This window comes from Pseudomonas sp. SCT (assembly GCF_003864275.1).
Taxonomy (GTDB): domain Bacteria; phylum Pseudomonadota; class Gammaproteobacteria; order Pseudomonadales; family Pseudomonadaceae; genus Stutzerimonas; species Stutzerimonas stutzeri_AE.
Genome location: NZ_BDJA01000003.1, coordinates 221,479 through 279,149, shown reverse-complemented (window position 1 = coordinate 279,149; position 57,671 = coordinate 221,479). Strand labels below are relative to the sequence as shown.

The 57,671-nt window shown below is 64.8% G+C and carries 47 protein-coding genes (2 of these 47 only partly in view); 19 read left to right on the top strand and 28 right to left on the bottom strand.

Translation table 11 applies throughout. The annotated features are described in order from the left end of the window. The 4 genes from BHD08_RS09825 to BHD08_RS09810 form a co-directional block, all read left to right on the top strand. Positions 1–758 carry the end of a PAS domain-containing protein gene (locus BHD08_RS09825; protein ID WP_125022239.1) on the top strand. 1,708 nt of this gene lie to the left of the window's left edge, so the window shows 758 of its 2,466 coding nt (coding positions 1,709–2,466); the start codon falls outside the window, past its left edge; the stop codon is at positions 756–758. Between the two features lie 118 nt (positions 759–876). After that, on the top strand, positions 877–2,205 hold the full coding sequence (locus BHD08_RS09820) for a TrkH family potassium uptake protein (RefSeq protein WP_125021904.1): 1,329 nt from the start codon (positions 877–879) through the stop codon (positions 2,203–2,205). Continuing rightward, positions 2,195–2,899, top strand: a complete 705-nt coding sequence (locus tag BHD08_RS09815) for a TrkA family potassium uptake protein (RefSeq protein ID WP_015277208.1) — start codon at positions 2,195–2,197, stop codon at positions 2,897–2,899. The genes BHD08_RS09820 and BHD08_RS09815 overlap by 11 nt, the downstream gene beginning before the upstream one ends. Before the next feature lie 119 nt (positions 2,900–3,018). Then, positions 3,019–3,408 (top strand): GFA family protein, encoded by a 390-nt coding sequence (locus tag BHD08_RS09810; RefSeq protein ID WP_125021902.1) that lies wholly within the window; start codon positions 3,019–3,021, stop codon positions 3,406–3,408. A 3-nt stretch (positions 3,409–3,411) separates the two neighbouring features. Here BHD08_RS09810 and BHD08_RS09805 read toward each other — a convergent pair whose 3' ends face one another. The 5 genes from BHD08_RS09805 to BHD08_RS09785 all read right to left on the bottom strand — a co-directional run bounded on the left by BHD08_RS09805 (position 3,412) and on the right by BHD08_RS09785 (position 9,563). Then, complete coding sequence (locus tag BHD08_RS09805; protein WP_125021900.1) at positions 3,412–5,760, bottom strand: FdhF/YdeP family oxidoreductase; 2,349 nt, start codon at positions 5,758–5,760, stop codon at positions 3,412–3,414. Continuing rightward, entirely contained in the window at positions 5,757–6,563 is an 807-nt protein-coding gene (gene fdhD, locus BHD08_RS09800; protein ID WP_125021898.1) for a formate dehydrogenase accessory sulfurtransferase FdhD, read from the bottom strand. The genes BHD08_RS09805 and fdhD overlap by 4 nt, the downstream gene beginning before the upstream one ends. 107 nt (positions 6,564–6,670) lie before the next feature. Further along, complete coding sequence (locus BHD08_RS09795) at positions 6,671–7,558, bottom strand: LysR family transcriptional regulator (RefSeq protein WP_125021896.1); 888 nt, start codon at positions 7,556–7,558, stop codon at positions 6,671–6,673. 45 nt (positions 7,559–7,603) lie between these two features. Further along, positions 7,604–8,641 (bottom strand): AraC family transcriptional regulator, encoded by a 1,038-nt coding sequence (locus BHD08_RS09790; RefSeq protein ID WP_125021894.1) that lies wholly within the window; start codon positions 8,639–8,641, stop codon positions 7,604–7,606. 7 nt (positions 8,642–8,648) lie between these two features. After that, the gene (locus tag BHD08_RS09785; protein WP_125021892.1) at positions 8,649–9,563 is read right to left on the bottom strand and encodes a GGDEF domain-containing protein; all 915 of its coding nucleotides are present in this window, start codon (positions 9,561–9,563) and stop codon (positions 8,649–8,651) included. Between the two features lie 1,180 nt (positions 9,564–10,743). On the opposite strand from BHD08_RS09785, the gene BHD08_RS09780 reads away from it, so the two are divergent. From BHD08_RS09780 to BHD08_RS09755, 6 genes are all read left to right on the top strand, one after another. After that, on the top strand, positions 10,744–13,227 hold the full coding sequence (locus BHD08_RS09780; RefSeq protein WP_125021890.1) for a TonB-dependent receptor: 2,484 nt from the start codon (positions 10,744–10,746) through the stop codon (positions 13,225–13,227). Positions 13,228–13,302: 75 nt separating this feature from the next. Next, positions 13,303–15,219, top strand: a complete 1,917-nt coding sequence (locus BHD08_RS09775; protein ID WP_125021888.1) for a phytase — start codon at positions 13,303–13,305, stop codon at positions 15,217–15,219. Between the two features lie 67 nt (positions 15,220–15,286). Then, a complete protein-coding gene (gene tolQ / locus BHD08_RS09770; RefSeq protein ID WP_125021886.1) occupies positions 15,287–16,000 on the top strand; it encodes a protein TolQ in 714 nt (237 codons plus the stop codon). Positions 16,001–16,011: 11 nt separating this feature from the next. After that, complete coding sequence (tolR, locus tag BHD08_RS09765) at positions 16,012–16,476, top strand: protein TolR (RefSeq protein WP_125021884.1); 465 nt, start codon at positions 16,012–16,014, stop codon at positions 16,474–16,476. After that, on the top strand, positions 16,476–17,252 hold the full coding sequence (locus BHD08_RS09760) for an energy transducer TonB (RefSeq protein WP_125021882.1): 777 nt from the start codon (positions 16,476–16,478) through the stop codon (positions 17,250–17,252). Before tolR ends, BHD08_RS09760 begins: the two co-directional genes overlap by 1 nt. Before the next feature lie 29 nt (positions 17,253–17,281). Further along, on the top strand, positions 17,282–19,243 hold the full coding sequence (locus tag BHD08_RS09755; RefSeq protein ID WP_125021880.1) for a PhoX family phosphatase: 1,962 nt from the start codon (positions 17,282–17,284) through the stop codon (positions 19,241–19,243). Positions 19,244–19,286: 43 nt separating this feature from the next. Here the strand turns inward: BHD08_RS09755 and BHD08_RS09750 are convergent, their stop codons facing one another. Beyond that, positions 19,287–22,280: a PAS domain-containing protein gene (locus BHD08_RS09750; protein WP_125021878.1), complete on the bottom strand. Its 2,994-nt coding sequence runs from the start codon at positions 22,278–22,280 to the stop codon at positions 19,287–19,289. A 205-nt stretch (positions 22,281–22,485) separates the two neighbouring features. On the opposite strand from BHD08_RS09750, the gene BHD08_RS09745 reads away from it, so the two are divergent. Further along, positions 22,486–24,462, top strand: coding sequence for a DEAD/DEAH box helicase (locus BHD08_RS09745; protein WP_125021876.1), 1,977 nt, complete (start codon positions 22,486–22,488; stop codon positions 24,460–24,462). A gap of 3 nt (positions 24,463–24,465) precedes the next feature. On the opposite strand, the gene BHD08_RS09740 is transcribed toward BHD08_RS09745, so the two are convergent. The 5 genes from BHD08_RS09740 to BHD08_RS09720 all read right to left on the bottom strand — a co-directional run bounded on the left by BHD08_RS09740 (position 24,466) and on the right by BHD08_RS09720 (position 31,374). After that, the gene (locus BHD08_RS09740) at positions 24,466–26,187 is read right to left on the bottom strand and encodes a bifunctional protein-serine/threonine kinase/phosphatase (RefSeq protein ID WP_125021874.1); all 1,722 of its coding nucleotides are present in this window, start codon (positions 26,185–26,187) and stop codon (positions 24,466–24,468) included. Positions 26,188–26,246: 59 nt separating this feature from the next. Continuing rightward, complete coding sequence (locus tag BHD08_RS09735) at positions 26,247–27,059, bottom strand: formate/nitrite transporter family protein (RefSeq protein WP_125021872.1); 813 nt, start codon at positions 27,057–27,059, stop codon at positions 26,247–26,249. Between the two features lie 167 nt (positions 27,060–27,226). Beyond that, on the bottom strand, positions 27,227–27,610 hold the full coding sequence (nirD, locus tag BHD08_RS09730) for a nitrite reductase small subunit NirD (protein WP_125021870.1): 384 nt from the start codon (positions 27,608–27,610) through the stop codon (positions 27,227–27,229). Continuing rightward, positions 27,610–30,168, bottom strand: a complete 2,559-nt coding sequence (gene nirB, locus BHD08_RS09725) for a nitrite reductase large subunit NirB (RefSeq protein WP_125021868.1) — start codon at positions 30,166–30,168, stop codon at positions 27,610–27,612. Before nirB ends, nirD begins: the two co-directional genes overlap by 1 nt. Before the next feature lie 447 nt (positions 30,169–30,615). Further along, positions 30,616–31,374: an NAD-dependent deacylase gene (locus BHD08_RS09720; protein WP_125021867.1), complete on the bottom strand. Its 759-nt coding sequence runs from the start codon at positions 31,372–31,374 to the stop codon at positions 30,616–30,618. A 219-nt stretch (positions 31,375–31,593) separates the two neighbouring features. Here BHD08_RS09720 and BHD08_RS09715 point away from each other — a divergent pair, with 219 nt between their 5' ends. Next, a complete protein-coding gene (locus tag BHD08_RS09715; RefSeq protein ID WP_125021864.1) occupies positions 31,594–32,931 on the top strand; it encodes a coproporphyrinogen III oxidase in 1,338 nt (445 codons plus the stop codon). Between the two features lie 19 nt (positions 32,932–32,950). Here BHD08_RS09715 and BHD08_RS09710 read toward each other — a convergent pair whose 3' ends face one another. The 9 genes from BHD08_RS09710 to BHD08_RS09670 are packed head-to-tail and all read right to left on the bottom strand — an operon-like array spanning position 32,951 to position 42,327. Next, a complete protein-coding gene (locus BHD08_RS09710; RefSeq protein WP_125021862.1) occupies positions 32,951–34,444 on the bottom strand; it encodes a methyl-accepting chemotaxis protein in 1,494 nt (497 codons plus the stop codon). A gap of 31 nt (positions 34,445–34,475) precedes the next feature. Next, a complete protein-coding gene (locus tag BHD08_RS09705) occupies positions 34,476–35,765 on the bottom strand; it encodes a cyclopropane-fatty-acyl-phospholipid synthase family protein (RefSeq protein WP_125021860.1) in 1,290 nt (429 codons plus the stop codon). After that, positions 35,752–36,567 carry a DUF1365 domain-containing protein gene (locus BHD08_RS09700; protein ID WP_125021858.1) on the bottom strand — a complete coding sequence of 272 codons (816 nt, stop codon included), beginning with the start codon at positions 36,565–36,567 and terminating at the stop codon, positions 35,752–35,754. The genes BHD08_RS09705 and BHD08_RS09700 overlap by 14 nt, the downstream gene beginning before the upstream one ends. Then, on the bottom strand, positions 36,564–37,811 hold the full coding sequence (locus BHD08_RS09695; RefSeq protein ID WP_015277184.1) for an NAD(P)/FAD-dependent oxidoreductase: 1,248 nt from the start codon (positions 37,809–37,811) through the stop codon (positions 36,564–36,566). Before BHD08_RS09695 ends, BHD08_RS09700 begins: the two co-directional genes overlap by 4 nt. A 2-nt stretch (positions 37,812–37,813) precedes the next feature. Continuing rightward, entirely contained in the window at positions 37,814–38,581 is a 768-nt protein-coding gene (locus BHD08_RS09690; RefSeq protein ID WP_125021856.1) for an SDR family oxidoreductase, read from the bottom strand. Next, complete coding sequence (locus BHD08_RS09685) at positions 38,578–39,006, bottom strand: nuclear transport factor 2 family protein (RefSeq protein WP_125021854.1); 429 nt, start codon at positions 39,004–39,006, stop codon at positions 38,578–38,580. Before BHD08_RS09685 ends, BHD08_RS09690 begins: the two co-directional genes overlap by 4 nt. Next, the gene (phrB, locus tag BHD08_RS09680) at positions 39,003–40,433 is read right to left on the bottom strand and encodes a deoxyribodipyrimidine photo-lyase (protein WP_125021852.1); all 1,431 of its coding nucleotides are present in this window, start codon (positions 40,431–40,433) and stop codon (positions 39,003–39,005) included. The genes BHD08_RS09685 and phrB overlap by 4 nt, the downstream gene beginning before the upstream one ends. After that, a complete protein-coding gene (locus BHD08_RS09675; protein ID WP_125021850.1) occupies positions 40,430–41,365 on the bottom strand; it encodes a MerR family transcriptional regulator in 936 nt (311 codons plus the stop codon). The genes phrB and BHD08_RS09675 overlap by 4 nt, the downstream gene beginning before the upstream one ends. Before the next feature lie 2 nt (positions 41,366–41,367). Next, on the bottom strand, positions 41,368–42,327 hold the full coding sequence (locus tag BHD08_RS09670; RefSeq protein WP_125021847.1) for a 2-thiouracil desulfurase family protein: 960 nt from the start codon (positions 42,325–42,327) through the stop codon (positions 41,368–41,370). Positions 42,328–42,652: 325 nt separating this feature from the next. Here BHD08_RS09670 and BHD08_RS09665 point away from each other — a divergent pair, with 325 nt between their 5' ends. Both BHD08_RS09665 and hemH read left to right on the top strand, forming a co-directional pair. Beyond that, positions 42,653–43,555: a TIGR01777 family oxidoreductase gene (locus tag BHD08_RS09665; RefSeq protein ID WP_125021845.1), complete on the top strand. Its 903-nt coding sequence runs from the start codon at positions 42,653–42,655 to the stop codon at positions 43,553–43,555. A gap of 79 nt (positions 43,556–43,634) precedes the next feature. Next, positions 43,635–44,660, top strand: a complete 1,026-nt coding sequence (gene hemH, locus BHD08_RS09660; protein ID WP_125021843.1) for a ferrochelatase — start codon at positions 43,635–43,637, stop codon at positions 44,658–44,660. Positions 44,661–44,696: 36 nt separating this feature from the next. Here hemH and BHD08_RS09655 read toward each other — a convergent pair whose 3' ends face one another. The 7 genes from BHD08_RS09655 to folE form a co-directional block, all read right to left on the bottom strand. After that, on the bottom strand, positions 44,697–47,357 hold the full coding sequence (locus tag BHD08_RS09655; RefSeq protein ID WP_125021841.1) for an EAL domain-containing protein: 2,661 nt from the start codon (positions 47,355–47,357) through the stop codon (positions 44,697–44,699). Positions 47,358–47,530: 173 nt separating this feature from the next. Then, on the bottom strand, positions 47,531–47,977 hold the full coding sequence (locus tag BHD08_RS09650; RefSeq protein ID WP_015277175.1) for a PAS domain-containing protein: 447 nt from the start codon (positions 47,975–47,977) through the stop codon (positions 47,531–47,533). A gap of 85 nt (positions 47,978–48,062) precedes the next feature. Then, positions 48,063–48,590 (bottom strand): DUF3833 domain-containing protein, encoded by a 528-nt coding sequence (locus BHD08_RS09645; protein WP_125021839.1) that lies wholly within the window; start codon positions 48,588–48,590, stop codon positions 48,063–48,065. After that, positions 48,587–49,825 (bottom strand): MFS transporter, encoded by a 1,239-nt coding sequence (locus tag BHD08_RS09640; RefSeq protein ID WP_125021837.1) that lies wholly within the window; start codon positions 49,823–49,825, stop codon positions 48,587–48,589. Before BHD08_RS09640 ends, BHD08_RS09645 begins: the two co-directional genes overlap by 4 nt. Further along, a complete protein-coding gene (locus BHD08_RS09635; RefSeq protein WP_125021835.1) occupies positions 49,822–50,343 on the bottom strand; it encodes a chalcone isomerase family protein in 522 nt (173 codons plus the stop codon). Before BHD08_RS09635 ends, BHD08_RS09640 begins: the two co-directional genes overlap by 4 nt. 8 nt (positions 50,344–50,351) lie before the next feature. Then, positions 50,352–50,723, bottom strand: coding sequence for a dihydroneopterin triphosphate 2'-epimerase (gene folX / locus BHD08_RS09630; protein ID WP_125021834.1), 372 nt, complete (start codon positions 50,721–50,723; stop codon positions 50,352–50,354). After that, on the bottom strand, positions 50,723–51,280 hold the full coding sequence (gene folE, locus BHD08_RS09625) for a GTP cyclohydrolase I FolE (RefSeq protein ID WP_125021832.1): 558 nt from the start codon (positions 51,278–51,280) through the stop codon (positions 50,723–50,725). Before folE ends, folX begins: the two co-directional genes overlap by 1 nt. Before the next feature lie 211 nt (positions 51,281–51,491). Here folE and BHD08_RS09620 point away from each other — a divergent pair, with 211 nt between their 5' ends. Beyond that, a complete protein-coding gene (locus tag BHD08_RS09620; RefSeq protein WP_177412663.1) occupies positions 51,492–51,806 on the top strand; it encodes a DUF6482 family protein in 315 nt (104 codons plus the stop codon). Here BHD08_RS09620 and BHD08_RS09615 read toward each other — a convergent pair. Continuing rightward, a complete protein-coding gene (locus BHD08_RS09615; RefSeq protein WP_125021829.1) occupies positions 51,803–52,252 on the bottom strand; it encodes a thiol-disulfide oxidoreductase DCC family protein in 450 nt (149 codons plus the stop codon). The two genes, BHD08_RS09620 and BHD08_RS09615, sit on opposite strands and share 4 nt — an antisense overlap. A gap of 93 nt (positions 52,253–52,345) precedes the next feature. On the opposite strand from BHD08_RS09615, the gene BHD08_RS09610 reads away from it, so the two are divergent. From BHD08_RS09610 to nosP, 4 genes are all read left to right on the top strand, one after another. Continuing rightward, entirely contained in the window at positions 52,346–53,293 is a 948-nt protein-coding gene (locus BHD08_RS09610; protein ID WP_015277167.1) for a MerR family transcriptional regulator, read from the top strand. Positions 53,294–53,327: 34 nt separating this feature from the next. Next, entirely contained in the window at positions 53,328–55,868 is a 2,541-nt protein-coding gene (gene pqqF / locus BHD08_RS09605; RefSeq protein WP_125021827.1) for a pyrroloquinoline quinone biosynthesis protein PqqF, read from the top strand. Between the two features lie 269 nt (positions 55,869–56,137). Next, a complete protein-coding gene (locus tag BHD08_RS09600; RefSeq protein ID WP_125021825.1) occupies positions 56,138–57,343 on the top strand; it encodes a porin in 1,206 nt (401 codons plus the stop codon). A 326-nt stretch (positions 57,344–57,669) separates the two neighbouring features. Continuing rightward, positions 57,670–57,671, top strand: partial view of a nitric oxide-sensing protein NosP gene (gene nosP / locus BHD08_RS09595; protein ID WP_015277164.1) — a 2-nt sliver only. Its footprint extends 1,162 nt past the window's final position; only 2 of the gene's 1,164 nt are visible here; its start codon straddles the right edge of the window (only 2 of its three bases are visible, at positions 57,670–57,671); the stop codon falls past the right edge of the window.

Sequence of the window (57,671 nt, the reverse complement as noted above, 5' to 3'; positions counted from 1 at the left end):
TCTGCATCAATTCCCGCGATGCGATGCCGGACGGTGGGCGCATCACCATCGAGACGGCCAATCAGTGGCTGGACTCCGATGCGGCGCAGGCCAACGATCTGCCGGCTGGCGAATATCTGTCGTTGACCGTGACCGACACTGGCACAGGGATGACGCCCGGTGTTATCGCCAAGGCGTTCGATCCGTTCTTCACCACCAAGCCGATCGGTGAAGGTACCGGCCTCGGCCTGTCGATGATCTACGGCTTTGCCAAGCAGTCCGGCGGCCAGGTGCGAATCGGCTCGGAGGTCGGCAGAGGCACATCGATGTGCATCTATCTGCCGCGCCATCTGGGTGAGACGGGGATCGGCGCTGTGGTTCCGGCGCAGACAGCGGCGGCACTGACGGGCTCCTGCGGGACGATCCTGATCGTCGATGACGAGCCCACGGTGCGTATGCTGCTGATGGATGTACTCGGGGACCTGGGCTATACGCTGATCGAGGCTTCCGACAGCGTTGCCGGGCTGAAACTGCTGCAGTCGGATGTGAGCATCGACCTGTTGATCACCGATGTCGGTCTGCCCGGTGGAATGAACGGAAGGCAGATGGCCGACGCGGGACGGGAGGTCCGCGCAGAGCTGAAGACGCTGTTCATCACCGGTTACGCGGAAAGCGCGGCGCTGGGTAACAGCTCGCTGGGAGTCGGGATGCAGGTGTTGACCAAGCCGTTCTCGATCGACGCGCTTGCTGCTCGGGTGCTTGAGCTGCTGCGAGGCTAGGCCTGTGAAGCAGGGCTTGCCAGTTGAACAAACGAATGAATAGGCATAGCCTCCCGCTCCTGTTCGCGGACCGCCGGCCGGTTCGCTGCCATTTTTCGGATCTGTTGGCGCGGGTCGAATGAAATCATTGCTGCATCCAGGCAGGGCCGTTGCTCTCGTTTTCCTGTTCGCCATCCTCTGCGGCACAGCGCTGCTCTCATTACCCATTGCCCATGCCAGCGGCGAGACCGGCCCGTTGCTCGCGGCCTTCTTCACCGCCGTCTCGGCGGTCTGCGTTACCGGTCTGGTGGTGGTCGACACGGGCACGTATTGGTCGACCTTCGGCCAGGTCGTGATCATGGCGCTGTTCCAGCTTGGTGGCTTCGGCATGATGACCCTGGCAACTCTGCTGGGCTTGCTGGTCAACCGATCGTTCCGCTTGCGTACCAAGCTGGTCGCGCAAGCCGAGTCCCATGTACTGGGGCTGGGTGATATCAGCAGCGTGGCGAAACTGGTGCTGGTCGTTACGCTGGTGATGGAGCTGGTGGTCATGCTGTTGCTGACCCTGCGCCTGCATCTGTCGTATGGCCTTGGCTGGGGCGAGGCCGCCTGGAGCGGCCTGTTCCATGCCGTATCGGCGTTCAACAACGCCGGTTTCTCCATCCACGGCGACGGCCTGGTGCGCTACGCCACCGATGGCTTCATCCTGCTGCCCGTCATGAGCGCCATCATCATCGGCGGCATCGGCTTTCCCGTTCTCAACGATCTGCGCCGGCGGTGGTCGGACCCGCGTCACTGGTCGCTGCACACCAAACTGACGCTGTCGGGGACGGCAGTGCTGCTGCTGGGTGGCTTCATGACGGTGCTGCTGTTCGAGTGGTCCAATCCGGGCACGCTCGGTCCCATGGCCTGGGTCGACAAGCTTCTTTCGGCAGCCTTCGTTTCGGTTTCGGCGCGTACGGCCGGTTTCAATGCGATCGATATCGGCGCGCTGACCCATGAGAGCTGGGCGTTGCACTATTTTCTGATGTTCATCGGCGGCGGCAGCGCCGGTACTGCCGGTGGGGTGAAGGTCGGAACCGTCGCCATCCTGGCGCTGCTAGTGATCGCCGAGATCCGCGGCAGGGCCGACAGCGAGGCGTTTGGCCGCCGGGTCGGCAGTTCGGCCCAGCGCCAGGCGATCACCGTGCTGGTGCTCGGGAGCGCCATGGTTGTGTTGGGCACACTGGTCATCCTGCGCGACACCGACATCCCTACCGATCAGGTGATTTTCGAAGTCATTTCCGCATTCGGCACCGTCGGTCTGTCCACCGGTATCACCGCCGATCTACCGGAGACCAGCCAGCTGATGCTCACTCTGCTGATGTACGTCGGCCGGGTCGGCACCATCACCTTGGCCGCATCCCTCGCACTGGGCGAGCACCGCATGCCTTACCGCTATCCGGAGGAACACCCAATTGTTGGCTAAATTGTTGTTTTCAGAGCAATTTTCGTTCTCTAAAGGCGACAGCGTGGTGGTCATCGGGCTGGGACGGTTCGGCAGTTCGGTGGCGCGCTCACTGACGCGTCTGGGCCATGACGTGATGGGCATCGATCAGGCCGCCGAGCCTGTGCATACCTGGGCCGATCTGCTGACCCACGCGGTACAGGCCGATTCCACCAATGTCATGGCGCTGCGCCAGCTCGGCGTCGCCGATTTTCCCCACGCCATCGTCGGCATTGGCTCCGACATGGCAGCGAGCCTGATGACGATCATGGCGCTGACCGAACTGGGCATCAAAGACATCTGGGTAAAGGCCCTGACTGCAGAGCACGGGCAGATAGCGCTGCGCATCGGGGCGCATCATGTGGTCTATCCCGAGGCGGACATGGGCGAGCGGGTTGCCCATCTGATCTCCGGACGGATGATGGACTTCATCGAGTTCGACGACGGCTTCGCGATCGCCAAGATCCATGCCCCTGAGCGGATTCACAACAGCACGCTCGCCGCTGCTGGGGTCCGCGAGACGTTCGGCGTGACTGTCGTCGGACTCAAGCGCGCCAACCAGGACTTTCAGCATGCGACGCCCAGTACCCAGGTGCTGCCAGGCGATCTGTTGATCGTTTCGGGGCCGACGCACGATATCCAGCGCTTCGCCGGGCAGGGGCGCAAGGGAAGCTGAAGCTTGTCTCCGTTAGTGCGGCAGCCGAGAGGCGACTACGCTTCACGGGCGGTCGAGCCACGGCCCTGAAGTCGGTGGCTTGGCCGCGGCGTTTTCAGCACTGACGGAGGAGACGCAAGGTGAATTCATTAGCCGGTGGCTGCCTGTGCGGCAGCGTGCGGATCGTGACGGCGGGGGAGCCCTATCGGGTCGGAGTCTGTCACTGCCTGGACTGTCGCAAACATCATGGCGCGCTGTTCTATGCGGCTGCGGTGTTCCCACAGGACGCGGTAACCGTCGAAGGCGAGACGGCCGAATATGCCGGGCGGTATTTTTGCCCGCACTGTGGCTCGTCGATTTTTTCCCGCCTCGCTGATGAAATCGAGGTGCATCTCGGCGCACTGGATGCACCTGACCAGCTGACGCCTACCTACGAATGCTGGACCGTGCGCCGCGAAGGCTGGCTGCCGCCGTTTCCCCTCAGCCGCCGCTACCCGCACGATCGCGACGACTCCAGCCGCTTCGAGTGAGCGTCATTGGCCGCTGGCGATCAGCGGCTGCTCTGTTTTCTGGGTATTTGGCAGCACGCGAATCGCGATGAATTTCGAAGTCGGCGTGTGGCTGCGCTCGCCGAAGCTCTCCAGCGGCACCAGCGGGTTGGTTTCCGGGTAATAGGCGGCGGCCTGGCCGAGTGGGGTGTCGTAGGCGAGCAGGGTGAAACCGCGCACGCGGCGCTCGATACCGTCGTCCCACAGCGAAATCAGATCGACTTGCTGACCGGCTTCCAGGCCCAGCCGCTGGATGTCGGCGGGATTGACGAACACCACCTCGCGCATGCCTTTCACCCCGCGATAGCGATCATCCAGGCCATAGAGTGTGGTGTTGTACTGATCGTGGGAGCGCAGCGTCTGCAGGATCAGGTCGGCCTCCACGCCGCCGTGGCGGGCCTGCTCAGGCAGCAGATCGGCCGGCAGCGGGTGCGCCTTGAACTCGGCTCGGCCGCTGGCCGTGTTCCATTCGCGCCGGGCAGCGGTGTTGCCGAGGTAGAAGCCACCAGGACGGTGCAGGCGGTGGTCGAAGCCGGCGAAACCCGGGATGGTCGCCGCGATCAGCTCGCGGATATGGGCGTAGTCTTCCACCAGCCAGAGCCAGTCCACCGGGCGATTGCCCAGTGTGGCGGCGGCGATGCCGGCGACGATGGCCGGCTCCGAACGCATCTGCGCCGACAGCGGCTCCAGCTGGCCCCGGGAGGCGTGGATCATGCTGAACGAGTCTTCCACGGTGACCGCCTGCGGGCCGCAGGCCTGGCGGTCGATGTCGGTGCGGCCGAGGCAGGGCAGGATCAGCGCGTCGCGGCCCATGGTCAGGTGGCTGCGGTTGAGCTTGGTGCTGATCTGCACGGTCAGCGCGCAGTTGCGCAACGCCTGCTGGGTGCGCGGGGTGTCCGGCGTGGCCTGGGCGAAGTTACCGCCCAGACCGATGAACACCTTGACCTGCCCGGCGAGCATGGCCTGGATGCATTCCACGGTGTTGTAGCCGGGCTGGCGCGGCATCGGCAGGTCGAAATGATGCTGCAGCGCATCCAGTAGCGCGGCGGGTGGCCGTTCGTTGATGCCCATGGTGCGGTCGCCCTGCACGTTGCTGTGGCCGCGCACTGGACAGGCACCAGCGCCGGGCTTGCCGAGGTTGCCGCGCAACAGCAGCAGGTTGGCGATTTCCTGAATCGTCGCCACCGAGTGACGGTGCTGGGTGATGCCCATCGCCCAGCAGACGATGGCCCTTTCGGCGTTGCGGTAGATTGCGGCGGCGTGGCGAATGGTTTCGCGATCAAGCCCCGATTGTTGTTCGATCAGCGGCCAGGGAGTGGTCTCGACCTGTGCGAGATAGGCGTCCAGCCCGTGGCTGTGCTCAGCCAGAAACGCGTGATCGAACACTGCCGGCGCGCCGCTGGCCTGGGCTTCCTGCTCCCACTGCAGCAGGTACTTGGCGATGCCACGCAGCACCGCGAGATCGCCCCCGAGATTGGGTCGCAGGTAGGCACTGTGAGTCGGCGCGTCCTGATTGGCGAGCATCTCGATGGGCTTCTGCGGGTGCTGGAAGCGCTCCAGCCCGCGCTCGCGCAATGGATTGAAGCAGACCACCTGAGCGCCGCGTTCCACCGCCTGACGCAATGGTTCGAGCATGCGCGGATGGTTGGTGCCGGGGTTCTGGCCGAGAACGAAGATCACATCGGCGTGATCGAAATCCTCCAGCGTCACCGTGCCCTTGCCGACGCCGATGGATTCGGTCAGGGCGACGCCGCTGGCCTCGTGGCACATGTTCGAGCAGTCGGGAAAATTGTTGGTGCCGAAGCTGCGACCGAACAGCTGGTAGAGATAAGCGGCCTCGTTGCTGGCCCGACCGGACGTGTAGAAGGCCGCCTGGTGCGGACTGTCCAGGCCGTTCAGGTGTCGGGCTATCAGCGCAAAGGTGTCGTCCCAGCTTATCGGCAGGTAGCGGTCGCTGGCGGTATCGTAACGGACCGGTTCGGTCAGTCGGCCCTGGTATTCGAGCCAGTAATCGCTCTGCTCACGTAACTGGCTGACGCTGTGGCGGGCGAAGAACGCGGCGTCCACGCGACGCCGAGTCGCTTCCCAGTTCACTGCCTTGGCGCCGTTCTCGCAGAACTTCACCGCGCCGGGCTCGGGCGAATCACCCCAGGCGCAGCCGGGACAGTCGAAGCCGCCATTCTGGTTGGTACGCAGCATGGCGCGGATGTTCTTCAGCGCGTTGCCACTGCCGAGCCAGGCGCTGGCGACGCTGCGCAGGGCGCCCCAGCCGCCAGCTGGCCCGGCGTAGGGTTGGAAGCGGGTGGCGGGATGGAAGCGGGACGTGCGACTCATGGGTGGCATCCGTTCTGTTCGTGCGTCGCAGGCGCCGGGCTGTAGACCCGAGGCGCGCTGTGGTGGGGCAGGTGAATGAGGTTGAGGTGGTGCCGACGCGCCCACTCGACGGTCAGGTGGGTCGGCGCGGACAGACTGACCAATGTGCCGATGCCGGCGCGCACGGCCTTGTGGATCAGTTCCAGGCTGCAACGGCTGGTGACCACGACGAAGCCTTCGCCCGGTGTGCGGCGTTGCAGCGTCAGCGCGCCGATCAGCTTGTCCAGCGCGTTGTGCCGGCCGATGTCCTCACGGCAGAGGGCGATTTCTCCATTGCCGTCGACATACAGCGCCGCGTGCAGCGCACCGCTGTCGCGCGCCAGCAGCTGGGCGTTGGCGATGCGCTGGCGCAGTTCATGGAAATGCCCTTCGGGCGGCAGTGCTGCCGGCTGCAGCGGCACCAGCAGCGGCAGTGCCTGATCCAGCGCATCCACCCCGCAGAGTCCGCAGCCGCTGGTGCCGGCGAGCTGGCGACGCTTCTGCTTGAGTGACCAGAACGCCCGCGGGCTGACCTGCACGTCCGCGCGGCGGGCGCTGCCGTCGCCGAGCAGGCGCAGGTCACGCAGGTCATCGATTCGCTCGATCAGTCCGCCAGCGAGGCTGAAGCCGACAACGAACTCTTCCAGATCCTGCGGGGTGACCATCATCACGGCGTGGTTCAGACCGTTGTAGCTGATGGCCAGCGCGCATTCCTCGGCCAGCAGCGCAGCGCGCGCATCGTGCGGTTCAGCGAGATCAGTGGATTTCAGAGTGGCGTAGAGCATGGCGGCTGCCTGCGACAGGTCGACGCAGGCAGCCTAGGAGCGCCGGCGGCGGCCGTCCAATCGCTATGTCTGATGGCGTGATCGATGGCGTCGATCACGAGCACCTTTCATCGCCGTTGCAACAGCTCGCGGGCCTCGTTGAAACAGGCCTCACCCAGTGCGGAGCGTGGAGAGTCGCGCCGCAGGATCAGCCCCAGTGGCGCGAGGGTGCTGGCGTTGTCGATGGGCGTCAGCGTCAGTCCGCTGTCCAGCGCCTCGAGTCCGCTATCCAGCGGCATGATTGCGCAACACAGTCCGGCGCCTACCGCCTGCAGCAGGTGATGTACGGCATCGGTCTGCAGGCGGGGCGCAAGGTTCAGGCCACGGCTGCGCAGCGCGTGGTCGATGGACTGGCGAAAGTGCATGCCGCCGGTCAGCAGGCCGAGGGGCAGGCCGGCCAGGGCCTCCCAGCTCAGCGAAGACGCATCGAAGCGGAAATGGCGCTCGTCATGCAGCAGGCCCATGCGCGTTTCGCCCAGGGGCAGGCTGGTGAAATGCGCCTCGTCGAGGCGCTCCAGATACGACAGGCCGAGATCCAGCAGATTACGGCTGAGTCGCTCGAGAATCTGCTCGCTGCTGAGTGCGAACAGCTCGAAGCGCAGGCTGGGGTGACGTTCGCCGAAGGCCTGCACCAATTGCATCGGGTCGAAGCCAGCCAGGGGTACCACGCCCAGACGCAGCGTGCCGACCAGCTGGCCGCGACAGGACGCTGCCTCGGCCAGCAGACCGTCCTGCGCCGCCAGCAGGCTACGCGCCCACGCCAGGATGCGTTCGCCTTCGGCGGTGAAGCCTTCGAAGCGCTGGCCGCGGATCACCAGCTGCAGCCCGAGCTCGTCTTCCAGGCTGCGCAGGCGCATAGACAGGGTCGGCTGGGTGACATGGCAGCGTGCCGCGGCCTGGCCGAAATGACGCGTTTCATCCAGCGCCACGAGAAACTTCAGCTGTTTGATATCCATGCCCGCTCGCCTCGAAGGTAGTGCGGGCGGCACCTTAGCACGCCGTCAGGGACCGTCGAACAGCGGTTGCAGGCCGCTGGGCACCACGCCGGTCCAGCGTTTGAAGGCGCGACGGAAGTTGGTGGTGTCGTTGAAGCCGAGGTGCCTGGCCACGGCCTCGTTACCCAGGCCCTGGCTTTGATAGAGGTAGAGCGCAACGTGCGTGCGCACCAGATCGAGTTGCTCCTGAAAATGCGTGCCGTGCTTGGCCAGCTTGCGCTTGAGCGTCGCCGGGCTCATGGCGAACGCCAACGCGACGCGCTCCAGGTTCAGCGGCTCGCGGATGTTGTCATGCAGGTGTTGGTAGAACGCATCGAGAAAGGCGCAGGGACCTTCCAGCGCATCGACTTGCTGCTGGCTGGCCTGCTGCGCGACCTGGCCTACGGTCGCCGAGGCATCCGGCCAAGGCTGATGCAGATATTCGCGGGGCAGGCTGAGCAGGGTCAGGTGGCGTTCGAACTGCAGCGCGTCACCCAGGTGCACCCAGTACTGCTCGACATGGCGCGGTTGCGAGTAGGCGAACTGGAAGCGCCAGGGCAACCGCCGGCCGGAGCCGCGTTTGCACAGGGCGACGATGGCGGTCAGATGCGCTTCGATGAGAAACCGTTGGTGGCGGCCGGCGCTGCCATTGTCCAGCCAATAGATGTGCAGCTGCTGCTCGTCCAACAGCAGCCTTGGCGCCAGCAGCGGGCAGAGCAGGGCGCGGAACTGGCAAAGACGCTCCAACGCCTGCTCGAGGTTGCAGGCATTTGCCAGCGCCAGGCTGACATCGCCGTAGTGCCCGGGCAGCAGACGTTGGCCGAACAGAAAGCTGCTGTCCGCAGCACCCAGCAGACGCTCGGTATTGCCGATGAGCGTCAGCAGCTGCTCCGGGCTGACGCGGGCGCGGCCACTGGCGACGTCCTCGTAGAACAGCCCACTGCCGCGCAGCAGTGCATGGCTGTCGATGCCACGTGACAGTGCCAGGTCCAGCAACACCGCTGGCTGGTGGTGTGCGGCGATGAAGCGGGTGTCCCAGTCGTACCAGCGTAACGGGCTTTCCATGGTCGCCTCAGGCGCAGCGTGGCAGGGACTGCTTGGCCTTGGCCAAGCCGAGGTTGAGGCGTTTGAGCAACTGCTCGGCATCGTCGTCGAAGGCCATCACCACCGCGGTGCTGGCGCGCAGATGCAGGCGCTCGCCGTGCTGGCGGGTCTTGTGCGCGAGGCTGGCGACGGCGGTCTGCAACTCCTCGGCGAGCTGCCGCGCCTGTTGTTCGGCGGTATCGGGCAACAGCACGACGAAGCGATCGCCGGCCAGGCGGCAAAGCAGGTCCTGATGGCGCAGGTTGAGCACCAGCAACTGCGCCACGGCCTGCAACACCAGGTCGCCCTCGGCCTGACCGTAGCGCTGGTTGACCCGGCTGAACTCGTCGAGGTCCACCGCCAGCAGCGATAGCGGCCTTTGTTCGTCGGAGGCCTGGCGCAGGGCCGAGTCCAATTGCCGCCGCAGGTACTCGGCAGTGCCAAGCGGGGTGAGGTTGTCGAACAGGCGATGCTCGCGAAACAGCCGCTCGCGCTTGTGCATCTGCGCGTTGATGGCGCGCTGTTCCTGATTCAGGTGGTAGATGCCGAATGTCAGCAGGATCAAGCCGACCGGCATGGGCGCGGTTTCCAGCCAGTTGTCCCAGGCGATGTTGGCGGGGATCTGGATGAACTCGTCGAGCAGGTCCATCCACCAGGAAAAGCAGATGCAGGCCAGCCCCAGCGCCAGCAACCGCGTCACCCGGCCGGCCGGACGGCTGTGCAGCAGCATGATCAGCCAGGCGAGGGCGAGGGCGGCACAACCGCCTTCACCGACCACGTCCATCCAGTCGATCTCGCCCCAGGATTTGATCTGGCCGACGGCGAGGAGCAGCTGCAGGCCGACGTTGGCGGCCAGGGCGAGGCCGAGGAGGGTGAGGGTGTGGAGTTTGAGGAGGGATTTCATCGGGTCTCCGTGGCGAGGGTTCGCGCCAATGCGTGAGGGCACGGAAACAGATGGATGTGACGGTTGGATGAATGGGGCGGGGGTTGAATTGGCTCAGGGTTTTTTTGGTCTTTTGGGGCGTCGGACGAATTATGGAATTGCTTGAGGGTTGGGTTTCGCCCTGATGTGGCGATTGAGTCCTCCTCGACGCGCTAGGCAGACTGAATAAAGTTAGGCAGGCGAGGGCAATCTGCTGAATGGCGGATTAGAAGCCAACCTCCTTGCCAGAGCCGGTTCAGGCGTGTCTGAAGCTTTGGTTTCGCCCTGCTGGGCGACCTACTTTTTCCAGTCGCGGAAAAAGTAGGCAAAAACGCTTGCCCCTGCATCCGGCCCCGGCTGCGCCGGGGTTCGTTCTCTACGCCGCCGTTCCGAGGGTCGCCGTACAAGGGCCATCCATGGCCCTTTACGGCTCTCGCGGCATCCATGCCGCTCGCCCCTCTACACGACGGCTCCGTTCACCCTCCTGAAGGGGCGATTGGGAGTCGCCTGGGAGGCAGTGCAAGCAGAACGATAAGCAGCCTTAGGCTTCCGCGGGTTAGAGGATCACTCAAGGTTTCTACGTTTCAGCATAGGAGCCGTGCTTTGGCGCTCTGCATTACGTACGCGAAGCATTTCTACGACCTGTCCACATAAAAGGGGAGTAGCTCTGCATGTACTTGCACAGATCACCAGGTAATACCGAATGCCCCTTTCAGGAGGCCGAATGGAATCGTTGCGTAGGAGAGCGAGCGGCATGGATGCCGCCAGAGAACTAGGCGTCCCCTCTGTAAAGGGCCATGGATGGCCCTTGTACGCCGGCTCCCGGAGCGGCGATGGAGTGAGAAAAGTCGAGCGCAGCGAGACCCGGATGCAGGGGCGAAGCATTTTTGGTTACTTTTTTCCCGGCCGGGCAGGCGCGTCTGGAAAAAGTGACTCGCCCAGCAGGGCGAAACAGAAGCTTTCGACCTCTTCGAAAAACGGCTCTGGCGCGCAGTCCGCCCTGAAAACAGGTCATATCAGCTCAATCCCGCTCGCAAAATCCCCGAAAACCTCCTGTTCCAAGCCCTCGCCGAACCTCCTGTCACAGAACCGCCATATCCCCCGCCTACCGTCCGCAGCAGTTCCGGGATGGACCCGGTAAACACCGTTCGGGGGATTGTTCATGAGCACATACCGCAGCGGCATCCGCCATGCAGGATTCCGCATCAGCCTGCTGGCCCTGGCTGTCAGCGCCGGTTCGGCCTGGGCCGAGGAGCCGCTGGTCATGGAGCACGTCGAAGTCATCGGCCAGGCCGTCAGCATCGACGAAGCACTGAAGGACCAGCGCAGTTCCGACAGCGTCAAGAGCGTGGTTCACGCCGACGGCATCGGCCAGTTGCCGGACGACAACGCCGCCGAAGCGCTGCAGCGCATTCCGGGCATCTCGGTTGAGCGCGACCAGGGTGAAGGGCGCTTCGTCAGCGTGCGCGGCATCGCGCCGGACCTGAACAGCGTCACCATCAACGGCACCCTGGTGCCCTCACCGGAAAGCAAGCGCCGTGCGGTGGCCCTCGACGTACTGCCCTCGGAGCTGGTGCAGTCGTTGTCGGTAGTGAAGACCCTCACCCCGGACATGGACGCCAACTCCCTCGGCGGCACCATCGAGGTGGAGAGCCTGTCTGCCTTCGACCACGACGGCCTGTTCTACAGCATCAGCGGAGAAGGCAGCTACGACGAGAACGTCGAGAAAACCAGCCCGAAATTCTCCGGTGCGATCAGCAACCGCTTCGGCCTCGGCGATGGCGTCGACAACTTCGGGGTGGCTGCGGCCATCAGCTGGCAGGAGCGCAAGTTCGGTTCGGACAACGTCGAAACCGGCGGCAAGTGGGATTTCGCCGACGACGGCGCGCGACTGGAGGAGTTCGAGCAGCGCGACTACGAGATCACCCGCGAGCGCACCGGTTTCGGCTTGAACTTCGACTACAAGCCGGACGATGTCAGCAGCTATTACCTGCGCACGCTGTACAGCCGCTTCAAGGACACCGAAACGCGCAACGCTGCCGGCGTGGAGTTCGAAGACGCGCAGCTGCCCGGCGAGACTGGCGATGCCGAAGGCTGGCGCGAGCTGAAGTCCCGCGAGGAAACCCAGACCGTCCAGTCCTATGTGTTTGGTGGCGAGCGCATGATGGGTCTCTGGACGCTGAGCGGCCAGGTTGGCTACAGCCAGTCCCGCGAGCGCAATCCGGGTGGCATCTCCGGTGCGACCTTCGAAGGCGACTTCGCCGATGCCGGTTTCTCCAGCAGCCGCAAGCCGCGCCTGACGGTTGATTCGGCCTTCTACGATCCGGCTTCCTTCGAGCTGGACGAAGTGGAGTGGGAGAAGAGCGACACCCGCGACCGCGAGAAGAACATTCGCCTGGATCTGGCGCGCGACTACGACATCCAGGGCTACGCGGCGCAGGCCAAGTTCGGCGGCAAGCTCAGCCGCCGGCACAAGGACAACGACAGCGAGGTCTGGGTCTACGACGATTTCGATGATCTGACCCTGGCCGATTTCCAGGGGGGCAACGTCGACTACGCGCTTGGCCGCTTCGGCCCGGGCATCAGCGCCTCGGCAATCAAGGGCGCAATTGCCGGCCTGGATGCGAGCCAGTTCTACGACGAGGAAGAGTCGCGCATCAATGACTTCGACATGCACGAGGACATCAACGCGGCCTACCTGATGAACACCGTGGACATTGACCGTTGGCGCGTCATCGCCGGCCTGCGCTACGAGGGCACGCGCTTTCGCGCCAAGGGCACCGGCATGCGCGACGACCAGTTCGAGTCGATTTCCAGCAGCAACCACTACCACCACTGGCTGCCCGGCCTGCACGTACGTTACCAGCTGACCGACGACACGCTGATCCGCGCCGCCTGGACCAACAGCGTGGTACGCCCGACCTTCGGCCAGCTGGCACCCGGTTTCGTCATCGATGGCGACGACGCCGAGTTCGGCAACCCCGATCTCAAGCCGCTGGAGTCGGTCAACTACGACCTCGGCATCGAACACTACATGGGCCGCGCCGGCGTGGTGTCCGCCTACCTGTTCTACAAGGACATCGACAACTTCATCTACAACACCGACCTGGCCGGCACCGGCCAGTGGGCGGCGTTCGACGAAGCGCTCAGCTTCCAGAACGGCAGCAGCGCAAAGCTCTACGGCCTGGAGCTGGCCTACTCGCAGAAGCTCGACTGGCTGCCGGCGCCGTGGAACGGTTTGTTGCTGGGCGCCAATGCCACCTTCAGCAAGTCCGACGCGGACATCGAGGGGCAGGGCATGCGCCGCAGCATCGACCTGCCGAACCATTCCGATACGGTCGGCAACCTGATGGTCGGCTGGGAAAACGACCGGCTCAACCTGCGCCTGGCCGCCAACTACAAGTCCGACTACCTGTACGAGGTGGCCGGTATCGACGACAAGGCCCACGACCTGTACGTCGATGACCAGCTGTTCGTCGACTTCAAGGCCGGCTACTTCATTACGCCGAGCCTGCAGCTGACCGTCGAGGCGCTGAACCTGACGGACGAGTCCTACTACGTCTACGCCGGACACCGCTCCTACAACGCCCAGTACGAAGAGTACGGCCCGACCTACAAGCTCGGCCTGACCCTGACCCACTTCTGACCCCTTGCCGCTCCGGTGCCCGCCGTTCCCCTTTACGGCCGGGCACCGGCCTGCGGCAGCCTGAATGGATATCGCATGAACGCACTACCCAAAACCCTGCTGCTCGGCCTGTGCATCACCCTGGCCGCCTGCCAGTCCGCCGGTCAAGACGAGGCGCCACAGGGCGCGCGGTTGAGTATCACCACGCCGGCGCAGACGGGCCTCGAATTCGCGCAGCTGCTGGCCGGCAATGGCCCCTGGGCGGATGCCGAGCGCGTCCAGCTGGACCAGCAGGGCCTGCGCCTGCTGGACCAGACCGGCAACACACTGGCCGAGCACGCCGGGCGTTTCGAGGGCCTCGACCATCGCCTCGACCGTCAGGGCCTGTTGCTGGCCACCGTGGAGCGCAAGCGCCAGCAGGCGATGCTGATCGGCCTGGACGACAACCGGACCTGGAGCCAGCCGCTGTATCTGCCGCGCACCGCATTCGCCATCGAGGGGCTGTGCCTGTACCGCGATAGCGCGCGCAACGACTTCGTGTTTCTGCTCGGCGAGGAAGGTGTCGGCGAGCAATGGCTGGTGGGTAGCCAGGGCCGCCTGCTCGGTGAAGCACGGCGTGTGCGCGGGCTCAGCCTGCCGCCGCAGAGCACCTTCTGCCAGACCGATGACCTGGCCGGGCAGCTCTACGTCAACGAGGAGAACGTCGGCTTCTGGCGGTACCCGGCGGATGCCGAGGCGCCGCTGCAGCGTGAGCCAGTCGATCTGGTCAAGCCGTTCGGCGCGCTGACAAAGGTGGCGGCTGGCATGGCATTGGTGCCGGGCGGTCTGTTGGCCCTGGATGCCGAAGCGCCGGCGCTGCACCTCTATCGCCAGCGCGAATCGGGTTGGCAGGCGGACGGCGTACTGCCGCTGGACGGCCTCGATGAGCCGGAACGCATCAGCGCGCGTCGCACGTCTGATGGAGTCGAACTGCTGCTGTCGGACGAGCAGGGCCTGCATCGCGCCCAGCTGACGTGGCAGCCACAGGCACTGCCGCATCCCGAACCCATCGTCAGTCTGGCGGCAGCGGTGGAGACCGGCCCGGTGCCCAGTCTGGGTGACGCTGCCGATGACCCGGCGATCTGGGTCCATCCGCGCGATCCGGCGCAGAGTCGGGTGCTCGGCACCGACAAGAAGGGCGGCCTGGTGGTGTACGACCTGGAGGGTCGCCAGCTGCAAAGCCTGACCGTCGGCCGGCTGAACAACGTCGATTTGCGCAGCGGCTTTCGCCTCGGCAGCCAGCGCGTGGACCTGGCCGTGGCCAGCAACCGCGATCACAACAGCCTGCAACTGTTCGCCATCGACCGCGCGAGCGGGGTGCTCCGCGATATCGGCCAGATCGCCACGCCGCTGAGCGATATCTATGGCCTGTGCATGTTCCAGAACCGCCAAGGTGTCACCTACGCGATCGCCAACGACAAGGACGGCACCTTCGTCCAGTACCGCCTCGATGGCCAGTCCGGCCAGCCACACGGTGAACTGGTGCGACGCTTCAAGCTGGACAGCCAGCCCGAGGGCTGTGTCGCCGATGACCGTGGCGAGCGGCTGTTCGTCGGTGAGGAGGACGTCGCGGTCTGGGTGGTCGATGCCCGTGCCGAGGTGCCGGCAGCGCCCGAGAAGGTGATCGGCGTCGGCGGCCCGGTGTACGACGACATCGAAGGCCTGGCGCTCTACCACGGCGAGGGTAGCGATTACCTGGTGATCTCCAGCCAGGGCAACGACAGCTACGTCGTGCTCGACGCCCAGGCGCCCTATGCCGTGCGCGGTGCGTTCCGAATCGGCCTGAATGCCGAGCGCGGCATCGACGGCGCTTCGGAAACCGACGGGCTGGAGGTCACCTCGGCCAACCTCGGCGGCATCTGGAGCCGCGGCATGCTGGTGGTGCAGGACGGCCGCAAGCGCATGCCCGAAGGCACGCAGAACTACAAATACCTGCCCTGGTCGGCCATCGCCGATGCGCTGGGTCTGGATTGATGTCATCGCCCGGTAACCGACCCGCCATCCAATAGCAGCTGCCCATGCGGGCAGGAGGAAACGACTCATGCAAACGACTCTCGAGCACATGTCCGTCTGGGGCCTGATCAGCGAGGCCAGCCTGGTGGTGCAGGCGGTGATGGCGATCCTGGTGCTGGCTTCGGTCTCCAGCTGGTACCTGATCATCCGCCGCAGCGCCGCGCTGCACCGCAGCGAACGCCTGCTGCGCAGCTTCCAGCAGCGCTTTCGCCGGGGCGGCGATCTCGCCCAGCTCTACCGCGAAGGGCAGCAGCAACCGTTGCCGGAGGAGGCCGCGTTGCAGCGCATCTTCCTCGCCGGTTACGGTGAGTTCGCCCAACTGCAGCGTGAAGCGGGCATCGCCCCGGATGCGGTCGCCGAGGGCGTGGAGCGCAGCCTGTACGTCGCCATCGCCGAGCAGGAGGAACGCCTGGAGAACGGCCTGCAGTTCCTTGCTACGGTGGGTTCGGTGAGCCCCTATATCGGCCTGTTCGGCACCGTGTGGGGCATCATGAACTCCTTCCTCGGCCTGTCGCAGGTCCAGCAGGCCACGCTGTCCACCGTCGCCCCGGGCATCGCCGAAGCGCTGATCGCCACGGCCATCGGCCTGTTCGCGGCGATTCCCGCGGTGATGGCCTACAACCGCTTCGCCGCCCGCGGGCAGACGCTGGTCGGCCGTTACTACGCCTTCAGCAACGAGCTGCAGGCGCGCCTGCATCGACGCCTGCACGCCGCTTCGCCCAGCGTCGCCGCAGCCGCCTGAGGAGAGTCACCATGCTGGTAAAACCACAGCGCAAACACGGGCCCAAGGCGGAGATGAATGTGGTGCCCTATATCGACGTCATGCTGGTGCTGCTGGTGATCTTCATGGTCACCGCGCCGATGCTGGTGCAGGGCGTCAAGATCGAGCTGCCCAAGGTCGCAGCCGAAGCGCTGCCGGTGGAGAACGAGCGGCAGATCCTCACGCTCTCGGTAAAGGCCGATGGCGGCTTCTACTGGAACCTGGGCAGCGAGCTGGATATCGACAACCAGACCGACAGCGCCGTCGACCTGGCTGAGCTGCAGGCCAAGGTCGGCGCGATCATCGCCGAGCGCGGTGACACCCAGGTCTATGTCCGTGCCGACGAGGCGGCGGACTACGGTCGTGTGATCGCCGGTATCGCCGAGCTGCAGCGCGGCGGGGTGGTCAACCTGGGGCTGATCACCGAGGCGCCGGCGGCTGCGGGGCAGGAGCGATGATGGCGCTCGGCTTGTCGGCGCCGCCCGCGTCGGCGGTCACACAGCGCCGATGGAGCGGTGCCGCTGGCGCGGCGCTGACCACGCTGGGCTTGCATGCCGGTCTGTTCGCCCTGCTGCTGACCAGCTGGACGCCGACGATGGACGCACCGGTTGCCACCCAGGTGATGCAGACCCAGCTGATCAGCTTGCCGCCGCCGGTGCCAGTACTGCCCGAACCGCCGGTTGCGGAACCGGTCGAAGCGCCGCCACCCCCCGTTCAGATCGACGCACCACCACAGGTGGAACAGGCCGACCTGGCCTTCAAGCGCGCCGAACGGGAGCGCGAAGCCGAGCAGCAGCTGGAACGTCGCCGCGAGGAGCAACGCCGCCGTGACGAACAGCAACGCCGGGAGCAGGAGCGTGTGGCCGAGAAGGCACGGCTGGACGCGCAGCGCCGCCAGGCCGAGGCAACGGCCCGTGCCGAAGCGGCCGAGCGTGCCCGGCAGGCGGCTGCCGCCGAAGCCGCCAGCCGCCAGTACCTGCCGATCGCCAAGAAGCCGCCGGTCTATCCGCAGCGCGCGTTGGATTCGGGACTGCAGGGCGCCTGCACGGTGAGCTACACGGTGGACGTCCAGGGACGGGTGCGTTCGCCCAAGGTGGTCGGTGACTGCCATCCGCTGTTCATCCGGCCGTCGCTGATCGCGGCCCAGAGCTTCCGCTACCAGCCGCGCATCGTCGATGGGCGGGCGGTGGAGGTGGCCAACGTGCAGAACACCTTTCATTACCGCATCGAGTGATGCGGTTCAGTCATTCAGGATTCGTTTCGATGAAGCAGGATTTCAGCGATTTTCACGCCAGCATCGCCGCCCATGACGACCAGGCGATCAATCCCAGCCGCAACGCGCCGCTGCAGAATGTCATCGACCAGCGCCGCCGCGGCCTGCTCAAGGGCGGCCTGGGCCTGGCCGGCATCGCCTTTCTCGGCGGCGGTCTGGCCGGTGCCCGGGCGGCTGTCGGATCCACGCGACTGATCGGTTTCCAGGGCATTCCGACCCAGCTCGACCCGCATTTCGACCGTGTCGAGGTGGCGCCGGGCTACAGCGCCCGGGTGTTCTTCTCCTGGGGCGATCCGGTGCATGCCGACGCACCCGAGTGGCAGCCGGATGCCAGCGACGATTGGCAAGCCCAGCTCAAGCAGGCCGGCGACAACCACGACGGCATGCATTTTTTCCCGTTCCCCGACGCGCCCGACAGCCGCGGCCTGCTGGCCATCAACCACGAGTACGTCAACCCGACGCTGCATCCAAAGGGCATCGCCGTGGTCGATGGCCGGCGCCCGCTGGAACAGGTGCGCAAGGAGCAGGCGGCCCATGGCCTGAGTGTCATCGAGGTGTGCAAGGATGCGCAGGGCGAATGGCAGCGGGTAATGGATTCACCCTACAACCGCCGCATTTCCGGCATGACGCCGATGGCCATTGCCGGGCCGCTGGCCGGCCATGCAGCAATGCAAACCATGGACGACCCCGAGGGGAAGACGGTGCTCGGCACGCTGAACAACTGTTCCAGCGGCTTCACCCCCTGGGGCACCTACCTGGTCTGCGAGGAAAACTGGCACAACTACTTCGTCAACCACGACGCCGACGACCTCGCCGCACGCGTCTCGCATAACCGCTACGGCATCGCCGGCAGCGGCATGAGCAAGCTCTATGGCTGGGAAACCGCCGATCCGCGCTTCGATGCTACTCCGCAGGCGGATCAGCCTCACCTCGGCTATGTCAACGAGCCGCACCGCTTTGGCTGGGTAGTCGAAGTAGACCCCTTCGATCCGAAAAGCACGCCAATCAAGCGCACCGCATTCGGCCGCTATTGCCGGGAATGCTCGGTGTTGTCGCTGGGCGATGAAGGCCGCATGGCCTTCTACTCGGGCGACGACACCAAGGGTGAATACGTCTACAAGTTCGTGCCCAGCGGTCGCTTCGTGGCCGGGGCGGACGCCGACAACCGCCGCCTGCTGGATGAGGGCACGCTGTACGTTGCCCGCTTCGACGCCGACGGCAGCGGTGAGTGGCTGGCGCTGGTGCATGGCGACCACGGCCTGACCACAGAGAACGGCTTTCCCAGCCAGGCCGAGGTGCTGCTCAACGCCCGAGCCGCCGCCGACCGCGCCGGCGCAACGCCGATGGACCGGCCGGAATGGGTGGCGGTTCACCCGCGCAGTCGCGAGGTCTACGTGACCCTGACCAACAATGACGGTCGCGGTGCCAAGCAGCCACTGGACAAGGCCAACCCGCGCCCCAACAACCTGCACGGGCAGATCCTGCGCTGGCAGGAAGAGGGCGGTGATCCGACCGCCACGCGCTTCGAGTGGGAGGTCTTCCTGCTCGCCGGCGAGCGCAGCGGGGCGCGGGACGCCCAGGGCAACCCGGTGGCGGCCAATCTGATCGGCACCATCGATGGCGACTGCTTTTCCTCGCCGGATGGACTGGCGTTCGACCGTGATGGTCGGCTGTGGATTCAGACCGACTTTGACGACGACCAGCCTGCCATGCAGGCCATGGGCACCAACCAGTTGCTGTGTGCCGATCCGGTCACGCGCGAGGTACGACGCTTTCTGGTAGGACCGCGTGGCTGCGAGATCACTGGTATCACCTGGAGCCCGGACCATCTTGCCATGTGGATCAACGTGCAGCATCCGGGGCTGAGCTTTCCGGCCAGCGACGGTCAGTCACGCCCGCGCTCATCCACCGTGCTGATTACCAAGGACGATGGCGGCGTGATCGGCAGCTAACCGCATTGCCGGCGATGCGGAGCGAGACCTGGCCCGGATGGTCTCAGGCCCGACGGGCGCTCAGTTGCTCGACGGCATCGAGCAGTTCGTTCTGGCTGAATGGCTTGGCCAGCCGGCGCAATGGCAGTGCCGGGGTGGCCGAGGGTAGCTCGGCATAGCCGGACACCAGCAGTATCGGTAGCTGCGGGCGGGTTTCGCGGACCACTGCGGCCAATTGCGCGCCGCTCATCAGCGGCATCGCATGGTCGGTGATGAGCATGTCGACCTGGTTGGTGCGCAGCAGGTCCAGGGCCTCGCCGGCCGAGCGTGCGGTCAGCACGCGATGGCCGGCCGCTTCGAGCATGCCGGCAGTGCCGAACAGCACCAGTTCGTCGTCGTCGACCGCCAGCAGAGTCAGGGCATTGGCGACTTGGCGTTGCTTTTCCTCAGGCGTCGAGCTGCGCGCCGGTGCAGACGTTTCTTCATCGTTATCCAGCGCCGGCAGCCAGATTTCCGCCGTGGTGCCCAGGCCTGGGCTGCTCTGCAGCATCAGCCGCCCGCCGGACTGTTCCGCCAGTCCGTGCACCATCGACAATCCGAGACCGGTGCCCTTGCCGACGCCCTTGGTGGTGAAGAACGGCTCGACGGCGCGCTTGAGCGTCACTTCGTCCATGCCGGTACCGCTGTCGCTGAGTGCGAGGCAAACGTAGCGACCGATCGGCAGGCCGTTCTGTTCGCTGGTCAGCGCGCATTCCTCAGCAGTGATCAGGATGCGTCCTTCGCCGGCCATGGCATCGCGGGCATTGGCGGCAAGGTTGAGCAGGGCAGTCTCCAGCTGATTGGGGTCGGTCTTGACCCGCGCCAGTTGCGGCGGCAGTTCGACCTCCAGCTGTATGGTCGGCCCGAGCGAGCTGAGCAGCAGCGCGCGCATGTCTTCGATCAGCACGGGCAGGTCGATCGCGGTCTTGTGCAGTTCCTGCTTGCGCGCGAAGGAGAGCATGCGCGCAGTGAGCGAGGCGCCGCGCTCGGCACCGGCCCGGGCGTTGTCCACCAGACGCAGCAGCGCCGGGTCGGCCGGCATGCGCCGGCGCAGCAGTTCCAGGCTGCCGAGCACCGCCATCAGCAGATTGTTGAAGTCGTGGGCGATACCGCCGGTGAGGTTGCCCAGCGCTTCCATCTTGTGCAGCTGCTGCAGCGTCTGTTCGGTGGCGACGCGTTCACTGATATCCAGCGCCTCCGGCACCAGCGCGACGACGTTGCCGTCCTCGCCGAGCACGGGGCGCATGGAAAAGTCGAAGATGCGTATGCCGCCCGGCATGTTCAGGCTCATGGTGACGTGCTCGGTGTTACCTGCCGCAACGCGCTGGGTCATGGCCTTGATCGTTTCCGGCATGCCGGGCGTGGCGGCGAACCAGGGCGACGCCCAGAAGGGCGTTCCCGCCAGCTGGTGAAAACGCGCGCCGATGCCGGCCAACGCCGTGGCGTTGACGTAGAGAATCGAGCCGTCCGGCGCCAGCATCGCCTTGTACAGGTGGGAGGTTTCCAGCACCGCGCGAATGTTGGCTTCACTGCGTGCCAGGGCTGCGGTGCGCTCCGCTACCTTGGCCTCCAGCTCTTCCAGGAAACACTGCTCGCGCTGCCTGACCGCCGCCGCCGAGCGCACGCGCTCGATATGCGCCCAGGAGCGGTCGGTGACTTCCGTCAGCAGGGCAAGTTCGTAGCCGCTCCAGACGCGTGGTTGACGGTCGTGTATCGCCATCAGTGCGGTCAGCCGACCTTCCTTTACCAATGGCAAGCAGATGGTGGCGGCGATGTCGAGTTGTTGGAACGTGGCTGCCTCGGCGGGCGGCAGCTGCGCGCAATGATCCTCGATGATGAAGGCCTCGCCGCTGCGTAGCTTGCTTACGGCAAGTGCGCCAAACGCGGCCAGGCGATAGCGACCGACGATGCTGACGCACCCTGGCGCCGCCCAGTCGCCGCGGATGGTGAAGCCGTCTTGGTCGGGGTCCATGTCGGCATAGGCACAGCTCGACAGTCCCAGATGCTCGCCGAGCATGCGCGTGGTTATGCTCAGAATGGCGTCGGCGTCGACGCTGCGCGCGGTCTCCTTGGCGAGCGCATCGAGAAAGCGCAGGCGCTGTTCGTTCTCGCGCAGCGCCTGTTCGGCCGCGGCGCGCTCGGTCACGTCATAGCCTTCGACGAAGATCCCGGCAACATTGCCATTCGCATCGGTCACCGGCTGGAAGACAAAGTCCAGCAGGCGCTCTTCCTCTGCCTCGCCTTGGATGCGCTGCAGGCCGACGCGGATACCGGAGCCGACAAAGGCCGTGCCGCTGCGGTAGACCCGGTCGAGAATATCGATGAAGCCCTGGCGCTCGACCTCCGGTAGCGCTTCGCGCACCGGTTTGCCAATGACGTCCCGCTCACCTACCACCCGCAGATAGGCCGGGTTGGCCATCTCGAAGACATGTTCCGGGCCGCGCAGCATCGCCATGAGGCCGGGTGCCTGTTCGAACATCTGTTGCAGGCGTGCCTGCTGACCCTGCAGCTCGCGTTCGGCCAGTACCCGTTCGGTGGTTTCTACCACCAGGGCGATCACGCCGGCCGGCTGCGCCTGATCGTCGAACACCGGCGAATAGTCAAGATTCATCCAGGCACGCTCAGGGCGGCCGTTGCGGTACAGCACCAATTCCTGGTCGCTGTACGACAGCGTGCCACCCGCCAGGACGACCTTCATCACGTTGTCGTTGAAGTCGGCGATTTCCGGCCAGCCCTTGCGTACTTCCGAACCGAGCAACTGCGGATGTCGGCTGCCTGCCAACGCTGAGTAGGCGTCGTTGTAGATCATGATGCCGCGCTCGCCCCAGAGCAGCGCCATGGGCGTTGGCGAAAGCAGCAGCATGGCAGTGACGGTGTTCAGGCTCGCCGGCCATTCAGCCAGAGGTCCCAGCGCCGTTTGCGACCAATCGAAGCGGCGAATGAGTGCCCCGAGTTCGCTACCAACCGGCAGAAACGGGTGGGTCGCATCGTTGTGCGAGGGGTTGGCTGCTGGGTCCATCAGTAGCGATCCGTATCCGTGTGAAGACAGGGCAGGGTGAGCCAGCTCAGCGCTGGTTCAGCTCGGACAGCCGTTTGCCCGGGAAGTCTTGCGAGCGACGCAGAACGATTTCCATCGTCCTTTGCTGCTGTTCGTCCTTGCGGCAGCCAGAGTACAGGGAAAAACCCGTACCATATCAACGATATGCATGTTCACGGTGATTTCGATGTTTTCTGCCGTCAAGCGCTACAGGGCTCTGGTCGCGGGGGTGCTGAAGCGTTGTTTTCCACGAACTTCGGCCCATTTGCGCGAAGAGGACGAACTGTTGTTTCGTCGCTGGGGTAGTGCGGCCGGCACGACTGGCCGGGCTGCCGTCGCCAAGCGCAAGGGCGGGGGAAAGCCTGCCGGCAAAGCCAGGTCCAAGGACAAGCCCGAGGGGGCGGCCCGCGCTGCCGGCAAGCCGCGCAAGACGGCAGCGCGAGGTATCTACGCAGCGGCGCAGCTCAAGATCGGTGACGCAGAGGTCCAGGCGATGCGCGATCGCGTTGGCCAGGCAGTGGCGGCAGGGGTTATCAGCGCGCCGTCGGACGAGCAGTGGGCGATGATCCTCAGCCGCAGCCCGGTGACGCGAATCTTCGCCGGTGCCGGCTCGGGCAAATCCACCACCTTGCTGCTGCGCGTGGTGTTCATGCTCTGCCATATGGGCATCGACCCCGGACGTCTGACCGTCATTTCCTTCACCAATGCATCCTGTGCCCAGCTGCGTGAGCAGCTGGTGCAGGTGCTCGGCTTCTGGCAGCTTCCATTCGATGCGCAGCAGGCGCGCCAGTGCGTGCGCACCTTCCACTCGGCCATGGCACAGCTGGCGCGCGAAGTGCTGGAGCGACCGCTGTGGTTCGAGCAGTTGGACGACAAGGCTGCCGCGGCCGACGAGCCGGACAATCCGCTGGCGGCCACGCGGCTGCGTCCGGCGCAATTGCGCCTGCTCAAACAGGCCTATCAGCAGTGTTACGCCGAACAAGCGGCATTTCGTGAGCGGGTGCATCGGCTACTAGATTTGCCCATGCCGCCAACCGAAAGCGAAGAGGGCAAGCGCGCCGCGCCGAAAGCGCCAGGCGATACCTTCGCCCTCGCCGGTGAGTTCACGCCTCTGCCGCTCTATGAGGCCTTCCATGCCCAGGCGGGCTTCATCGAGAGCATCGGCATTCGAATCGATCAGCTGCAACCGGCCAGGCTCCAGTGCGCGGCGCGCGAACGGGATTTCGTCGAAGCGCTGGTGAGCTTCCATGGCTACTTCAGCGCCGCGTTGCGTGAGCAGGGGCTGCTGACCTTCAACGAGGCCTTCCAACAGCTCACCGAGCGACTGGGCTCAGACAAGGAAGTGCCACAGGCTAGTCTCGCGCCGTTCGAGCATCTCTTGATCGACGAATTCCAGGACATTTCCCCGCAGATCGTCCAATGGCTGCAGGCGTTGCATAGCCAGCTGGCACGCCAGAAGAGCAGCCCAAGCCTGATGGCCATCGGTGACGACTGGCAGTCGATCTATGGCTGGCGCGGCAGCTCGCCCGAACTGTTCATCGACTTCGACAAATATTTCCCGCGGCGCGGCGCCAAGGGTAGCGAGACGCTGCTGCTGGAAACCAACTACCGCTCCATCGAACCGGTGATTCGCGATGGCGAGGCGGTGCTGGCCGGGGTCAGGTTCAAGCAGGACAAGACCAGCCGGCCATGCAAACCGACGCAGCCGGGCGACCATGGGGTAAAGCTGGTCACCGGTTTCGACCTGAACAAGGGCCTGCCGAAGCTGATCGAGGCGATCACCGCGCAATGTGCCCATGTGGCCGAGCGGCAAAGCCGCGAACGCACCGCGGTGCTGCTGCTCAGTCGGCGCAACGAGTCGTTGCGGACCATTCAGGCGCAGCTGGACCGCAAGCTGCCGGTCAAGGCTTACACCATCCACCGGGCCAAGGGTTTGCAGGCCGAAGTGGCGATCATCGTCGACGACTGCGCGCCGGTGCAGCCACATCCGTTGCGCAACGCGCTGTATGCCTACTCGGGTTTCTTCCGCAACAGCTATGACCAGGCCATGGCCGATGAGAGCTTGCGCCTGGGTTACGTGGCGATCACCCGCGGCGTCAGCCGGGTGTTCTGGTATACGCGCAAGGCCCAGGGCGCCACCGAGTGCCTGGCGCGGCGTGGCTAGCCGTCAACGCAACAGCAGCGTGACGACTGTCACCGCCAATAGCAGCGACAACCCTTTCCAGAACAGCAGCGGATTGCGCTCCAGCAACGGCGGGCGGGCGCGGTTGAGAAATGCCGGGTTGGGCTGGCGCAGCTCGAAGACGAACTCCGACAGCTCGGCATAGCGCCGCGCCGGATCGGGATGCAGTGCCTTGCCCAGCACTTCGTCGATCCATGCCGGGATATCGCGCTGTGCATGGCGCAGCGGCTGATAACAGAGGCGTTTCTGCGCTGCAGTGGTGCGTGCCCTGGCGACGTCGGCGCCGTAGGGCAAGCGTCCGCTGAGCAGCTGATAGGCGATCACCGCCAGTGAATACTGATCCGAACGCGGCGTGCCGGCCTCGCCGAGGAAGTATTCCGGCGCGGTATAGGCGGCGGTGCCGAGCAGGTTGTCCTGCGTGCCCGGTGCGTTGCGCTCGGCGAGCCCGGCGACGCGGGTCGAGCCGAAATCGATGATCTTCAGCGTGCCGGTGGCGTCGATCATCAGGTTCTGCGGGCGCAGGTCCTGATGCAGCATTTCCAGGCGGTGGAAGGCACGCAGGCCGCGAGCGATCTGCTCGACGATGCCGCGCACGGTTTCCAGATCCGGCTGTGGATGGTCGAGCATCCACTGCGCCAGCGTCTGGCCGTCGATGAATTCGCTCACCGTATAAAGATAACGACGCTGCCGTGGTGGCGGGCAGGCTTTGACCACATGGGGATTGTCGAGGCGGCGGGCGATCCACTCTTCCAGCAGGAAGCGCTCCAGGTAGGCGGGGTCGCCACGCAGATCGAGCGAGGGCGTCTTCAGCACCACGGTGGCGCCGCTGGCTTCGTCGACGGCCAGGTGCACATGGCTGCGGCTGCTGACATGCAGCTCACGGACGATGCGATAGCCATCGAACTGCATGCGTGGCTCCAGCAGTGGTGGCAGCGCCAGTTCGCCGAGCTGTCGCTGCACATCGTCGACGGCCTGCTCCGGCAGGCTGTCGATGCGCACCAGCTGTGCGGTGAGGTTGTCGTCGCTGCCGTTGGCCAATGCCCACTCGACGATCCGTCGCGCCGCCAGCTCGAGGTCGTTGCCATGCTCGGCCACGAGCTGCGCCACGTCCCGCGCGGCGATGTGCTCGTAGACGCCATCGGTGACGAGCAGGAACAGATCGCCGACCGCCAGCGGCAGAGTGCGGTAGTCGATCTCCAGGTGCCGGTCGATGCCCAGCGCGCGGCCAAGATAGCTGGTATCCGCCGACACGCGCACGCGGTGATCTTCGGTCAGCTGCTCGAGGCCGCCATCGCGCAGCCGATAGATGCGCGCATCGCCGACGTGGAACAGGTGCGCGCTGGCGGACTTGAGCACCAGTGCGCTGAAGGTGCAGACATAGCCGCGGTCGCGGTCATAGCGGTGCGGGCTGTGACGGGTCTGCGCATGCAGCCAGGAGTTGATCGCCACCAGCACCCGCTGCGCCGACTGCTTTACCGACCAGGCGTCGGAGGTGCAGAAGTAGTCGGAAAGAAAGCTCGCCACCGCGGTTTCGCTGGCGACATGGCTGACCTCACTGCTGCTGATGCCATCGGCCAGCGCGATGGCGATGCCCTTGCTGGCGAGCTGAGCGTCAGTGGGCACGCAGGCGCCGTGAAAGTCCTGGTTGGTCGGCTTGCGTCCGCGGTCCGAATGCTGGCCGAGGGAAATGGCGAGTTGGCTGGGCATCTTCATCTGCGCAAAAGCCCCGGCGCGTATGCGAACCGGGGCCTTCGTTCACTCCAGGGTCAGTAGACGGCGCGCTTGGGGGCGGTGCGCACGTGGGTGGTGTAGAGCGTCAGGCCGGTGAAGGCCAGGCCGCCGACCAGGTTGCCCAGTGCGGTGGGGATCTCGTTCCAGACCATGTAGTCCATCACCGAGAAGTCGCCGCCCATGATCATCGCCGAGGGGAACAGAAACATGTTCACCACCGAATGCTCGAAGCCCATGAAGAAGAACAGCATGATCGGCATCCACATGGCGATCACCTTGCCGCTGACCGAGGTGGAGATCATCGCGCCGACCACGCCCATCGAGACCATCCAGTTGCACAGCATGCCGCGCAGGAAAATGGTCGCCCAGCCAGCCGCACCGAACTCGGCGTAGCCCAGGGTGCGTGACTCGCCGATGTGCGAGATCTTCTCGCCGATCGGCCCTGGCTCGGTGGAAAAGCCCATGGTGAAGACGAAGGCCATCATGAAGGCGACCACCAGCGCACCGGCGAAGTTGCCGAGAAACACCCAACCCCAGTTGCGCAGAATGCCACTGACGGTCACGCCAGGACGGCGGTCGAGCAGGGCCAGCGGGGTGAGCATGAATACTCCGGTGAGCAGGTCGAAGCCCATCAGGTAAAGCATGATGAAACCGACCGGAAACAGCATCGCGCCGACCAGCGGCGAGCCGGTCTGCACGGTCACGGCCACCGCGAACACGGCGGCGAGGGAAAGAATGGCGCCAGCCATGAAGGCGCGGATCAGCGTGTCGCGGGTGGACATGAAGATCTTCGATTCGCCGGCGTCCACCATCTTGGTGACGAACTCGGAGGGGATGATGTAGGACATGTCAGTCTCTCTGAATGGCAGTAAGGGGCCAGGCCCCGACGGTGGTCGTGGAGCACTGGCTGAACGATGTGATTTGCTGGCGAATCGAGGTCATGTTCGCGGCCAAGGCCGCTCCCACGGATCAGTACGGTTTGGCAGCAGGGAGCCGCGTGAGTGACGGGAGGCAATCAGCCGGCGGCGATTTGCACCACGTCACCCTCCAGGCGCACCGGCCAGACGCGCAGGCTTTGTTCGGGGTATTCCATGCAGCTGCCATCGGCCAGGCGGAAATGCTGCTTGTACAGCGGCGAGGCGATCACCAGTTCACCCTTGAGGTTGCCGACGATGCCGCGGCCGATCACGTTGGCGCCGGACTTGGGGTCGCGGTTGTCGATGGCGAACAGCTGCTCGCCCTCGGCGTTGTCGGGCAGGTGGAACAGCGCGACCTGAGCGCCTTCGTGCCAGGCGACTACACCGGAGTTGGCGACCAGATCATTCCGGCTGCACAGCGCCTGCCAGACCGCTGGTGCGGTTAAACGGGAGTCGAGACGAACGACGTTGGACTGGCTCATCAGAGCACCTCCTGGGTGAGGGGAATCAGGTGAAGTTCGCTGGCGCGCACCGGCCGACGCTGGCCGCGTTCCTTGACGAAGTGGATATCGGGATCGCCGCGCCGATCGTTGACGAAGGTGCGGAAGCGCTTGAGTTTTTCCGGGTCGTTGATGGCGTTGGCCCATTCGCATTCATAGCTGTCGACGACGTGCTGCATCTGGCTTTCCAGTTCGGCAGCAAGGCCCAGGCTGTCGTCGAGGACCACGGCCTTCAGATAGTCCAGGCCACCTTCCAGGCTTTCGCGCCAGACCGAGGTGCGCTGCAGCTTGTCCGCGGTACGCACGTAGAACATCAGTACGCGGTCGATGGTGCGGATCAGCGCTTCATCGTCGAGGTCGGTGGCGAACAGTTCGGCATGCCGCGGGCGCATGCCGCCGTTACCGCAGACGTAGAGGTTCCAGCCCTTGTCGGTGGCGATCACGCCGATGTCCTTGCTCTGCGCCTCGGCGCATTCGCGGGTGCAACCAGACACGGCGAACTTGATCTTGTGCGGCGCGCGCAGGCCTTTGTAGCGATCCTCCAGGCGCAGCGCCATGCCGACGCTGTCCTGCACGCCGTAGCGACACCAGGTGCTGCCGACGCAGGACTTTACCGTGCGCAGGCTCTTGCCGTAGGCGTGGCCGGTTTCGAAGCCGGCGGCGATCAGCTCGCCCCAGATGTCCGGCAGTTCGTGCAGCTGGGCGCCAAACAGGTCGATGCGCTGGCCACCGGTGATCTTGGTGTAGAGGTCGTATTTCTTCGCCACCTGGCCGATGGCGATCAGCCCTTCGGGGGTGATCTCGCCGCCCGGGATGCGCGGCACCACCGAGTAGGTGCCGTTCTTCTGCATGTTGGCCATGAAGGTGTCGTTGGTGTCCTGCAGCGGAATCAGCGCCGGATCGGTGATCGGCTGGTTCCAGCAGGAGGCGAGGATCGAACCCACCGTCGGCTTGCAGATGTCGCAGCCGACATGCCCGCGACCGTGCTTGGCCAGCAGCTCGGCGAAGCTCCGGATGCCCTCGACGCGGACGATGCCGTAGAGCTCCTGGCGGGTGTAGGCGAAGTGCTCGCACAGGCTCTTGTCCACCGCCACGCCACGCGCCGCCAGCTCGGCATCGAACACCAGCTTGAGCAGGGCATTGCAGCCACCGCAGCCGGTGGCCGCCTTGGTCGCGGCCTTGAGTTCGCCGAGATCGGTGACGCCGGCATCGACCTGGCAGCACACCGCGCCTTTGCTGACGTTGTGGCAGGAGCAGATGGTCGCGCTGGCCGGCAGGGCGTCTGGGCCAAGGGTCGGAGCGCCCTCGGTCTGCGGCAGGATCAGCCCGGACGGGTCGGCCGGCAGCTTGATGCCGTTCTGTGCGTACTGCAGCAGGGTGTCGTAGTAGCTGTTGTCACCGACCAGTACCGCGCCGAGCACGGTCTTGCCATCGGCGGATACCACCAGTCGACGGTAGCTGGCGCTGGCCTCGTCGATGAAACGGTAACTGCGCGAGCCGGGCGTGGCGCCGTGGGCATCGCCGATGGAACCGACGTCGACGCCGAGCAGCTTGAGCTTGGTCGACATGTCGGCGCCGTAGAAGGGCTCGTGCGGTTCCTCGGCCAGCTGCGCGGCGACGCTGCGCGCCATGCTGTAGCCGGGGGCGACCAGGCCGAACACGCTGCCGTTCCAGCTGGCGCATTCACCGATGGCGAAGATTGCCGGGTCCGAGGTGCGGCATTCGCTGTCGATGACGATGCCGCCGCGCTGGGCAATCTCCAGCTCCGCGACACGGCCAAGGGCGTCCTGCGGGCGGATGCCGGCGGAGAACACGATCAGGTCGGTTTCGAGGAATTCGCCGTCGGTGAAGTTCATCCGCCAGGCGTAATCCTCGCCGGCAACGATCTCCTGGGTGGCGCGCGACAGATGCACGCCAACGCCGAGCGACTCGATGCGCGCCTTCAATGCCGCGCCGCCTTCGCCGTCCAGCTGCACCGGCATGAGGCGCGGGGCGAATTCGACGACATGGGCTTCCAGGCCGAGCGACTTCAGCGCGTTGGCTGCTTCCAGGCCGAGCAGACCGCCGCCGACCACCACACCGCGACGGGCATTGGTCGCGGCGGCGCGGATGGCGTCGAGATCATCAAGGGTGCGGTAGACCAGGCGCGCACTGCCTTCGGCACCGGTGATCGGCGGCACGAAGGGGTAGGAACCGGTGGCTAGGATCAACTGATCGTAGGGCTGACGGCCGGCGCTGGTGATGACCTCCTTGCGCTCGCGGTCGATGCCCAGCACCTGCACGCCCAAATGGGTGTAGACGCCGTGGCTGGCGTAGTAGTCGGCCTCGCACATGGCCAGCGACTCGGCGTCGCGACCGCCGAAGTATTCGGACAGGTGCACGCGGTCATAGGCGCGCTGGCGCTCCTCGCCGAACACATGAAGCTCGTAGCGGGTGAGGGCGCCGCGCTCGATCAACTGTTCGATGCAGTGGTGACCGACCATGCCGTTGCCGACGATGACCAGTTTTTCGTGCGTGAGCGGAGTGACGGTAGAACTCATGGCCTTTCCTCAGTCGAGCTGCTGCGGCACTGGGCCGGCAAAACGCAAAAAGGCGCCTGGAGCTGGTATCAGCTCCAGGCGCCTTTGCCTGGTAATTAGTGGTGTGTGGGGTGGTCGATCAGGCCTCGTTGCCTGCTACACCCGGTCCCGCGCCGCTTGGCTTGACGGTCGCCGCTGACCGTCTGGGACGTCCTGCCGCGAGGCGGCAGGTGTTGCCAGGGTGATTGCAGGTTGTATGCCAGCTTGTCCGTTAGCGTGTATTTGCGGCTGTAAGTCGCGCGATTGCGCGGCGTTACGCGATGTTGCTTGCCGGGATGCTGAGCGAATCAGCGTCCGTCACTGCGACCTGAGCGCGGCAGGCTTGAACCAGAACAGTGCGGCGATGCAATCGCGCTCCCCGCTTTGGGGCGATCAGGTCCCCGAGGCAGGGAGCAGATTGTCTCGGCGTCAGGCGCCAAACGCCGCTCGGAGCAATTCGGGCAGTGCCTCGCCGGCGGGCAGGGCGATCAGGTACTCGCGGTTGCCGGCAGTCGGCTCGCCCTGTGGGTTGACGTGCACCACGGTGGCTCCGGCGTCACGCGCCCGGTGCGGCACCTCGGCCGCGGGATAGACCACCCCAGAGGTGCCGACGGACAGCAGCAGATCGCATTCGCCAGCCGCCTGAAACGCGGCATTCAGTGCGGCGACCGGCAGGCTTTCACCGAACCACACCACGCCGGGCCGCAGCCGTCCGCCACAGTGACTGCAGCGCGGCGGTTCGAGGCGACGCCCGCCTTCCGGTTCGTCCGGCGCGGGGAGCGGCTCGGCAGGCTCGCGGGCGCAGGCGAAACAGCGCGGTCGGTGCAGGCTGCCGTGCAGGTGGATGACGTCCTGGCTGCCGGCGCGCTCGTGCAGGTCATCGACGTTCTGCGTGATCAGTGTCAGCTGCGGCACGTGGCGCGCCAGCTCGGCGATGGCCAGGTGAGCAGGGTTCGGTTGCGCCTGCAATACGCGCATGCGCCGCCACTCGTACCAGCCCCAGACCAGCGCCGGATCGCGGCGAAAGGCGTCAGCCGTGGCCAGCTCGCTGGCGTCGAAACGCTCCCACAAGCCGGTCAACGCGTCGCGGAAGGTCGGGATGCCGCTCTCGGCGGAAACGCCGGCGCCGGTGAATACCACGACATGGCGCGCTGAGCGCATGGAAGAAAGCAGAGAGGCTGGGATCACGGGCGGCTCCGGTTGCTTGGCGACCGCTCATCAATACCACCGCTTGGCCATCGCGCAAAATCCACCTGGCTGTCCAGGCGGAGGTCTTGTTTGTGAGGAACTACTACCATCCAGCCGGCTGCACGTCCCATCTGTCACCTACTTGACTGGCGTCAAAGCCGTCCGCGGCAGCTCGCGGATGATGCCCGCTAAAGCGATATTCGATGCCGGGAGGCTCTTATGCTTGGCTCAGTGAACTGGGACGACGCCCTGGTACAACGCTACGGACGCATCGGGCAGCTGCATTGCAGCTACCCGGCTGCGGTCGATTTCTATGATCGTCTCGCGCCGCTGGATCTGCTGCGGGCGCTGCGTGAAAGCCGTCGGGCTGGACGTGCGCTTTCCCTTTCGCTGCAGCTGCCGGGCGGTGCCCGCTTGCAGGCAGAAGAGGTTGCGGCCTACCTGGTGCGCCTGGAGCGCGAGATCGAACAACTCGGCTGCCATACCGGCCCGCTGCAAGTCGTCGAGCAATTGCACCTGAGCGTCGGCTCCCTGAGCATCGACAACCTGCGACATCTGCTGGGCTTGCTCAAGTCGCGCTTCCATTTCGCCGAACCCGGTGCCGCCAGTTTCACCGCCGAGGTCGAACTCGCCCATGTCGACTGGCCACTGATCGGCGCACTGCACGAACTGGGGTTCAATCAGCTCAGCGTGAGCGTGCCGGATCTGCGCGCCGATGACGGTTGCACCGTGGAGTACTTCCGCAGCTCGGCGCGGATTCGTGCAGTGATCGAGGCAGCCCATACGCTGCATTACCGCTCGGTGAATCTCGATCTCGGCTACGGCAGGTCCTGGCAGACCCCGGCGAGCTTCGCGCGCAAGCTGGCTTCGATCATCGAGCTGGCACCCGATCAGGTAACGATGTTCGATTACCGCGACGTCGCTCCAGCGGGCTCGACCGCCACAGGGCGTCTGGGGCTGGCTTCGGCGGCGGATACCCTGGCGATGTACCGCCACGGTGTCGAACAGCTGAGCGCCGCGGGTTATCGCTATATCGGGCTGGGCAAGTTCGTCCTGCCCCACGATGACCTGGCCATGGCTCAGGAGATCGGCGCGCTGCACCACGACATCGTTGGCTACACGCTGCAGGGCGCCTGCGATCACCTTGGCCTGGGTGCCGGTGCCATCAGCCGCGTCGGCGGGCTGTACTCGCAGAACGCCGCTACGGTGCAGGCTTATCAGCTGGCCCTCGATCAGGGGCAGTTGCCAACTGTTTGCGGCCTGCACGCCAGTCATGTCGATCAACTGCAGCGTTTGCTGTGCGAGCGTCTGCTCTGCACGTTCGAGCTGGATTTCGACGCGCTGGCGCTGCACAGCGGTGTGGATGCTCGGCAGCACTACGCCCGGCACTGGCCAGCGCTGCGGCAATTGCATCTCGATGGCGTGATCGTGCTGAGCGACGACGGCCTGGTGATACCGCCCCATGCCCGGCTGCTGGTGGCTGCGGTGTGCGCAGCTTTCGAGCAGCCCAGCGCCCGCTACATGGGGCATTCGGTTGGAAGCGGCGGGCGGCGCTGAAGCCTGGCCCGCCTTATCGCTAGACGGTAAAACGCCCGCTCAGGCCGCCCAGGCGGTCTGCCAGCTCATGCAGCTGCCGGCCGTCGTTGTCCAGCTGGTTGGCGTCACCGGCGTTGCGTTCGGCAACCTGCTGAACGCTCTGCAGGTGGCGGCCCATATCGGCCGAAACGGCAGTCTGTTCGTGGGTCGCCGCCGCAATCATCTCGTTCATCTGGCTGATCGCCTCGATCTCGCTGGCGATGGCGTCCAGCAGCGCAGTGGTCTGCTGGCTGCTGCCGACGCAGCGACCGACACTGTCACGGCTGTTCTGCATCGCCTCGGTAGCCTTGCGGCTGCCCTGCTGCAGACGGCTGATGATGCCCTGGATCTCGGTGGTGGAGGCGGCAGTCTTCTGCGCCAGATTGCGCACCTCGTCGGCGACCACAGCGAAGCCGCGACCCTGCTCGCCAGCCCGCGCGGCTTCGATGGCTGCGTTGAGGGCGAGCAGGTTGGTCTGGTCGGCGATGGTGCGGATCACTTCCAGCACCCGGTCGATCTGCTCCGATTGCGCGGCCAGATCCTGCACCAGACGATCGGTGCCTTCGATGTGCTCGGCGAGGGTGCCGATCTCGCTGCGCACGCCGCTCACGGCATTGCGGCCTTCACCGGCCTTCTGGCTGGCGCCCTGCGCCGCCTGGGCGGCACGATCGGCGTGGCCGGCGACATCGTCGATGGCCACGGTCATCTGCTGCATGGCGTCGACCATGTAAGCGGTTTCGTCGAGCTGTCGGCTCGCACCGTCGCGCATCTGCCGCGTGGCTTCGCTGAGGTTGGCAGCCGTGCCGCCCAGGCCGGCGGTGTCACGAACCACAGCGCCGACCAGTTCGCCCAGCTGATCGAGCAGGTGATTGAAACGCTGGGTGACCGGGCCAGAGGCCTTGCTGCGATAGCTCAGGTCGATGCGTTCGGGGTGCGCCGTGATGGCCGCGGCCGCGCCGAGCAACGCCTCGCCTTCACGAGCCTCGGCGTTGGCGCGAATCGCCAGGTAGATCAGGATCGCGCTTTCCAGTACCACGTAGAACGCGTGCAGGAACACCTCGCCCCAGTTGCCATCGGGAATCAGAAACACGCCGGCGCCCTGTTGCTGCAGGGCGAAAAAGCTCAGGTGATGCACGGCGATGGTCGCCGCCGCAACCACGATCGGCAGCCAGTCGCGGTAGTACACCAGGAAGGCCAGCAGGGCGAATATGCCGAAGTGCATTTCCAGCATGCCGTGTGCCTGGTTGATATGCAGCGCAGCAAGCACCATGAATGCGGCACCGATCACGCAGCGCAGCAGGCGCTGGCCGGGTATCAGCATATGCAGCGTCGTCACCGCGACAGCCGTCAGCCCGCCAATGACGAATGCCTGTGCCCAGTTGCCATAGAACGCTGCAATCGCGAAGGAATAGGCCACCAGAAACCAGATGACACCGAGCATGATGCGATCGGCCTTAAGGTAATGCGCTTGCAGCGTGACGCTTTCGGTGTTCATGGAGTGCTCCGGATAAAATTGCGCATGGCTGTTATCGGTTGCCGTTCGAGCCGCTTGATCCGGCGTACAACGGTTTCCGACGAGCGTCAGGTTTGGCCAGCAACAGCTGTGCGGTGCCGATGGCGCGCTCGATGAAGCCGCCTTCGCAGTAGCACAGGTAGAACTCCCAGAGCCGGTAGAAATAGTCGTCATAGCCGTGGCGCTCCAGCTCGCTGCGCGCGCGCCGGAAGTTCTCGTGCCACAGCCGCAGGGTGCGTGCGTAGTGCTCGCCGAAGTCCTCCATGTGCAGCAGGTTCATGTCGGTATCCTGCGAGGCCACGTTGAGCATCCGTTGCAGTGACGGCAGTGCACCGCCGGGGAAGATGTAGCGCTGGATGAAGTCGACGTTGCGCCGCGCCTGTTCGTAGCGCTGGTCGCGGATGGTGATGGCCTGCAGCAGCATCAGGCCGTCGTCCTTGAGCAGGCGCGAGCACTGACGGAAATAGGTCGGCAGGAAGTCATGGCCGACCGCCTCGATCATCTCGATGGAGACCAGCTTGTCGAACTGGCCCTCGAGGTCGCGGTAATCCTTGAGCAGCAGCGTGATGCGGTCCTGCAGGCCCTGCTTTTCGATGCGTTGCTGGGTATAGGCGAACTGCTCGCGCGACAGCGTGGTGGTGGTCACGCGGCAGCCATAGCGGGCCGCGGCATAGAGCGCCATGCTGCCCCAGCCGGTGCCGATTTCCAGCAGATGGTCATCGGGTTGCAGGTCCAGCTTTTCGCAGATGCGCTCGAGCTTGTTCAGCTGGGCCTGTTCCAGGTCCTGTTCGGGGCTGGTGAACATCGCCGCCGAGTACATCATGGTCGGGTCGAGAAACTGCTCGAACAGCTCGTTGCCGAGGTCGTAATGCGCGGCGATATTGCGTTGCGAGCCGGCGCGGGTGTTGCGGTTGAGCCAGTGCAGCGCCTTGATCACCGGCTGGCCGAACAGCGCCAGGCTGCCACGCTCGATGCTATCCAGCACATCCAGGTTGGCGACGAACAGGCGGATCACCGCGGTCAGCTCCGGGCTGTGCCAGTAGCCATGAATGTAGGCCTCGCCGGCGCCGATCGAGCCGCGGGCGGCGATCAGACCCCAGGCTGCACTATCGAGGATATGGATCTCAGCCTGCAGCGGACTGGCCAGGTCGCCGAACAGCTGGCACTCGCCGCCGAAACGCAAGGTCAGCTGGCCGTGGCGCAGCTTTTCCAGCTGGCGCAGTACCATGCGGCGCAACAGGCCGCTGGCCAACCCCTTGCCGGCCAGCGGATGGGCTTTGACAGTCAGGCTAGGACTCTTCATGGCGGGCTCCGGATGTGTGAGTGACGGCCACTCCGTAGGGGGCCGTGGCGGGCTGATGGGCAAAGATCGGGGTGCGCTTGAGCAACAGGCGCAAGGCCTGCCAGTAGATGGCGAGCAGGGTCTTGGCGGTCATCCAGGGGAAGCCGAGCAGGTAGCGGTGCACGGATGCTGCTGTCAGCGCTTCACGCTCGAGCCCCAGGGTGGCGTCGAACAGCTTGCGCTCGCCTTGCCAGTCCTCCATGTGCACGCCGATGCGCCGGCCGGGCGGGTTGAAGCGCATGCGGTATTCCAGTTCGCCCGGCAGGAACGGCGAGACGTGGAAGGTCTTGGCTACCGTGCAGCGCAGGTTGCGATTGCCGGAAGCCGGCAGCACGTAGTGATAGCGCTCGCGCCAGGGTGTGTTGCTGACCTCGCAGAGCACTGCCCGCAGCTGCTCCTGCTCGTCAAAGCAGTAGAAGAAACTGACCGGGTTGAAGCACAGGCCCCAGCTGCGCGGCTGGGTCAACAGGCGCACGGCGCCGGTGACCGGCCGGCCGAGGGCTTCGGATACGCGCTGACGCACTGCGTCGGCGAGTGCGATGCCCTGGCGGGTGTATTCCGGCAGGTAGTCGTGCTCACGGAAGGAAAACGGCGCAAAGCGAGCGCGGCCACTCAGCGGCGAGAGCCCGAATACGGCGTCCTGTTCGGCCAGATCGAGGTACAGCAAGCCCATGCGATAGCTGAAGGCATGGGAGCGCGGCGAGAAGCGCCGATGCTGTACCCAGCCTCGATACAGGGCGCTGTGCTCGATGGCGGCGCTCACAGCGACTCTCCGAACGCGCCGGCGACGCGCAGTGCGCTGACCACGCCGTCTTCATGGAACCCGTTGCCCCAGTAGGCGCCGCAGAAGTAGCTGTGATGTGCGCCGAGCAGTTCGTCGGCGCGGGCATGGGCGGCGATACCGGCCAGGCTGTACTGCGGATGGTCATAGGTGAAGCGGGCGAGGATCTGGTCCGGGTCGATGGCGTCGGTCTGGTTGAGGCTGACGCAGAAGGTTTCCGGGGAGTCGATACCCTGCAGGATGTTCATGTTGTAGGTCACCGCCGCCAGCTGCTCGCTCGGGCCGCCGAGGCGATAGTTCCAGCTCGCCCAGGCGCGACGGCGCTTCGGTAGCAGGCGAGTGTCGGTATGCAGGACCACGTCGTTGCTGGCGTAACCAAGCGCGCCGAGGATGTCCCGCTCGGCGCGGCTCGGTTCGGCGAGCATGCGCAGCGCCTGGTCGCTGTGGCAGGCGAACACCACCTTGTCGAAGCGCTCGGCGCCTGCCGGGCTGTGCAGGGTCACGCCGTGGGCGTCGCGCAGCACCTCGAACACCGGGCAATTGAGGCGAATGTGTTCACTGAAACCCTTGGTCAGCGGCGAAACATAGGCGCTGGAGCCGCCTTCTACGACGTACCACTGCGGGCGATCGCTGACCGACAGCAGCCCGTGGTTCTTGAAGAAACGGATGAAGAACTCGACCGGAAACTCGAGCATGTCGGCCAGCGACATCGACCAGATCGCCGCGCCCATCGGCACGATGTAGTGATCGATGAAGCGCTGGCTGTAGCGCCCCAGCTTCAGGTAGTTGCCCAGCGTGACATGCGGGCCGATGCGACCATTCTGGTAGTCGTCCAGCGCTTCCCGGTTGAAGCGCAGGATGTCGCGGATCATGCCCCAGAACGGCGGCGAGAACAGGTTGCTGCGCTGGGCGAACAGGGTATTGAGATCGTGTCCGTTGTATTCCAGGTCGCTGAATGGATCGCTGACCGAGAAGCTCATCTCGGTCGGCTTGTAACGCACCCCGAGCTGGCCGAGCAGCTTGATGAAGTTCGGGTAGGTCCAGTCGTTGAAGACGATGAAACCGGTATCCACCGCATAGTCACGGCCGTGCAGATGGAAATCCACGGTGTGGGTGTGGCCGCCGATCCAGCTGGCCGACTCGAAGACGGTGACCTGGTGCTGGCGCGAAAGCAGGTGGGCACAGGTGAGCCCGGAAATGCCGCTGCCGATGATGGCGATCTTCATGGTTAACCTTCCTTGAGTGACGAGCGCGCCATTCGCCGGCCTAGGGCGAACTGCAGACGCGCAGGTAGAAGTGAAAGCAGACGCAGCGCCCAGATGAATGGCGCAGGGAAATCGATGTGCAGCGGGCGGCTTTCCAGGCGCCGAACGATGTGCCGCGCGGCCCTGTCCGCCGACCAGCGCAGCGGCATGGGAAAATCGTTACGGCGGGTCAGTGGCGTATCGACGAACCCCGGGCTGACCAGGGTTACATCGATGCCTTCGCTGGCCAGATCCAGGCGCAGCGATTCGAGCAGATAGCGCATGGCTGCCTTGGATGCGCCATAGGCACCGGCACGTGGCAGCGCGAACCAGGTCACCGAGCTGCCTATGCCGATCAGCTGTGGGCGTACGCCCTGGCGCAGCAGGGGCAGCGCTGCCTCGATGCAATAGCCGACCGAGAGGACGTTGGCCTGCATCACGCGCACCAGCAGTGCCGCTTCGAACTGGCCTGCGTCGATGTATTCGCAGGTGCCGGCATTGAGGATCACGCTGTCCAGCGCACCCCATTGCGCTTCGATCTCCGCGCCGATGGCGCGCACCTGCTGGCTGTCGGTGAGATCAGCCGGCAGAGCCAGAACCCGGCCCGGATAGCGCCGGGCGAAAGCCTGCAGGGGTTCGGCACGGCGTGCCGAGAGCGCCAGACAGTGCCCCTCGGCCAGCAGCAGGTGCGCCAGCTCCTGACCGATGCCACTGCTGGCGCCGGTCAGCCAGATCCGCCTTGAGACCTTCATGCCAGCCTCCGCTGCAACCAGCGGATGGCCGAACCGAGCAGCGGCACATGTTGGTAGAGCAGGGCGCCGGCATCGAAGTAGTCGCGGTGGCGCTCGACCTTGCCTTCGGCATTCCAACGCAGCAGCGAGCAACCCTCGAGGCTGATCAGGCCGCCGCGATTGAGCCGCGGGTGGCGGTAGCTCATGACCCAGCGCAGATAGCCCTCGCCCTCGCTGACTTCGTCAAGGCTGATGAACTCGAAGTGCAGGTGTTCGACGTTGGCGTACAACTCGCTGAAGTAACGCCGCAGCTCGGCCAGGCCGCTGACCTCGTGCAGCGGATCGGTGAAATGCACGTTGCTGCTGTAGAGCTCGGCCAGCCGATCAAGGTTGCTCGCATCCAACTGCGCGAACTCGGCGGCGAAACGATGCAGGAAGCTGCTCATGGACGCGCCTCCGACAGGTTGCGGAAGGTGGCGAGCGCCCGGGCACGGCTTGCACCGAGATCGACGATAGGCGCCGGGTATTCCGTTACGCCGAACAGACTGCGGTGCGCCGACGGATCATGAATGTCGCGCTTGTCCAGGTGCTGCAGTTCGGGAAGCCAGCGGCGCAGGAACTGCCCGCTCGGGTCGAAGCGCTGGGACTGGCTGATCGGGTTGAACAGTCGGAAGTAGGGCACCGAGTCGGTGCCGGTCGAGGCGCTCCACTGCCAGCCGCCGTTGTTGGCGGCCAGATCGCCGTCGATCAGATGGCGCATGAACCAGCGCTCGCCTTCACGCCAGTCGATCAGCAGGTTCTTGCTGAGGAACATGGCGACCACCATGCGCAGGCGGTTATGCATCCAGCCGGTTTCCTGCAGTTGGCGCATGGCGGCATCGACTATCGGAAAGCCGGTGCGGCCCTGTTGCCAGGCTTCGAGTTCGTAAGGCGCATGGCGCCACGGCAGCGCGTCGGTCTCGCTGCGGAAGGTGCGGTGCATCGACAGCCGCGGGTGGCCGTCGAGGACATGCTTGTAGAACTCGCGCCAGAGCAGCTCGTTGATCCAGGTAGTTGCGCCGGTACTGCCGCTGTCCAGCTCGCCCTGGTTGTAGCCGAGTGCAGCATGCAGGCACTGGCGGATCGAAATGACGCCGGCAGCAAGGTAGGCCGAAAGCTGGCTGGTGCCGGGCTCCGCCGGCAGGTCGCGACGTTCATGGTAGAGATCCAGGTCATGCTCGACGAACAGCGCCAGGCGCCGCTGCGCGAACGCTTCGCCGGCGGGCCACAACGCGCGCAGGTAGTCGGTTGGCCGCGGGAACCCGACAACAGCGGTGGGGACAGGATCGCTGGCGATGGACAGCGGCGCCTGCGCTGCCGGCACCCCGAGACAGGGCGGCAGGGACACCGCCAGGCGCGACAGGCATTGCTTGCGGAACTGGCTGAATACCTTGAAGTGCCCGCCGGACTGAGTCAGCACGGTGCCCGGAGCGAACAGCACCTGATCGACATGACCGCGTACCAGCACACCGCAGGCGCCCAGCGTTGCAGCGACGGTGCGGTCGCGACGTCGTTCGTTGACGCCATATTCCTCGTTGTAGTGCAGGCCATGCACATCGAGTTCCTGGCAGAGCTTCAGCAGCGCCGCGGGCACCGATTGCCAGTCGTCGACCTCACGGATCAGCAGCGGCACGTTGAGCGCGCGCAGCTGCGCCGACAGCTCGACGAGATTGCGCAGCCAGAAGTCCACCTTGCAGGGCGCGTCGTCATGGGCGAGCCACTGCCCGGGCGTGATCAGGTAGATCGCCACGGTAGGGCCGGCCGCCATGGCGCTGGTGAGGGCGCTGTTGTCGCTTGTGCGCAGATCGTTGCGCAACCAGAACAGCTGGGTCATGGCGCGCTCCCTTCGCTGCCGGGCAGGAGACCGGCGTTGTGCAGCTGCTGCAGGGCATCGAACGGGCAGTCGGCCAGCAGCAGGCCACGGTACTGGCGCAGCTCCGGCGCATGGATATGGACGGCCGGGCCGGCAATGAGCAGCGGCGCGGCGCTCCGCTCCAGCAGGCGCGGCAGATGGCGCTGCAGGCAGCTGGCGGAAAGGCAATGGCCGGCGTAAAGGAGCAAGCCTCGCGGCCAAACGCGTTCCACGGCCAGATTCAGCTCGTTCAGCGGCACCGGCCACTCGACGAGCTCAACCGGGCAATCGGTGCTGGAAACCAGCCAGGCAGTCAGCCACAGCCCAGGGGAGAAGGCTTCCTCGTCGAGGCTGGCGATCAGCAGAGGGCGGCCGCTCTGCTGGCGGTTGTTGAAATAGATCCGTGTCGCAAGCTTGCTGCGTAGCCACGAGTGGAACAGCACCCGCTCCAGAGCCGCGCCGTATTGCCCGCGCCAGCGCTTGTCGAGCGCCTCGAGCAAGGGCTGCAACAGGTGCTGGCAAAGCGTGCGCGGCGGATACAGCGCCATGGCGCGGTTGAAGGCATCGTCCAGATGGCGCTCGCTGAGGTGGTCGACGGCCTGCAACAGTTCATCCACCAGTTCGGACCACTGGTTCTGCTGCGGTAGCTCCGGCGGTGTAGTGGTATCCAGAAGCGGCTTGATCTGGCTCACCGCGACACCACGATTGAGCCAGATGAGGATGTCGCGAATGCGCTGGATATGCCCCGCCTCGTAAAGACGATGACCCTTGGCGGTGCGCGCCGGGACGATCAGCCCGTATCGGCGCTCCCAGGCTCGCAGGGTTACCGCATTGACGCCGGTGAGGCGTGCCACCTCGCGGATCGGCAGCAGGCCGTCGGCGGTCAGCTGCGCGAGGTCCGGTTGTTCGGTCATGGTCAGATTCCGTTGCGCAGGCTGAGGGTTTCGGGGTGCGGCTGCAGATAGGCCTGGCGCGCGACGTAGTGGTCGGGATGGCGGCGGAAATGGTGTTTGAGCAGGGTCAGCGGCACTACCAGAGGAATCACGCCGGCGCGGTACTGATCGATCAGATGGCGCATTTCGCGGCGGTCTTCCGAGCCCAGCGCGTCCTTGAGATAGCCGCTCAGGTGCAGCAGCACGTTGCAATGCGTGCCGCGGGTGGCCGGCTTCTTCAATGCCTGCATCATCTGGCTGAAATAGTGCGAGGCGAATTCATCCAGCGAGCGCTCGGCAATGTTGGCCACCAGTCGGCCAAGCACGCGGTACTGCAGCGGGTTGCTGGCCATCAGCTGGTACTTGTAGCGCGAGTGGAAATCGACGATGGCGCGCCGGGTGATGCCGCCCTGCAGCAGGCGCTGCCAGTCGGCGTAGGCATAGACGCGGGTCAGGAAGTTTTCCCGCAGCACCGCATCGTTCAGGCGACCGTCCTCTTCCACCGGCAGATCGGGTCGTGCCTGCATCAGAGCCTGCGCGAACACCCCAGCGCCACCGCCCGGCAGGGTATGACCGTTGGAGCCGTAAACCTTGACCCGCTCCATGCCGCAGGACGGCGACTTCTGCATCAGGATGTAGCCGCTGATGTCCTGCAGTTGCTCGGCGATCTGCCGGCCGTAGGCGGCGAGGGCGTCGGTGACGTCGAGCTCCGGGCGGACCGTACCGACCGCCCGCGGCGCATCAGTTTCGCCCACCAGGCGGATCGGCTCGCGGGGTGTGCCCAAGCCAATGGCGACCTCGGGGCACACCGCTATGAACTCGAAGTGCTGAGCCAGGGTTTCGCTGCACAGGCGCGACTCTTTGTGGCCACCGTTGAAACGCACCGGGTTGCCGAGCAGGCAGGCACTGATTCCGATCTTTGGCGTGGGGAGCGTGGTGTGCATGATGGTGACCTCATCTTGTACAAAGCGGATTTCTGTACAACTTGAGGCTATCTTAATCGGCATCTTGTACAAGTCAACTGAAGATGTACAAGTAGATGAGGTTTTCTTGTACAGTATCGCCAGTGGATGGCTATAGGGCGTTGCTGCGCTGGCTGATATGGGCCGCCGCCGTGCCAGCTGAATCGGACAGGCGCTGCTGACGGCGGCTATTGCAGTGGGCCGCGCAGCCATCCAGTCCTGTACAGTCGGGTTTCAATGTATAGGTGTATGCTTTAATCGAAAGCCGTCGAACTCGCGCAGCGTGGCAGCGCACCAGGAGCTCACCATGAACATCTTGCTGACTGGCGGTACCGGGTTGATTGGTCGTGCGCTATGCCGGCACTGGCTGGCTGAGGGGCATCGACTTTGGGTGTGGAGCCGTGCGCCGCAGACGGTCGCGCAGCTATGCGGCGCCGGGGTGCAGGGTGTCGGCAGCTTGCAGCAGCTGGATGGGGTGACGCTGGACGCCGTGGTCAACCTCGCGGGCGCGCCGATTGCCGATCGGCCTTGGACGAAGTCGCGCAAAGCGCTGCTCTGGGACAGTCGCGTCAAGCTCACCGAGCAGTTGGTGGAGTGGTTGGGCAAGCGCGAGCAGAAACCGGCTCTGCTGATTTCCGGCTCCGCGGTGGGTTGGTATGGCGATGGTGGCGAACACCGCCTGACCGAAGCCGATCAACCGGTCGCCGCGGATTTCGCCAGCCAGCTGTGCAATGCCTGGGAAGAGCGCGCCACGGAGGCGACGGTGCTGGGCATCCGTGTGGTGTTGGTGCGTACCGGGTTGGTGCTGGCGCGCGATGGCGGTTTTCTGCAACGCCTGTTGCCGGTGTTCAAGCTTGGATTGGGTGGGCGCCTGGGCAACGGGCGGCAGTGGATGCCATGGATCCATATCGAAGACCAAATCGCCCTGATTGATTTTCTTCTGCGGCAGCCAGCAGCCAGTGGCCCCTACAATGCCTGCGCACCGGCGCCGGTACGCAACGCCGATTTCACCCGCAGCCTCGCCCGCTGCCTGCATCGCCCGGCGATATTGCCGGCGCCGGCTCCGGTGCTCAAACCTCTGCTCGGTGAACTCGCCGGGTTGTTGCTCGGCGGCCAGCACGTGTTGCCGCAGCGCTTGCAGGAGGAAGGGTTCAATTTTCGCTTCACCGATCTGGATTCGGCGCTGGCCGACCTGTTGACGCGCCCCTGAAAGGCGCGCCCTTGTGTGAAAATAGCGCGCCTGCCGCTTGGAGCCAGGCGCAACCTCAATAAGCAGTCAGGAAAGTTGCATGACAGAGCAGGCGTTGTTGTTGGTCAATCTGGGTTCGCCAGCCTCTACGGAAGTCGCGGATGTGCGCCGTTACCTCAACCAGTTCCTGATGGATCCCTATGTGATCGATCTGCCCTGGCCGCTGCGGCGTCTGCTGGTTTCGCTGATTCTGATCAAGCGCCCCGAGCAGTCCGCGCATGCCTACGCCTCGATCTGGTGGCCGGAAGGGTCGCCGCTGGTGGTGCTGAGTCGGCGCCTGCAAGAGGCGGTGCGGCCGTACTGGACGCAAGGGCCGGTGGAGTTGGCGATGCGCTACGGTGAGCCGTCCATCGAAACCACGCTGACCCGCCTGGCCGCCCAGGGCATCAGCCAGGTCACGCTGGCACCTCTCTATCCGCAGTTCGCCGACAGCACCACCACCACGGTGATCGAGGAAGCGCGGCGGGTCATTCGCGAGCGCGGGCTGCACGTGCAGCTGTCGATCCTGCAGCCGTTCTACGACCAGCCGGAATACCTCGAGGCGCTGGCAGCCAGTGCCAAGCCGCATCTGGAGCAGGGCTTCGATCACCTGCTGCTCAGTTTCCATGGGCTGCCCGAGCGGCATTTGCACAAGACCGACCCGACTGGTTCGCATTGCCTCAAGGGCGACGATTGCTGTCAGCGGGCCGAGGGCATGGTGCTTGCGAGCTGCTATCGCGCGCAGTGCATGCGTACCGCCGCCGGTTTCGCCGAGCAGGCAGGTCTGCGTGATGATCAATGGTCGGTCTCGTTCCAGTCGCGTCTCGGCCGCGCCAAGTGGATCGAGCCCTACACCGAAACCCGCCTGGACGAGCTGGCGCAGAACGGCGTGAAGAAGCTGCTGGTCATGTGCCCGGCATTCGTCGCCGATTGCATCGAGACGCTGGAGGAGATCGGCGATCGCGGACGCGAGCAGTTCATCGAGGCGGGCGGCGAGGATCTGCTACTGGTGCCATGCCTGAACACCCACGAAGACTGGGTGCAGGCGCTGGTCAAGCTCTGCGGCCGCGCACCCCAGGCGCTCTGACTGGGCAGCAAGCCCGCGCGCAGCGGGCTTGTCGGTTCACGAGCAGAAGCTGGAGTGCTCGGCTCTGCTGGCCATTACCATTTCTTCGAAGCTGGCCGCTGCCTGCGGCTTGCCGAACAGGTAACCCTGGAAGCGATGGCAACCGTTGGCCAACAGCATCGTCCGCTGGGCCTCGTTTTCGACGCCTTCGGCAATGACCTCCAGGTGCAGGCCTGCCGCCAAGGCGCAGGTGGCACGCACGATGGTCAGGCTGTTGGCATCCTCGGGCAGGCCGCGGACGAAGCTCTGATCGATCTTCAGCTGATCCAGTGGTAGCTGCTGCAGATAACTCATCGATGAGTAGCCGGTGCCGAAATCGTCGATGGAAAAGCGGATGCCGTGGTTCTTCAGCTGCGTCATCCGGGCAATCGCCTCGGGCATATTGTCCAGCAGCAGCGTCTCGGTCAGCTCCAGCTTGAGCCGGGCCGGATTGGCACCGCTGCTTTCCAGCAGTTCGAGCAGGCTGCCTACGAAGTTGTTCTCGTACAGCAGGTTTGCGCTGATATTCACGGACAGGGTCAGCTGGGCCAGGGCCGGCTGTTTTGCCCACAGCGCAAGCTCGGCGCAAGCCTGTTCGAGTACATGCTGGTCGAGCGTCTGGATCAGGCCAGCGTGCTCCGCCTGGCCGATGAACGCGCCCGGCGCCAGTAGCCCACGTTGCGGATGCAGCCAGCGCACCAGGGCCTCGGCACCAACGATGCCCTGCGACTGCTCCAGCTGTGCCTGATAGTGCAGGATGAATTCGCCGTTCTTCAGACCCTGACGGATCTCGTTTTCGAGGTGCAGGCGTTCCTGCACGGCCTGTTGCATGCGCGGGTCGAAAAAGCGCAGCGCGTTCTTGCCCGCTACCTTGGCTTCGTACATCGACATGTCGGCGCGCTTCATCAGCTCGTCACTGCTACTGCCGTCCGTGCCGAACAGCACCACGCCGATGCTGGCGCTGCTGTACAGGCCGAGATCATTCAGTCGATAGGGTTTGCCAAGAGAGCCGAGCAGCTTCATGCCGATGTGTTCGGCCTGCGTTGCGGCGAGCTCCGGGGCGTCGCCGAGGTTTTCCAGCATGACCACGAATTCGTCCCCGCCCAGGCGCGCGACCGTGTCGCTGGCGCGTATCTCGCCCTGCAGACGCTCGGCAGCGATACGCAGCACCTGATCGCCGGTCTGGTGGCCGTGCAGATCGTTAATGTTCTTGAAATTGTCCAGATCGATGAACATCAGCGCTCCCAACTGTCCGCTGCGGCAGCCTGCGGCCATGGCCTGCTGCAGGCGATCGAGCAGTAGCCGGCGGTTCGGCAGGCCGGTCAGTGGGTCGTAGAACGCCAGGTTGTGAATGCGCTCCTCCGCCGCCTTGCGGTCGGTAATGTCCGTGAAGGCGGCCACGTAATGGCTGATGTCACCGGTCAGGTTGCGTACTGCACTGATGGTCAACCACTCGGGAAAGATCTCGCCACTCTTGCGCCGGTTCCAGATCTCGCCTTCCCAGACGCCGGTCGCCTCGATGCTGGCCCACATCGCGCGATAGAACTCGGAGCCGTGTTTGCCGGAAGCGAGCAGGGCGGTGGTCTTGCCAACAGCCTCTTCGGCACTGAAACCGCTGATGCGGCTGAAGGCGCGGTTGACCCGCAGGATTCTGTTCTGCCCATCGGTAATCAGCATGCCCTGCTGCGACTCGAAGGCGATGGCGGCGATTCGGCGCTCCAGCTCGGTGTTGACCCGATCGGTGATATCGCGGCTCAGCCAGACCACTGCACGTTTCTGTCCAGGTGGTTGCTCCAGGGGCAGGGCGCGCCCCTCGAAAATCCTCGGGCCGCCCAGCGTCTGCATGCTGTATTCGATCAGCTGTGGCGTGTCGCTGTTGAGCGTTTGCCGGATGAATTCGAGGAAGCGGCGCTCTTCTGCTTCCGGCATCACGTCGCGCAGGTGCCGGCCGAGCAGCAGGCTCGGATCGGCGTAGAGCATGCTGTGATCGGCGCAGATGATATCGAGATAACAACCGTCCTCGTCGATCACCAGCAGCAGATCGGGTATCGCGTGGGTGATGGCACGCAGCCGGGCTTCGCTAAGTCGTAGTGCGCGCTCGACCTGATCGCGTTTGAGCAGATCGTTGAGTAGCAGGCCCAGCGCGGCGGTGGCGAGCGGCAGTGCCAGCAGCATTGGCGGCGCGGCCTCCTGGGCGGCAACGAAGCGCAGGTGGTCAGGCAACAGCGAGATGATCACGCCCAGCACCCCGAGATGCAGCATCGCGCCAAAGCCGAGCAGCTGCCAGAAGCCGATGCGTATCAGGCCCTGCCGGTGCAGACAGCGGTACGTCAGCCCGAGCAGGATTGGCAGCAGGATGTTTACCAATCCAGGGACTACGCCAACGCCGCCGAGCCACAGGCGGTAACCCGCCGCCAACACACCGGCCGTGCCGGCCACTACTGGTCCGCCGAACAGGCCGGCCATGCTAAGTACCACCGTGCGCGCATCGAGCATGATGCCGCTCTCGCCGAAGCTGGTACTCATCATGCCGAGGATGCAGGCACTGCCGAACCAGAGTCCGGCCAGCAGTTTCGCGGACAGCTTGGCGCTCCGATACCATTCGGAGGTGGTGAAAGCCAGCAGCCAGCACAACGCGAGCAGCATGACCGCGTTTTCGACGACGGCGTTGAGAGTCAAGACAGGATCCTAGGGCATCAGCATGCCCACATCAGGATTTGATATATGGCGGGTGGCCAGTATCCCATATCGCAACGTGTGAGTGCACCGCACTAAGGTAGGTCTGGCGGAGCCTGCTGATACTCACGCGCCAGCACGGAGCGCGGCGGTTAAGTGCCCGTCGGGCACCTGGCTCAGCCCTGAGTGCGGGCGAGCTGTGCCTTGAGATCGCGGATTTCGGCTTCCAGCGCTTCGACCCGCTGCAGCGCATCGACCTCGGCAGTGACGTTCTTCTGGATGCCGATGAAGTAGGTCAGCTGGTCGGCCTCGTTGAATACCGGGGTGATGGACAGCTCGTTCCAGAACGGCGTGCCGTCCTTGCGGTAGTTGCGAATGATCTGGCGGCAAGGCTGGTTGCTCTTCACCGCCTCGCGGATTGCCTGCAGACCAGCCTGGTCCCGGTCCTCGCCCTGCAGGAAGCGGCAGTCGCGGTAGAGGATGTCGTCCACCGCATAGCCGGTCAGGCGTTCGAAGGCCGGGTTGGCGTAGATCAGGATGTTGTCGTCGCCTTCCTGCTCGGCGACCACGATTCCATCGTTGGAGGCTTCGATAACCAGTTGCAGCAGCTTGGCATTGATCATGTCACGACATCCTGAAGGGGCATGCGGCGCATTCTAGAACAACTTGGCCTGATCAGTGCTTTGCCGTAGTGCTCGAAACATCAGCTCATTCGATGCGCTTGCGGAAAAACAGCGTGACCTGACCCACCTCGACGCCGAACTTGCTCATGAACGAACGGTTGGCCAGGGTGTGTTCGTCGATGAGATACATCCAGTCATCCAGATGCACGTCGTAGACCTTGTCATCCACCGGCAGGCTGAGCACGTAGCGCCAGCGCAGCGCGTTGCCGGCCACTTCGCCATGAGCTTCGCCAACCACGTCGGCAGCGGTGCCGCGCCAGTGACCGGGGCGTTCTTCGGTGAGGGTCCAGACACGTTGCTGCGTAGTGCCATCGCTGTAGCTGAAGTGTTCGTCGAGAATCAGCTTGTCGCCATCCAGACTGCCGTCGATCTCGACGTGAAAGCGCTTCACCACCTCACCGGAACGCTTCTGGAACATGCCCCAGGCGTCGACCTTGCCAACGAAGTATTTACGCAGGTCCAGCTGCGGTTCCTCGTTGCGGTAATGCTCGACGTCGACTGCGGTGCAGCTGAGCAGGAGCAGGCAGCACGCCAGTATCAGGACCTTTTTCATGGTTTGGGTTCTCCGCAGGGAAGGAAAGTGAGCAGGCGCGCCGCCACGAGCTTCAGCAGGCAGGGCAGGCCGGCGTAAACCAGTGCGAGGTTCCAGCCGGCCGGTGTGCCCGGTTGGTAGTCGCTTAATGCCAACAGCGGCAAGGCGAGACCGGCGATGGCCAGCGCCAGCTTGGCCAGAAAGCTCCACAGGCCGAAGTAGGCGGCGGTCGAGTCGCGCTCATCGGTAGGGATGATGTCCGCCAGCAGTGCCGGTGGCAGCGCCAGGTCGGCACCGAGGGCGAGACCGGACATTACGCAGACACCTGCATAGGCCCAGGCCGAGCCGGGCTCCAGCAGCACCGCCCAGACGAAGGCCGCGCAACCGGTAAGCATGCCGATCCGCCAGCTGCGCCGCTTACCCAGGCGATCGGCCAGGCGCGTCCAGAACGGCAGACCAAGGGCGCCGCTGACGAAATACAGTGCCAGGAACAGTCCGGTGAGTTGCGCCAGTTGCAGGCGGTCGGCAATGAAGAACAGCGCCAGCGTTGCCGGAATCGCCACGGCCACGGCGTTGATGAAATAGACGCCCGCCAGTCGGCGGAACGCCGCGTTGCGCAGCGGCAGGCGCCAGCTTCCGGCGGTGGTGCGTGCGATTCGCTGTGGCCTGGGTGCGGCCAGCAAGAGAACAGCGGCGCCGATGCAAAGCAGTACGGCGAAGGTCAAAGCAAAGGTCGCCAGTGCCGCCGCCATGCCATATTGCGTCGCCAGGATGCTGGGCAGCACGCTGGCCAGGACAACGCCGAGGAGCCCCGCGCCCTCACGCCAGGCGGCGACCCGGGTGCGGGTGTCAGGCTGATCGGAGAGGCGTGCACCCCAAGCCAGGTAGGTGATATTGACCAGGCTGTGCAGGGTGTAGGTGAGGGCGAGCAATGCACCGAGCCAGAAGGCAAGGCTGAACTTGCCAAGGCGCTCCGGCGGAATCAGCAGCGCCGCCATTGCCAGGCTCAGCAGGATGGCCGCGCCGGCCAGCATGATGGTCCAGCCGCGCGGCGTACGGCGGTCGATGAAGCGGCCTAGCCAGGGGTCTTGCACGGTGTCCAGCAAGCGGGCCAGAAACAGCACGGTGCCGGTCAGCGCCAGGCCGAGGCCCAGATCTGCCGCATAGAAGTTCGGCACCAGCACGTAGATCGGCAGCATGGCCATCGCCAGCGGCAGGCCGAGCAGGCCATAGGCAGCCAGCGCCGGATTCTTCACCGTTGGCCCAGCAGGTTGCGCCGCAGCTTCTGGTCGCGACTGCGCGGGTCGAGCCAGATGGCGAAGAAGGCATCGGCGAAGGTGGGGTCGGCTACTTCATGCTGCAGTCGATCATTCACGTAGAAGCGGCAGCCGCGACCGGGCAGAAAGACACCGGTAATGCGCTCACCCGGCGTGACATCGACGAAGGCTTGCTGCATCTCTGCGCGCCACTGGCGCAGGCGCGGGGAATCGGCCGGCTCGCCGGAGAGCCGCTGGATTTCTTCGAGGCTGGTGCGCACGAAGTCTTCGCGGCTGATGGCGCGGTGATAGGTCAGTTCCAGGGCGAAGGGTGCCTGCGCTTGCAGCGGCGCCTGTTCGCTCCACAGGCGGGCATCATAGATGCGAAAGCCGAAGAAGCGCAGCTCGCCTTCACCGACCAGGCGAGCCTGGGGTACCGATTCGCGCCAGCTCGCCGCCGCAAGCATCGGCAGCAGGCATAGCAGGCTGGCGATGATGACGTTGCGGCGGCTGGTCATGGCGGCGCTCAGCGACTGCCAGCGAGGGTGATCGAAACGGAATCGGCAAAACGCAGCGCGTGCGGCTTGTCGACTTCCACCTCGGCGTAGCTCACCGCGGGATGTGCCATTACCAGATCGAGAATTTCCTGGGTCATGCGCTCGAGCAGGGCGAAACGATTCTGCTCCACGTGGCGGATGATCGCCTTGGTGATGGTGCGGTAGTTCAGCGCTTGTTCGATGTCGTTATCGCGCACTGCCTCGACGGCGGGGTAGAGGATGTTCAGGTTGATCAGTACATCCTGGCGATTGAGGATCTCGTCCTCGTTGATGCCTATATAGGTGCGCAGGCGCAGATCCTTCACCCGGATGCGTGCCATGCCCGGTTCCAGCCGCGGCATTACTGACCCCTCCCGATCAGCTGGAGAAACTCCATCCGCGTGTTGCAGGAGCTGCGGAAGGCACCAAGCATCACCGACGTGTTCATCACCGAGTTCTGCTTCTCCACGCCGCGCATCATCATGCACATGTGCTTGGCTTCGATGACCACCGCAACACCGGCAGCGCCGGTAACTTCCTGAATGGCTTCGGCGATCTGGCGGGTCAGGTTCTCCTGAATCTGCAGGCGGCGGGCGTACATGTCGACGATGCGCGCCACCTTGGACAGACCAAGCACGCGGCCGGTGGGGATATAGGCGACATGCGCCTTGCCGATGAAGGGCAGGATGTGGTGCTCGCACAGCGAGTACAGCTCGATGTCCTTGACGATGACCATCTCGTCATTGTCAGAGGAGAACAGTGCGCCATTGACCACTTCTTCCAGGCTGCGGTTGTAACCGCCACACAGGTACTGCATGGCCTTCGCGGCCCGCAGCGGTGTGTCGCGCAAGCCTTCGCGCTCCGGGTTCTCACCCACGCCAGACAGTATTTCGCGGTAATGACCGGGCAGATCGTTCATGTCGGGACCTTTAAGTGCGCCTAGCGCTGATGTGTGGACGATGGGCTGAGCGGTGTCAGCACCAGATGTGATCAAAGCTATACGAATAATTAATATTGTACAAGTAATTGTAGAGGAATACGCTGCCATACCACTGGACAGGCTCCAGGCGTGGGGCGCATCGACCGGCCTGGCGTGTGCGCAAGTCTGATTTTGTATAGGTATCAGAATCGTGAAGAGCAAACTTTCGAAGCTTGGGCTGCGTTTTGCCGTTTGCAGAGGCCGGATAGATCGGGTCGAGCTGCACGGCCTGCGCTGCTGCGGTTACAGCGCCTGGGTAGTCGAGCGCAGCGGTAAGCGGCGCCAGTTTGCCGAAGGCCAGCGGACGGTCTGGAGCGACCAGGGCAGTTTGAAACGGGTTCTGCAGGCTTGTGGGGTGCGCGAGGTCTACTGGCGGCAGCCGGTCAGCCATGACGAAATGATCGGCCGCCCGCTCGGCATTGAGCCCGAGCGGGGCTTGCGCATTCCGCTGCGCGCGGAGAGCTAACGGTGGTTCTCGGGTTTGCCGGCGGAAGGTGAGGGGTTCTGTGTCACGTCGCACTGTGTAGCCGTGCAGCGCCTGGCGCCGTCCGGATGCGGCAACCATTCGAGATGCGGACGCAGCACAGCGAACAGCTGATAGCCGAGCAGCAGGAGCGGGCGCAACGGCCGCCAGCCAAGTGGCGCGGCCCAGCGGCCATGCCCGGCCAAGCGCCAGCTCCAGTAGGTTGCGTCCACGCCGGTCAGCCAGGCCCCGCTGGCGCTGCGCGCGTGCAGGCGACGACGTAGCTGCGGCAGATCGCGGCCAAGCCCCTCGGTTGAGAAATCGACGGCGCTGATATCCACCAGCTGCAGCCGGGCGGGGTCAGCGCTGCGTTCCAGCCAGCGAACTTCACGAGCGCATAGCGGGCAGGCCCGATCGACATACAGCGTCAGTGGTAGATCAGGAGTCATTTCATCGCATCTCACGTTTGTACAACGTTTGTAGAGGGTATGCTGCGAAACGCTGGGTTACAATCTCGGCATTCTTTTCCAGCGAGCCGCCCCATGACCGAATCTTCCGGCGCTTCGACCCTGTCCTCGAGTGCCTTCGAGCAGCAGGAGCTATTCCCCATCCGCGAAGTTTCCCGCCTCACGGGGGTCAACCCGGTCACCCTGCGTGCCTGGGAACGTCGCTACGGGCTGATCCGCCCGACACGTACGGATAGCGGCCACCGCCTGTATTCGATGGCGGATGTCGAAGCGGTTCGCAGCATCCTGTCCTGGACCGAACGCGGTGTGGCGGTAAGCAAAGTCGGCAGCATCCTGGCCCGCAGCGCCGCGACTCGCGAAGCCGAGGAACCGGTTGCGACGGTTAGCGGCGAATGGGGCGAGTGGCAGGGGCAGCTGCGCGAAGCGGTTAATGGCTTCGACGAAGTACGTCTGGAACAGTTGTACGGCCAGGTGTTCTCTACCTATCCACTGGCCGTAGTGTTCCAGGATGTGCTGCTGCCGGTCTGGCAGGAGCTGCTGCTGCGGCAGGACGAGTTCGGCGGCACCAGCGAGTGGCTTTTCCTCGATGCCTTTTTGCGCGCGCGGGCACTGCAGCGGTTGCAGCTGGCCCGCATGCCTGCCGGCGAGCGCGTTCTGCTCGCGGCGATGCCGGGTCAGTGCCGCGAACTGGAGCTGCTGGTCGCAGGGCTGATGTTGAGCGGCGACAGCCTCGCCGTCAGCGTGCTGCCTATCGGCCAGCCTTTGGAAGAGCTGGCGTTGGTCTGCGACAAGATGAAGCCCCAGGGGCTCGTGCTGTTCTCCAATGTGCCCCATGGCGAGGCACAGCTGCGGCAGCTCAACAAGCTTTCACTGGGTCTCGATTGCCCGCTGGCGCTTGCCGGCGAGGCAGCCGAACTTGGACGTGAAGCCCTGGCGGGCTCGCCGATCGCTTGTCTGGGCAGCTCCGGCAAGCTGATGCAGCGCCGTCTGCGGCAGTTTCTCGCCGGCCAGCTGGATACCTGATGCGAACGGCTGTCCGGGTAACGGAGTGCAATCCATGACACCAGGCAGCATTCCATCTGACTTGCTGCCGGTGCGTCGGACGTTGCCCAACGGGCTGCGACTGGGATTCATCCAGTTGCCGGCCGGTAGCCAGGCGGCGGCGTTGGTCCGCGTGCATGCCGGAGCGCATGACGCGCCAGGCGATTACCCCGGGCTTGCGCACTTCCTCGAACACCTTCTATTTCTCGGTAGCCGGGCCTACGCGGCGAGCGAAAGCCTGATGCCGTTCGTGCAGGGGCATGCCGGGCAACTGAACGCATCGACGCGCGAGCGCCACACCGATTTTTTCTTTCAGATATCTGCCGACGTTTTCGAGGACGCACTCAAGCGCCTGCTCGATATGCTGGCCCGGCCGCTGCTCGACGAGGCCGCGCAGTTGCGCGAACGCGAAGTGCTACAGGCGGAATTTCTGGCCCGTGGACGTGATCGGGAAACGCTGTGCGATGCCGCTATCGGCACAGCGCTTAGCGCTCCGCATCCGTTTTCGGCATTTCATGCGGGTAATCGCGACACGCTGGCGGTTGAATCCTCTGCCTTCCAGCAGGCGCTCAAGGGCTATCACCAGCGCTTCTATCACAGCGGGCAGATGGAATTACTGGTTGCTGCTCCGTGCGGAATCGAGCATCTGCTGGAATTGCTGCAGTGTGCCGAATGTCAGCTGCCGGTTGCCCCCACCGTAGCGAGGCAGACCGCGCCGTTGCGGGTCGATGACGGTGTTGCGCTGCATCTGCAAGTGGAGGGTGCGCGACCGCTTCTGGACCTGGCATTTGCACTGGACGGCCTGCCCGACGAAACCTGCGTGGCGCTGGATGTTCTGGGTTCGTGGCTGGCATCCCAGGCCAGCGGCAGCCTTTGTATGGCGATGCGCGACGCCGGCTGGTGCGAGGCGCTGGCGCTTCGCGTGCCTTACTGGCATGACGGGCAGGGCGTCGTCGTGGTGGAACTGCAGCTGACGGGACAGGGCATGGCGCATCGCGCAGAGATCGTCGCGGCCATTCGCAGCTGGCTGCGGTACATGACTTCGCAGGCGCCGTGGCCCGAGTTATGGGACGAGTACGTGCAGATCCGTCAGCGTGGCTTGCTGGGCAAGGAGCCTCTGGCGCTGTTGCGCTACTGGGCCGATCCGGCTGCCTGGGCGCCATCGATCGACGCAAATCGGGTTCAGCAAGCGCTGCGGACGTTGGGTACGCAGCTCGATGGGAGCAAGCCGATCATCCTGACGGTGGGCGAAGAGCGCGGCGATCATCGCGCAGACACCATCGCGGCAAATGCCGGTTTCGCATTGAACATGCTGCCGGAACGACTGCCGGTCGCTACCAGTCAGGCACGACAGTGGCAGCTGCCTGAGCGCAACCCCTGGCTGAGCAGGCAGATACAGCCGCGGGTATCGCCCGTGGTGTTGCCGGCCTTGTGCTGGCTGGAGCATGGCGACGATCCGCGCGGGCAGGGCGCACTCTACCTGCGCTGGCGGTTCACTGCGGGGCGACCGCCGGCCGGGTTATGGCATGTGCTCCACGCGGCATTGCGGGTGCACACCGTTGCCGCTGCCCAAACGGGTGTCGAATTGCGTTTCGACGATCTGGGCGGCAGCTGGTGCCTTGCGCTGTTCGGCTACGCCGAGGCACTGCCGCTCGTCCTGCATGACTTGCTCGACGTGCTGAAAATGCCACGGGTCGCTGCATTCAGTGACGGCCAGCGTCTGTTCGACGAGGCGAAGGTGCCCGGCGCCGACGAGATACTCATACGACAGCTGCTGCGGCGCTTGCCCGTGTTGGCCGAGCCGGCAGTAGTCGATGGCAGTACGCTTCAGGATCAGTGCGCGCTCGAGCGGGTTTGGCAGGTGTCGCGATGGGATGCGTTGGCGGTAGGTCTTCCCGCCCGACTGAGCGGACCGTTGCAGGACGCCCTTGGCGCAATGCCGGGGCTCGCCGAGCCCGTTGCCGAACGGCAGGCGGAGCGGCCTCCTCGCTACCTGTGGTCGCGCTTCGGTGATCCGGGCGCCGAGCACGCGTTGGTGTTGTTCTGTCCGTTGCCCGTGCGTAGCGCGTCGGTGGAAGCAGCCTGGCGCCAGCTGGCAAGGCTGATGGAAAGCGCCTTTTTCCGCCGTCTGCGCAGCGAACTGCAGCTTGGCTACGCGGTGTTCTGCGGTTTTCGCCAGCTTGGCGAGCGCGCCGGTATCGTCTTCGCGGTGCAGTCGCCCAGCGCGTCTGCCGGCGAGATCCTCGGCCATATCGAAACCTTTCTCGAATCCTTCTCGGCCGGCCTGGAAGCGTCGTCCGACAAGGTGCTGGAGGCCATCTCCACCGGTGAGTCGCCCAATGGGCTGAGCCATGATCTTCGCCGTCGGGCTGAGGCTGTCTGGCAGGCGCGGTTGGCCGGGCTTGACGCCGAGCATCCGCAAGCGGTGGCTGCCGCGATGTCGACTGGCGATGTCGGTGCTATCAAGGCCCAGCTCCAGGCGCTGCGTGCGGCGGACGGCGGATGGCATGTGGTCGCCAATGCCGATGCCCCTGACGGACGCTGGCAGCAGCGCTGAACGCGCCCGGCTCGACTCGAACAACCATTCCTCATCGTCCTCCACGCCGAAGGCTGCCTTTGCCCGGATGCCGGTCGGCCGTTCGCTGCTTTGGGCGTACGACCTAAGCGTCGTCGCTTAGCCGCATGGATTAGATGCTTTGCATGCAAGACTGCACCCGCGGCGAAAGTACTAGCCTTTCGCCGCCATCGCAGCGTATGTGCGCTTTGATGGCCTTTCGATAATCGCTCCCGTCACGACTGCTTGTCGTCAATACAGCGGAGAGCGCCATGCACAACAACAAGAAAGCCGTATCAACCCTGCTGCCCCTGGCCCTGGCCAGTGCAATAGCAATGACCGTGAGCCAGTCGGCAATGGCCGAGATCGTGCTCTATGACCAGAACGACACCACTTTCTCCACCGATGGCTACTTCAACACCTTCTACGTCCACAGCGACGTGGAGCGGGACGGCGAGCAGTTCGATCGCAAGCAGTCGCGGGTGAAGATGGGCTTCCTGCCCAACTGGATCGGCTTCAACTTCGGCAAGCAGGTCGGCGACCTCAAGCTGGGTGGCCGCTCTTCCTTCTGGGTAACGATCAACGACAGTGACACCAACGGCACCGAAACCGGCATCGACGTACGTCAGTTCTACGCCACTGCCGGCAACGAGCAATGGGGTGAAGTGCTGTTCGGTAAGGACTTCGGCCTGTTCGGCCGTTCCAACATCCTGCTCGACGAGCTGCTCAGCGGTTACGGCCAGGTCAGCGATACCCTGGGCCTGGTCGATGGCGGCGGCGTGTCCTTCGGCAACATTGGTACCGGTTACCCGTACCCGTTCCCGACTTCGCAGATCACCTACCGCTCGCCGAAGATGAGCGGCCTACGCATCGCCGCCGGCATCATGGACCCGGTGGACACCACTGAAGTGGCGGACGACCCAACGGTGCCGGGAAGCGATTTGGACAAGGCTTACCAAGATGCGCCGCGTTTCGAGACCGAGGTGACCTACGAGTTCGAGCTGGGCGGTACCCAGTTCTACACTTGGATCAACGGTATGCAGCAGAGCTCGGACAATACCGACAGCAGCATCGAGAAAGTTGACTCCAAGGGCCTGGGCTACGGCGTGCAGGCCAAGATGGGCAACCTGTCGCTGACCGCCTCGGGCTTCCAGGCCGAAGGCATCAACCCGTTCTTCACCAATAATGCGAATAAGGCCTTCCTGCGCGAGGTCGATAGCGATGGCTACCTGCTGCAGGGCTCCTACCGCTTCGGCAAGAACCGCGTGGCGCTGTCCTATGGCAAGACCAAGGACGACGGCAACGGTCTGGGCAGTGCGGCCGACTATGAAACCCGCGGCATCGCCCTGTTCCACAGCGTCAACGACAACCTGACGCTGGTGGCCGAGCTGAACCAGTTCGAGATCGCTGGTAAGGACGATCCTACGCTTGACGAAGAAACCCGCACCTTTGCAGTAGGCGCGGCGCTGAGCTTCTAAGCGAGTCGTGATCGAAGGGCGCGGATGGCAGCCGAACCGTAGGTCGTGCCATCCGTTGCGAAGCAGTGGTGTGTACGTTGATCGTCTCCACGCCCTGACTGCAGCGACCAACGTTGCATCCTGAAAGGCCGGTACCCGCAAGGGGCCGGCCTTTTTCGCGCACATCCCGGGAGGATTGCGGACGGCAGCGGAACTGTAGCCAGCCTGCGTTGTTTCGTCGCGATGCTACCTAGGCAGGCCTTTACCGGTACTCAAGTAGCATTTTCGGGCCATATGCCCTGGCCAAGAATGGGGTCATCCGATTCAGGTGGTGCGGGGTATCGTGCGT

What these genes read in the sequence shown, in the direction of transcription:
- BHD08_RS09820 (WP_125021904.1), top strand. Translation starts at nt 877, where the DNA reads ATGAAATCATTGCTGCATCCAGGCAGGGCCGTTGCTCTCGTTTTCCTG.
- BHD08_RS09805 (WP_125021900.1), bottom strand. Translation starts at nt 5,760, where the DNA reads ATGAGTCGCACGTCCCGCTTCCATCCCGCCACCCGCTTCCAACCCTAC.
- fdhD (WP_125021898.1), bottom strand. Translation starts at nt 6,563, where the DNA reads ATGCTCTACGCCACTCTGAAATCCACTGATCTCGCTGAACCGCACGAT.
- BHD08_RS09795 (WP_125021896.1), bottom strand. Translation starts at nt 7,558, where the DNA reads ATGGATATCAAACAGCTGAAGTTTCTCGTGGCGCTGGATGAAACGCGT.
- BHD08_RS09790 (WP_125021894.1), bottom strand. Translation starts at nt 8,641, where the DNA reads ATGGAAAGCCCGTTACGCTGGTACGACTGGGACACCCGCTTCATCGCC.
- BHD08_RS09785 (WP_125021892.1), bottom strand. Translation starts at nt 9,563, where the DNA reads ATGAAATCCCTCCTCAAACTCCACACCCTCACCCTCCTCGGCCTCGCC.
- BHD08_RS09780 (WP_125021890.1), top strand. Translation starts at nt 10,744, where the DNA reads ATGAGCACATACCGCAGCGGCATCCGCCATGCAGGATTCCGCATCAGC.
- BHD08_RS09775 (WP_125021888.1), top strand. Translation starts at nt 13,303, where the DNA reads ATGAACGCACTACCCAAAACCCTGCTGCTCGGCCTGTGCATCACCCTG.
- tolQ (WP_125021886.1), top strand. Translation starts at nt 15,287, where the DNA reads ATGCAAACGACTCTCGAGCACATGTCCGTCTGGGGCCTGATCAGCGAG.
- tolR (WP_125021884.1), top strand. Translation starts at nt 16,012, where the DNA reads ATGCTGGTAAAACCACAGCGCAAACACGGGCCCAAGGCGGAGATGAAT.
- BHD08_RS09760 (WP_125021882.1), top strand. Translation starts at nt 16,476, where the DNA reads ATGGCGCTCGGCTTGTCGGCGCCGCCCGCGTCGGCGGTCACACAGCGC.
- BHD08_RS09755 (WP_125021880.1), top strand. Translation starts at nt 17,282, where the DNA reads ATGAAGCAGGATTTCAGCGATTTTCACGCCAGCATCGCCGCCCATGAC.
- BHD08_RS09750 (WP_125021878.1), bottom strand. Translation starts at nt 22,280, where the DNA reads ATGGACCCAGCAGCCAACCCCTCGCACAACGATGCGACCCACCCGTTT.
- BHD08_RS09745 (WP_125021876.1), top strand. Translation starts at nt 22,486, where the DNA reads ATGTTTTCTGCCGTCAAGCGCTACAGGGCTCTGGTCGCGGGGGTGCTG.
- BHD08_RS09740 (WP_125021874.1), bottom strand. Translation starts at nt 26,187, where the DNA reads ATGCCCAGCCAACTCGCCATTTCCCTCGGCCAGCATTCGGACCGCGGA.
- BHD08_RS09735 (WP_125021872.1), bottom strand. Translation starts at nt 27,059, where the DNA reads ATGTCCTACATCATCCCCTCCGAGTTCGTCACCAAGATGGTGGACGCC.
- nirD (WP_125021870.1), bottom strand. Translation starts at nt 27,610, where the DNA reads ATGAGCCAGTCCAACGTCGTTCGTCTCGACTCCCGTTTAACCGCACCA.
- nirB (WP_125021868.1), bottom strand. Translation starts at nt 30,168, where the DNA reads ATGAGTTCTACCGTCACTCCGCTCACGCACGAAAAACTGGTCATCGTC.
- BHD08_RS09715 (WP_125021864.1), top strand. Translation starts at nt 31,594, where the DNA reads ATGCTTGGCTCAGTGAACTGGGACGACGCCCTGGTACAACGCTACGGA.
- BHD08_RS09710 (WP_125021862.1), bottom strand. Translation starts at nt 34,444, where the DNA reads ATGAACACCGAAAGCGTCACGCTGCAAGCGCATTACCTTAAGGCCGAT.
- BHD08_RS09705 (WP_125021860.1), bottom strand. Translation starts at nt 35,765, where the DNA reads ATGAAGAGTCCTAGCCTGACTGTCAAAGCCCATCCGCTGGCCGGCAAG.
- BHD08_RS09695 (WP_015277184.1), bottom strand. Translation starts at nt 37,811, where the DNA reads ATGAAGATCGCCATCATCGGCAGCGGCATTTCCGGGCTCACCTGTGCC.
- BHD08_RS09690 (WP_125021856.1), bottom strand. Translation starts at nt 38,581, where the DNA reads ATGAAGGTCTCAAGGCGGATCTGGCTGACCGGCGCCAGCAGTGGCATC.
- BHD08_RS09685 (WP_125021854.1), bottom strand. Translation starts at nt 39,006, where the DNA reads ATGAGCAGCTTCCTGCATCGTTTCGCCGCCGAGTTCGCGCAGTTGGAT.
- phrB (WP_125021852.1), bottom strand. Translation starts at nt 40,433, where the DNA reads ATGACCCAGCTGTTCTGGTTGCGCAACGATCTGCGCACAAGCGACAAC.
- BHD08_RS09675 (WP_125021850.1), bottom strand. Translation starts at nt 41,365, where the DNA reads ATGACCGAACAACCGGACCTCGCGCAGCTGACCGCCGACGGCCTGCTG.
- BHD08_RS09670 (WP_125021847.1), bottom strand. Translation starts at nt 42,327, where the DNA reads ATGCACACCACGCTCCCCACGCCAAAGATCGGAATCAGTGCCTGCCTG.
- BHD08_RS09665 (WP_125021845.1), top strand. Translation starts at nt 42,653, where the DNA reads ATGAACATCTTGCTGACTGGCGGTACCGGGTTGATTGGTCGTGCGCTA.
- hemH (WP_125021843.1), top strand. Translation starts at nt 43,635, where the DNA reads ATGACAGAGCAGGCGTTGTTGTTGGTCAATCTGGGTTCGCCAGCCTCT.
- BHD08_RS09650 (WP_015277175.1), bottom strand. Translation starts at nt 47,977, where the DNA reads ATGATCAATGCCAAGCTGCTGCAACTGGTTATCGAAGCCTCCAACGAT.
- BHD08_RS09645 (WP_125021839.1), bottom strand. Translation starts at nt 48,590, where the DNA reads ATGAAAAAGGTCCTGATACTGGCGTGCTGCCTGCTCCTGCTCAGCTGC.
- BHD08_RS09635 (WP_125021835.1), bottom strand. Translation starts at nt 50,343, where the DNA reads ATGACCAGCCGCCGCAACGTCATCATCGCCAGCCTGCTATGCCTGCTG.
- folX (WP_125021834.1), bottom strand. Translation starts at nt 50,723, where the DNA reads ATGCCGCGGCTGGAACCGGGCATGGCACGCATCCGGGTGAAGGATCTG.
- folE (WP_125021832.1), bottom strand. Translation starts at nt 51,280, where the DNA reads ATGAACGATCTGCCCGGTCATTACCGCGAAATACTGTCTGGCGTGGGT.
- BHD08_RS09615 (WP_125021829.1), bottom strand. Translation starts at nt 52,252, where the DNA reads ATGACTCCTGATCTACCACTGACGCTGTATGTCGATCGGGCCTGCCCG.
- BHD08_RS09610 (WP_015277167.1), top strand. Translation starts at nt 52,346, where the DNA reads ATGACCGAATCTTCCGGCGCTTCGACCCTGTCCTCGAGTGCCTTCGAG.
- pqqF (WP_125021827.1), top strand. Translation starts at nt 53,328, where the DNA reads ATGACACCAGGCAGCATTCCATCTGACTTGCTGCCGGTGCGTCGGACG.
- BHD08_RS09600 (WP_125021825.1), top strand. Translation starts at nt 56,138, where the DNA reads ATGCACAACAACAAGAAAGCCGTATCAACCCTGCTGCCCCTGGCCCTG.